The sequence below is a fragment of the Roseibium sp. TrichSKD4 genome (assembly GCF_000148725.1).
Classification (GTDB): Bacteria; Pseudomonadota; Alphaproteobacteria; order Rhizobiales; family Stappiaceae; genus Roseibium.
This window is the reverse complement of record NZ_GL476300.1, coordinates 79,547-129,611: the sequence shown is the minus strand read 5'-3', so window position 1 is coordinate 129,611 and position 50,065 is coordinate 79,547. Positions and strand designations below refer to the sequence as shown.

The window sequence follows — 50,065 nt, the reverse complement described above, 5'->3', positions numbered from 1 at the left end:
CGCTGGCAATCAGGCGTTTCAGCTTTGCAAGCGCAGTGTCTTCTGCTTCTCCATAAGCGATCGTTCCAACGAACTTGTTGTCCTTGTTCATCAGGAAAACAGCAGCTGAATGGTCCATCGTGTAGTCGCCGTCGTCAAGAGGAACTTTCTTGGCGTAGACACGATAAGCCTTCGTGACTGCTTCAATCTGCTCCACGGAGCCGGACAAGGCCATAATGCGATCATCAAATGCGGCAACATAGTCATTGATCACTTCCGGCTTGTCTCGCTCCGGATCGACCGTGACAAAGGCAAAGTGAAGCTTGTCAGCGTCCGGTCCCAGCGTGTCGATCCAGCCTTGCACTTCAGACAAGGTGGTGGGGCAGACGTCCGGGCAGTAAGTGAAGCCAAAGAACATCACCTTCGGGCGGTCAGACAGGTCAGCGTCTGTTACCGGGGTTCCATTACCACGGACAAGCTCGAAGGGGCCGCCGATTGTTGCAACGGGATCAATAAGTTCAGATCCGCCCGGACCGGAAGTGGTCTGTTGATACACCAGAACACCAGATGCGACAGCAAGGACGGCTACCGCCGCCCAAGCTCCAAGTCGCAGGATTTTCATTCCTGACATTGCGCCCTCAGTTCTTGCCGTGACCGCTATGGTCGTCGTGCTTGTGCCCATCATGACCATGGCCATCCCCATGGTCATGGCTATGACCGTGGTCATGGTTTATTTTCTTCGCGCCCATGGCTGCGACCGAAAGGTCAATGTCCACACTTCCTGCGTTCTCAAAAGTCAGCGAAACCGCGACATCTTGGCCTTCTTCAAACTTGCCATTCAATCCCATGAACATGATGTGGAGGCCGCCGGGCTTCAAAACAACGGTCTCACCCGCCGGGATCTCGATACCGTTCTCCAGTTCGCGCATCTTCATCACGCCGTCAGCAACAGCCATTTCGTGAATTTCGACGCGTTTGGAGACGTCCGACGCTGCCGACACCAGGCGATCCGCTTCAGTGCCATTGTTGGTGATGGTGACAAACCCACCACCAGCTTTCGCATTTGGAGGAGTTGCGCGCGTCCAGGTATTTGAAAGTGTAAGATCACCCAGTTTTACCTCTTCCGCATATGCAGATACGGAAGTCATAGAAATTGCAGCGGCGACCATGATTGTCTTGAAGAGTGTCATGTATTTACTCGTCTGTTAGATTAGAGTGTCAGTCGTTTGAATTACGGTGTTACGCAAGGTGGTGCGCGGATCGACTTGTTTTCTAACGAGTAAACAGTTTCAGTTTCGCAAACATTCGGAAAATTGTCAGTAGAAATATACTTGGGATCTTGCGCCGATGACAGGTGGACGGGGAGAGGCAGCAGTTTGACACCGTGCGGGCAGACAGGACCACACACGCAGGCGTCATCAGCATGTCCACCTGAAGGGCTGGTGCCCTCCATCTTGGAAGGTTCGCATAACTGTCCAAAAGCATCAGCGTTGGCGTGTGACGTGGCAAGGCCCAGCGAAATCACCAATACCTGAACAACAATGCCGAGCGCTGCAAGCAACACAAGTGGTGTGCGTTCGGTGCGCAGGGCAGGCAATATTGTTGAGCTGGTCGAGGACATGGCCGCGAATATGGTCGTTTTTACGCGGGACGTCGAGCACCGAATTGCCGCAGCCGGTCAGCTTTTCACCGAAATGGCGAACCGGTCGTGGAGGGCTTCTCCGGCTTCGCAGTGTCGGTGTCAGCATCCTTTGCGTCCGCTGTCTCGGCCATAGCTTCTACGCCTTCGGAGCCGTCTGTATCCTCTTCATTTTCAACTGTGTCGAAGTTGTAGATGTCGTCTTCATAGGCTGGGAATTCTTCCGGCGGAATGACGTTGTCTGCTTCCACGTCAAGCGGCTCGGGCGTGATGACCGAACCGACTTGCGCTGTAGTTGAGTATTCGAAGTCTGTTTTGTCGTCCGCAGCAACGCCTTCGCGGGACAGGATACGTTTGACAAGGAAGACGACGAGCAGCGCCTCAACAACCGCCACCATTGCGAACAACCCGCCCGGTCCCATTTTTTGCATCATGACGGAGGCAAACAGCGGGCCTGCAATTGAGCCTATCCCGAAAGCGAGCAGAAGGCCCGACGAGGTTTCCACGAAGTCCTCTGGGTCCGCATAGTCAAAGCCGTGCGCAACAGCGATTGCGTATGCAGGCTGAGAGAAGATGCCGATGACAAGTGCCATTCCGGTTGCAGCGTAGAAAGCCGTTGGGCTGAAGTACCAGATGGCCACGGATGAAACACCTGTCAGGGCCGCAAGGCCCATCAAGACGATACGGCGGTCCATCATGTCCGAGAGTTTACCAGCTGGCCATTGCGACAGCATGCCACCGGCGATGATGGCCGCGGCAAAGAAGGCAGCTTGTTCCGTATTAAAGCCGATTTGAGAGCCGTAAAGCGGGGTCAGGGTCCATAGCGTGCCGTTTGCAACTCCAACCATCATACTGCCGACCAAGGCTGCCGGAGAGTTCTTGTAGAGTTTGATCGGGCGGAATTGAACCAGAGCGATAGGCGCGGGCTGCGTGGTTGTCGTTAGTGCGACCGGCATCACCGCAAGGCTGACCATGACAGAGGCAGCAGCGAAGGGAACAAAGGAAGAGATATCCATCGCCGATATGGAGACCTGTCCGATCATTGTCGAGCCAAACAGGACCACAATGTAAACCGACATGATGGTACCGCGGTTCTCATTCGTGGCTCGCTCGTTCAGCCAACTTTCGATAATCATGTAGAACGCGGCAAGACAGAAACCGGAAATGGCGCGGATGACGGACCAAGAGATCGGATCAACCAGAACCGGATGGAGGATCGCCGCGCCCGACATCAGGGAAACCAGAGCTGCATAGGTTCGGATATGGCCGGCACGAAGGATCAGATGTGGCGCACCCAAGCAGCCAAGCACCATGCCGACAAAGTAAGCAGAAGACACGACACCGATCTCGAGATCGGTAAACTGAGCGGCTGATGCCGCGAGAGGCAGCAGTGTAGACTGAAGGCCGTGGCCGAAAACGAACAGCGCGACGGACAACAGCAATGCCGAGATTGGGGCTAACAATTGGCCCATTTGCGGTCTCCTGAAAACAAAAGGAAAAGCGCCGACAAATTGCCGGCGCATGTCCTTGGTTCAGATCAGCATTTTCAGTTGCCGCAGCGTTTGTCAATCAATTGAAATGCATAACTCATGCAGTGAACCCCGAGCTGGTGCATAACTGCTTGGCATGACTACAAAACTCGCAAGAGCCGGTACTTAGGCTGTTTGGGATGGGGAAATAACGTCGCGGCCCAATGCTTCAAACACGGTTTTCATGATGCCTGCAGCAGAAAGACCAGCTTCTTCGTACATGCCATCCGGTTTGCCCTGATCGATATAACGGTCAGGCAGGCAAAGCGTCCGAATTTTCAACCCCTTGTCCAAGGCACCATGCTGAGCAAGCATTCCAAGCACATGGCTGCCAAATCCGCCAACAGAGCCCTCTTCCACGGTCACGAGCACTTCATGCTCGCGCGCCAGTCGCAAGAGCAAATCCACATCGAGAGGTTTTGCGAACCGGGCATCGGCCACGGTGGTGGATAGGCCCGCAATGTCCAGTTCTTCCGCAGCTTTCAGGCATTCAGCCATGCGCGTTCCGAAGGAGAACAGAGCAACCTTGCTCCCTTCTTTGCGCACAACACCCTTGCCGATTTCAAGAACCGAACCGCGCTCCGGCATGTCAAGGCCAACACCCTCTCCACGTGGATAGCGGAAGGAAATAGGACCATCATCATAGGCGGCAGCTGTTGCCACCATGTGCCGAAGCTCAACTTCGTCCGCCGCTGCCATAACAACGAAGTTCGGCAAGCAGGCTAGGTAAGCCGTGTCAAATGAGCCCGCATGGGTTGGGCCATCAGCACCCACCAGTCCCGCGCGGTCGATTGGGAAACGGACCGGCAGGTTTTGAATGGCAACGTCATGCACAACCTGATCATAGGCGCGCTGAAGGAAGGTGGAGTAGATGGCACAAAACGGCTTGTACCCTTCCGTGGCCAGCCCGGCGGCAAAGGTCACCCCATGCTGCTCGGCAATCCCCACGTCAAATGTGCGGTCCGGGAATGCATCCTGGAAGAGGTTGAGGCCAGTTCCGTCCGGCATCGCGGCCGTCACAGTGACAATCTTGTCGTCGTGCTCGGCTTCCTTGATCAAGGACGTGGCGAAGACATTCGTATAGCTCGGTGCATTTGCCTTCGGCTTGGCCTGCTTGCCAGTGATGACATCGAATTTGGCTACGCCGTGATATTTGTCCTTTGCCCCTTCAGCTGGGGCATAGCCTTTGCCCTTTTGCGTTACCGCATGAATGAGGACCGGGCCGTTATGCGTGTCACGAACATTTTTCAGGATCGGCAGCAGGTGCTCAAGGTTATGACCGTCGACCGGACCGACATAATAAAAGCCCATTTCCTCAAACAACGTTCCACCCGTCCAAAAACCACGAGCATATTCCTCAGCCTTAGCAGCCTTTTCTTGAAGCGGTTTTGGAAAGTTCTTTGCGAAATTTTTCGCCGCGCCGCGCAAGGACTGATAGGTCGGTCCGGAAACCAGCTTAGCCAGATAGGCAGACATGGCCCCAACCGGCGGTGCAATAGACATGTCATTGTCATTCAGGATGACAATCAGTCGCGAATCCAGTGACCCAGCATTGTTCATCGCTTCATAAGCCATGCCAGCTGACATGGCACCGTCCCCGATCACGGCGATGACATTGTTGTCGCCGCCCTTGAGGTCACGCGCAACAGCCATACCGAGGCCTGCAGAGATTGAAGTGGAGGAGTGCGCAGCGCCAAATGGGTCGTATTCGCTCTCGTCTCGCTTGGTGAAGCCGGACAAGCCGTCCTTCTGGCGCAGTGTGCGAATACGGTCTCGACGTCCGGTCAGAATCTTATGCGGATAGCACTGATGCCCAACATCCCAGATCAGCCGGTCTTCTGGTGTGTTGAAAACATAGTGGATTGCCACTGTCAGTTCGACAACACCAAGGCCAGCCCCCAAATGCCCACCGGTCATGGACACGGCGTCAATCGTTTCTGCACGCAATTCATCCGCCAGCTGTATCAACTCGCTTTCTGAAAGAGAGCGCATGTCGGCAGGGGTTTTGATCTGATCCAGAAGAGGGGTGTGAGGCTTGGAAGTCACGCGGCTATCAGCTCCAAAGGGTCATTTAAGCGGGCACGCTTACACCATGCAATCCAACTGTGCAAACTTCGAGGCATTGGCCCTGAGAGAATTACATAGGTCATAGGTGAAGCTAATCGATGGGTTGTAAGGATTTTTATCTGAAACCAAAATTAAACCGGGAAATCACCCATTTGGGTGATGTATTTGTCCGCGAACTGTCATAGTAAATGGATCGTGGTCGATGGGGCCACGTGCACAGTGATTGACTTCAGGGCCGGTTTCCGGCCCTTTTTTTTGGCTGGATGCCAGTCGATTGGCTTTGCGCTCTTAGTCGAAAAGCTGTCCCATTTGGTGAAGTAGATTGGCCAGCTCTAGTTGGGACTGCGTGCCGGTCTTGTCGAAAACCTTCCGCAAATGGGTCTTCACCGTATTTCGGGTTATTCCCAGTTGTTCGGTGATTTCTGGTGTTGAGCCGACAGTTGCCAAGAGATATGCCAGCTCCGCCTCGCGTTGTGACAAGCCGTAGGACGAACTGAGTAGCGCCATAACCTCTTTTGAAAGCGGGCGCTGATTTTTCACCTCTATCCGCAACAGCGGCGGTTCGGTCCCGGACAGGCGCAATTCGGATTGTGAAAGATGGGTGATGGTTACCCTGGCCTGTAGGCCATTTGTTGGGTCGGGTATGACAACCGCTTGTGGATTGGCAGCATCCAGCTTTCGGTTTCGACCTTTGGCAGTTTTTGTCAGTGATCCGCTGACCGCTTTCGCCAGCAGGTTTTCCGCCCCGTGGTCATGAACCGAAAGAATGCCTTCCTTCAGGCTGAACAGTGTGCCATCGGCGAGCAACTGGCGGAAAGGGGGCGACGCAGAAATGAGACGCAAATCTCCATCCACCAATGCCGAGCAATGATGGGCGGTCTCCAGTTGGATATTCAAAAGGCCGTTAATCGAGCGGACCGTCTCAAAACTGGCATTAGTGGACAATGTGGAACTGATGGTCTTCGCCAGCCTCAAGAAGGTCGCGCGCACCATTGCCCTCTGGCTTTCTGGCTCGGGCAGTGAGTCAAACAGGATTCCAAAAATGACGGTCTTGCGAACAGGCCGCCAAACCGGTGTCAACAATCCGACCTGATTTTCAAAATGGACAAATCGCTCGTCGGTTGTGCTGTCGTCGCCTCGTGCGGTGAGTATTCGGGACTTGCAGAACAGATAGTTGAGCGGGGCTTCATGGATCAGGAAGGAAAGTGGACTAACACCGCTTTCGATTTTTCCTTGGGCGAGATACGTGGCCAGCGCTGCGAAAGGTTCGCGTTTGGAAAAGCTGCCGACCAGTTCAGCATCCACGCCTACCTCCAGAAGGTAGGGTGTGCCGCCAAGAGCAGAACCAACCTGCTCCAAAACCATCTCCCAAGCGTCAGGAGATGTGGCGCACTTCTGGATCGCCTCCAGAAGCTGAAACTCGTCGTCAATCGAAACCCATGTCATTGGAAGACAATAATCTGGCCAAACTCATTTCGTCCAGACAGTGCGAACGCGGATCGGGGAGGACGATGAGCTAAGCTAAGTAGAGGTTCAACCGCCTTTAAACGGTTTCGGCATCCAGATCGGTTTTGCCGGCTGCATTGCCATCCTTGTCCAGCTGGATCTTCTCAACTTTTGCTTCAGCGGCTTGAAGAAGCTTGTCGCAGTGTTTGCGCAACGCCGATCCGCGTTCATACATCTCTATGCTGCGTTCTAGCGGAACGTTGCCTTGTTCCAGCTCCTTTACAATCGTTTCGAGCTGTCTCAGGGCGTCTTCAAAAGAGAGAGTGGGGATGTCAGCGGCGGCGGATGTCTCGGACATGGGCAATCAGACTCGGGATTTGACTTTATAAATGGAGCGCAGACCGTCGCTTGCCTGCCGCCTCCAGTCAAGAGTGCGCATGAAAACCGCCGTGCATAAAACGTGTCAGTGTTTTTAATGGCTATCCGGTCATCAAGGTGATGACATGAGCGGCAACCGATCGTGCAAGCCCCTCCAGATCGTAGCCACCTTCCAAAAGAGAGACGACACGCCCATCGCAGCTTTTGTCAGCGATATCCATCAAGGCACGGGTCGCCCAGGCAAAGTCGGCTTCCACGAGATTAAGCCCGCCGAGCGGATCGCGGTAGTGGGCATCAAAACCGGCCGAAATGATCACGAGTTCCGGCGAGAAGGTTTCAAGCCGTGGCAAGATGACAGTTTCCATGGCCTCCTTGAAGATGGTGCCATCGTCTCCGGCGCTCAGCGGCGCATTGACGATTGTATTAGCTTCACCGGTCTCATTGGCAGCACCAGAGCCGGGATAGAGCGGCATTTGATGGGTGGAGCAGTACATTACAGTGGGGTCGTTCCAGAAGATGTCCTGCGTCCCGTTGCCATGATGGACGTCAAAATCAATGATCGCGACCCGGTCAAGGCCATAAACATTTTGGGCGTAGCGCGCTGCTACTGCAGCATTGTTGAAGAAGCAAAAGCCCATGGACCTGTCTTTTTCGGCATGGTGTCCCGGCGGGCGGCTGGCGCTGAAGGCATTATTGACCTTCTTTGAAACGACCTCGTCGACTGCCTGACAGGCCGCACCGGTTCCGCGCAAAATTGCCTCCCATGACCCCGGCGACAGGGTGGTATCTGCATCCACGCGTGCAAGCCCTTCTTCTGGCGCCAGATTATGCAGGTCGTCGATATAGGACATCGGGTGCGCGCGGGCGATGTCTTCAATCCGACCGATTTGGGCTATGTCTCGCTCGAGCGGTTGAAATTTCTCGTGCTCCAAAATGCGGTCCACAGCGCGCAGACGATCCGGGCGTTCGGGATGCCCAACAGGAGTGAGGTGGTCGAGATAAGAAGGATGCTGAATGAGGAGCGTCGACAAAAGATAGAATCCATGAACTCGGGAAACAGATTGCCGCCATCAGAGCCTCTGAGACGCAACAGTGTCAACATGCCTGATCAATGGGAGACGTAAGACAATTTGCTAAGGGATGTCGTCTGTCGGACATATGGACTTTGGACCATCAGACAAAAAAAGACCCCGCACCGTGGTGTCAGGGTCTTGTGAGGTGCGAGCTCCAAAGGCTCGTAGGGAGGTCCGCCGCATTCCCAATCTCTAGGAACAACATTAGCGGAAAATCGGGCGGTAGGAGGAGTGACTTACTGTTACCGTGCAGGCCACATGTGCATAAACTTGGATTTTGGGGGCAGTTAGACAAAGGTGAAGAAGAATGCTGGTGCTAAGTGACCACAGTGACTTGGGAATTCACGATACTCTATTTGTCAATTCACCCTGTTGTCTGGATTGCAATCAGGGGTGATATTCGAGATGTAACCTAAGAGTTGTGTCTGAGAAAAATGCGTTAACGGAAACTAACCTCTGAAAAAAGGCTGCCTTATCTTGGCGCTGCCGCACGGCGGAGGCGGTCGTTAATGGCAGCTCCAAGACCTTCTTGCGGTATATGTTGCACGCAAACTGTTTGGGCCTTTGAGGCATCAAGCGCCCGCAATCCGGCAAACAGCCGTGTGGCGGCTTCACGAAGATCACCGTTTTCGCTCAAATTGAAGACTGCATTTGCTGTGTCCGCACCGGGAAGCGATGCTGGCCCAAATGCGAGAAGAGCCTCGCCTGCCTCTACGTGATCAGCTTCCAACCGCACCCTGGCACCGGGGGCGTAATGAGACGTGAGCATCCCGGGTGCTTGCGGGTTGGTGTCATTTGCAGCCCGAACAACGTCGAGTGGATGGCCCAAAACACACTCAATATCTTCTGCTGGTACGCCGCCGGGACGCAGCAAACGCACCTGATCGTCAATGCAAGCGATAATTGTAGATTCAACACCCACCGGACAGGGGCCAGCATCAATGACATGGGCAACAGACGAGCCGAGATCTGCAATGACATCATCTGCAGTCGTAGCGCTGATCTTGCCGGAAAGGTTGGCGCTGGGCGCAGCAAGCGGGCATCCGGTTTCAGCCGCAAGTGCCCGCATCACGGCACCTGCCGGAACACGAAGGGCGACACTGTCCAGACCTGCCGTTGCCAAATCAGAGATCGAGGACGTTTCCCGTTTTGGCAGAACAAGTGTTAAAGGGCCCGGCCAAAAAGCCGCTGCAAGCCGGTCTGCCTTTGCATTAAACACACCGTGTTGGCGCGCGGTCTCCAACGTATCGGCATGGGAAATGAGCGGATTGAATTGCGGACGCCCCTTGGCTTCGAAAATACGCGCGCAAGCTTCAGGATTAGACGCATCTGCGGCAAGCCCGTAGACCGTTTCAGTCGGAACGCCAACCAAGTCTCCAGCCTTCAGGGCCGTTGAAACGGTGCTCAGCATGGCTGTGTCCAGCTCATTCTCTGACTGGCTGCTGATAGTCCAACGCTTCATCTTTCGCTCCGAAAACGTGGCCGAAGGGCCGTACCTGACATTCTTCTCAGGTCTAGGGTTGACGTTTACGTAAACGGCGGTACTTTGAAATCAAAGTCAGCCATCTCGCCTTGTGCGGCGCGGATGCTCCAAGGTCAAGACGTCTCTTGGAAACACAATAATCGGGCAGATCAAAACAGGCCTGAAAAGCTAGGGGAGGGTTGCCGTGTATCGCGCACCTGTTGAGGAAATCGCCTTCACATTGCGGGAGGTCTGCGGGTTGAAAGACTTGCAATCCGAAGAGGTCTATCCTGATCTGGCCGACGATCTTGTAGATGCAATTCTAACAGAAGCCGGCCGGTTCGCATCTGAGGAAATCGCCCCTTTGAACAAGGTGGCGGACACGCACGGCACTCCTCTGAAGGACGGTGAGGTCTCTACGCCGCCGGGATGGAAAGAGCTGTATCACCGTTGGATCGAAGGTGGCTGGAACGGGCTGTCCTCTCCTGAGAGTGCAGGCGGGCAGGGGTTGCCTCAAATGCTATCCACCGCAGCGCTTGAGTTATGGAACTCAGGGTCCATGGCTTTTGCTATTGGGCCGACACTGACCATCGGTGCGATCGAGGCGTTGGAAAAGCACGCCTCGGATAAGCTAAAGGCGACCTATCTTGAAAAACTGGTGTCCGGCGAATGGATGGGCACCATGAACCTGACCGAACCGCAAGCCGGGTCAGACCTTAATGCCCTGAAATCCAAGGCTGAGCGTGCTGGAGACGGCACCTATCGGATATTCGGGCAGAAGATTTACATCACATATGGCGAGCACGACATGACGGACAACATTGTCCATCTTGTGCTTGCAAGATTGCCGGATGCTCCAGCCGGCACGCGCGGTATATCGCTGTTTTTGGTTCCAAAGTTTCTGGTCAACGAAGATGGATCTCTTGGTGACCGCAATGATGTTCGCTGCGCAGGTGTTGAGCACAAGATGGGTATTCATGGTTCCCCGACCTGCACCATGATCTATGGCGACAATGATGGGGCTATCGGTTGGCTCATCGGTGAGGAAAACAAGGGCCTCGCCTGCATGTTCACGATGATGAACAACGCAAGGCTGGCGGTTGGCGTTCAAGGTCTTGGAGTGGCCGAGCGGGCCTGTCAGGACGCTTACGCCTACGCGATGGAGCGCAAACAAGGCCGCGTCCCCGGCCAAAAAGAAGAGGGTATGGCCCCGATTGCCCACCATCCGGACATCAAGCGGTCTCTGCTTGGAATGCGCGCGCGGACGCAAGTGGCTCGGTCCATCTGTTATGCCTGTGCGCATGCTATTGATATGGCGAACACTGCAACCGACCGGGACCAAAAAACATTCTGGTCAGAGCGTGCGGGTCTTCTGACACCAATCGCCAAGGCGCTTTCGACGGATTTCGGCGTCGAGGTCGCCTCTATTGGTGTCCAGATCCATGGTGGCATGGGCTATGTTGAGGAAACCGGCGTCGCCCAACATCTGCGGGATGCTCGCATTGCGCCGATCTATGAAGGCACCAACGGAATTCAGTCGATTGATCTGATCATGCGCAAACTGCCGCTGTCTGGCGGTGATCATGTGCGTGGGTTCATTCAGGAACTCAGGGAGGTTGCCGATGAGGCAATCCAGTCCAATCGGGATGATCTTGGAACGGCAGGCGCTCGCCTGAACGCTGCTTTGGCGGATCTGGAAGATGCAACCGACTGGATGTTGTCTGCACAAGCAGAAGGTCGGGTGAACGATGCCTTGGCAGGTGCGACACCCTTCTTACGGTTGGCGGGTGTTACACTTGGCGGTGCCTTGTTGACCAAGGGAGCGCTCAGGTCCGGGATGGATAACCCGAAAGCCCGCAGCCTTCGAGCGCTATTGGCGCGCAATTACTGCGCAACCCTTTTGGGAGAAGTGGCCGGGCTCAAAGAGGACATTCTGTCCTCTGCCGACAGCATCTTGAATTTCGACCCGGACGCACTGGCGTCGTGAGCCTGAGACAGGAACCAGAATGATCAGTCAATCACTTGAAAGCGGTGTGCGCATTCTGCGCTTCGACAGGCCGGAAAAGAAAAACGCCCTGACGGGTGAAATGTACACGGCTTTGGCCGAGGCGTTTGAGACGGTCAACGACGATGAAAGTGTCAGATGTCAGCTGATTTGCGGACATCCGGGGGCGTTTACCGGTGGCAATGATATTAGCGACTTCCTGTCTTATGCAGGCAAAGTTGAAATGAGCGAAACGCCGGTTGTTCGGTTTTTGCGAGCTTTGGCCCGGAATGAAAAGCCGCTTGTCGCTGCTGTAGATGGTGTTGCCATCGGCATTGGCACCACGTTGCTGATGCATTGTGACATGGTGTTCGCTGCCCCCAACGCGATCATCCGTTCACCCTTTGTGGATTTGGGATTGGTGCCGGAAGCTGGTTCAAGCCTTCTGGGGCCCATGCTCATGGGGCACGCACGTGCCTTTGAACTTCTGTGTCTCGGCAAGACCTTTTCTGCTGAAAAAGCGGAAAAAGCCGGACTGGTAAACGAAGTCGTTGATGACGCAGAAGCTGTTGCAAAAGCCTGCGCCCTCGAAATTGCAGCCAAACCGTCAGAGGCGATGCGCCTGTCCCGAAAACTCCTATGGGGTGACACAAAACCATTGGAGCAACGGGTTGAGGAAGAGGCAGAAATCTTCGCCAGCCGCTTGACTGCACCTGAGACAATTGCGGCCTTCCAAGCCTTCATGACCAAAAAAGCCAAATAGCACCTGATAACAGAGAGACATGACATGACACTTTTGGGCAAAACCCTCTTTATCACCGGTGCTTCACGAGGGATCGGCAAGGCCATTGGCCTGAGAGCTGCAATAGATGGTGCAAATGTGGTGATCGCTGCCAAAACAGCCGACCCACATCCAAAACTTGAAGGCACGATCTATACGGCAGCCGAAGAAATGGAAGCTGCTGGCGGCAAGGCGCTTCCGCTGGTGGTGGATGTGCGCGACGAAGCCTCGGTGGAAGCAGCCATGCAAAAGGCTGCAGACCACTTCGGCGGCCTCGATATCTTGGTCAACAATGCCAGCGCCATTCAACTGACGCCCTTGGCGCAGACCGACATGAAGCGGTTTGACTTGATGCATCAGATCAACACACGCGGGACGCTGGCGTGCTGCAAGTTTGCTGCGCCGTTTTTGGCCAAGTCGGACAATCCGCATATTTTGACGCTGTCCCCACCGCTCCACATGCAGGAAAAATGGTTTGCCCCCTTCACGCCCTATGCGATCGCCAAATACGGGATGAGCCTTGTGGTGCTGGGCTTGGCCGGGGAATTGCGCTCCAAGGGCATTGCCGTCAATGCGCTATGGCCACGTACAACCATCGCAACGGCGGCGATCAAGAATATCATCGGCGGTGACACGTTGATGCGGCAAAGCCGGACGCCGGACATTCTGGCTGATGCGGCCTATGAAATCTTCACCTCGCCGTCGCGCGAGCTCACCGGTCAGTTTTTGATTGACGATACGTTCCTTGCCAGCCGGGGTGTCACAGATTTTGATGGGTATCGGGTTGACCCAAGCCAGAACCTCGCACCGGACTTTTTCGTGCCCGATGACAGCGTTGCACCTGTAAGCCTGAAGGCTTTGGCCCCATCCTGATTTTGGGCCTATCTTGGGTCTGGCGAAGACAAAATAAAGCGCGGGCCAAGGTCCGCGCTTTATGACTTTTTGGAACTGGACTTAGTCGAATTCTGGCCCGCGGGCCTTGTAAGGCGTCACTTCCTGCCAGGCCTTCATCAAGGTTGACAGTTCGCCATCCGGATTCGGCGGTAATACGATCTGGAGCTTGACCAGAAGGTCTCCATGCCCGCCACTTTTCGTCGGCAGTCCCTTGCCCTTAAGGCGCATGATTTTGCCGCTTGAGCTGCCTTCCGGGATAGTCAGGTTTACTGCGCCGGTGAGCGTCGGAGTACGGACCTTGCTTCCAAGGACGGCTTCATAAAGCGCAATCGGCAAATCCAGCAGAAGGTCTGAGCCTTTCACTTCAAACAGTTTGTGGGGCTTGAACCGGATTTCGACCATGGCATCGCCTGTGGGCCCACCCGTCGCGGATGGGTGCCCTTGACCCTTGAGCCGGATCTTCTCGCCTTCGACCGTTCCAGCCGGGATGCTGATGCTAACGGTTTTGCCCGACGGGAGGGCAACTTGCGCTTTGCCGTCCCGCACCAGATCTTCCAGCGTGACGGATGCTGTCAGGTCTGCATTCTTGCCTTTGGTTTTGGCAGCACGTTGCTGGCGACCAGCTCCACCTGCTGCATCTGCTCCCGGGCCACGCGCGCCCGCGCCGCGCCCGCCACCAAATCCACCTAGAATATCACTCAGGATGTCATCAAAGGCACCGCCGCCCTGCTGACCAAAGCCGCTTCGGCTACCGCCTGCATCACGAAAGCCACTAAAGCCGTCAAAACCATGGGCGTGAAATTTCTGCTTTCCTTCAGCATCAATCTCTCCGCGGTCGAATTGCGAGCGCTTGGCTTTGTCACCGATGATCTCATAGGCCTGATTGGCCTCGGCAAAACGCGCCTGCGCCTTCGGATCATCTTTGTTCTGATCCGGGTGATATTTCATGGCCATCTTGCGGAAGGCCTTTTTGATATCATCGTCGCTGGCGTTTTTTGAAACGCCAAGCACTGAATATGGATCGCGCATGTTCACTTACCCCGATCGGGTTGGACCGTCCGCTCCCTCGATCATGCCTGATTATTCTCAGCAGTTCGCCAGAAGGGCCCGGCCTTTACTTGGACTTGAACACTATATCGGAATTGGTAGGAAAAAATTCCAGACCAGCCGCGAATAAGCTGCAAGCTTTTGTCATCCTTTTACCCTGATTGGGCGGACATTCAAGCGTTGAGGGCGGCCAGTGCAGTAACGACGAGACGTTTTGAGATGTCGCGGCAGGCTGTGCCACGGTAGATCTTGATGCCTGCAATCGTGTTTGCCGTGGTGCTGAAATCAAGGCACCCATTTTCGGCGAGTGAGGCCGTGTTGACGTCTGAGATTGTGCCCGAATTCCCGCTTTCCGGATTGGTCCAGACCAGCGTTTCACCCGGAGTAACAGCATTTGCAGGATCAATCGTCGCGGAATCGAGCGTCAAGGAGATGATCTCGCGATCTCGCTTGTCGATGTCCGCATAGGCAACATCTGAATCGGATTCGATTGAACCGGTGATCAGGAGGGGCGTTTCAACGTCATCACTTCCAAGAGGCACAGAAACGCCGCTGCATGCGGACAGTCCGAGTGCCAGAAGCAGGCTTCCACCGATGATTGTTCCCGAAGGCCACTGGATCTTTCGGTTGGCCGCAGTATATGACATGTTGCCAAGCATAAATTGACCTTTCGCGCCCGCCATACTGGCAAGGGCTATTGCCATCGAGTCCTTCGACAGGTTCCCATGACAGACCACAATCATTCGCCAGAAGAGTTAACAAACGGTGACTTCACCGAAGCATCAAAGCCATTTCTCCTTTTTGAAGAATGGCTTGAGGATGCAAAAGCTAAAGAGCTGAATGATCCGAATGCCTTAGCGCTGTCCACAGTTGACCCGGACGGGATGCCAAATATCCGGATGGTTTTGCTCAAGGGCTTCGATGAACGCGGGTTTGTTTTCTATACGAACTTTGAAAGCGCCAAGGGCCGGGAGTTGTTAAGCACGCCCAAGGCCGCCATGTGCTTCCACTGGAAAAGCCTGCGTCGTCAGGTGCGCGTTCGTGGCCCGGTCTCGGTAGTCGAGCATGACGAGGCCGATGAGTATTACCAGTCGCGTCCGCGCGGCAGCCGTATTGGTGCCTGGGCGTCAAAGCAGTCCCGTTCATTGGAAAGTCGCTTTGCGCTGGAAAAGGAAGTTGCGAAATACACCGCTAAATTCGCAATTGGTGAAATTCCGCGCCCGGACCATTGGTCAGGATTTCGCTTGGAGCCAACTGAGATTGAGTTTTGGCACGATCGGCCATTCCGGCTACATGACCGGATTGTTTTCAGACGGGAACATCCTTCGGATGACTGGGCGAAAGACCGTCTTTATCCCTGACGCATCGCGCGTGGGATATGTGCACCTTTAAGGTGATGCCAGTTTTTGATGCGGGCAGACATGTCCGCATCGGCTTTTTAGCTTCGGTGGAAGGGCGGACTTGCAGAATAAAAGGTCGGTCTAAGGACGCAGAATAACGAAGCCCGGACAAATCCGGCTTGGTTATGTCAGGCGTGTTCGCAGCGAGAATGGGCAGCGGAAAACGTCACAATGCTCAATGGCATTACGCCAGACCGCTGACTTTATTTTGCAGTCGCAGGTGCACCCCGATTACACAGGGCTGCGGCCGTAATGGCCTGAATGCCCACCGGCTTGTATTGGTTCTCGAGCTTCTTCGAGGAGGAAGCGATGGATGCGGACTGAGCTTTTTTGTCAGACATCTTCTTTGCCTGGTTGGTTGCAATGCGCGGGCTTTTGCTCCTCGATTAAGTCCATCCTGTGGCAAACGAGAAAAAAAGTCCGATTAGATATTTCGCCATCTAACACCGATAAAATTGCTGTTATTTTCAGAAATTTGCCAGTCAATTCAGATAACGCATTGTTACCAAAACGGATAAATTTGTGTGACTTCCAGGAAGATTGAGCAGGGCCCACACACGAAAATGGCCTTTCTGCTCAGGTTTTAGACTTTTTGGCGAAAGGCTAAACCCAGTAGGTGATCACAAAATCTGCGAGTTTTCTCTTCGGTTTGAACGGGTGTGATGGTACCACTCACCCTTGTCTGAAATCAGCAATGGCACATTTCCGGAAGATGAAACTCTACCCGGCCTATCGATCAACAGCGGCAAAATACAGCCGATTGCTTGGCAATCTGGCAATCCCTGTCGGTTTGTTGGCGGTTGTTTTTCAACGTTTTGGAATGGTGGAACCCACAACAATGCTGTTGTCGGTCCTGATCGCAGCCATTTTGGGTTGGGGGGCAATTTGTCTGGGGTTGATGGCTCTGGCTGGTCTTTGGTCCCGCGGCGGCTTTGGATATGCCTCTGCCATTTGGGGTGTCTTGGCGGGCGTGATCGCGCTTGCGCCGGTGATTGCGACGCTTGCACTCTTCCGGACTTCGCCGCCGGTGCCTGATTTAGCGACCAATCCAGATGACCCGCCGCAGATCCAGATGGTGACTTCAAATGACGTCCATCCATTGAACACGGTTATCGGAAACTGGTTCAGCCACATGAGCGGCGTAGCCCCAGCGGCGCTGAGCAAAGATGATGGGACAAAGGCTGAGCTCCAGAGACAGCTTTATCCGGACATTGTCCCGCGCCGTTATCGGATACCGCCTGCACGGTTACATGCGGCCGTGCATGAAGCAGCTAAAGAAGAGGGCTGGGCGCTGACAAGCGAACTGCCACTGGATTTGCTGGATGCCGCGACACGTCTTCAACTGGAGAGCCGGTCCCCGGTGCTCGGTTTCACATCGGATGTTGCCGTCCGCATTCGGCCCGATCCCGTGGGGGCCTTGATGGACATCCGGTCCGTGTCACGTGTTGACCTGCCCGATCTTGTTGGAAATTCCGGACGTATTCGCAATCTCTTGGCCCGGGTCGATGCGGTCCTTCTCTCCACTTATGGAGATTTGGAACAAGTAGCGGTTCTCGAGGAAGAAGAGGTTGACGAGGAAAATGCATCTGAAGTTTCCGATGATGAACTAGGAACATTACCAGTTCCCGGATTCAAACCCTATTTCGAAGGCGAAGACACGATTGAGCCGGAACAGGACTTTGGTCCTGAGACCTTTGCAGGGTAAGAAACGCTCAGGTCGCCCGTTATTCTTTTGCGTTCCTCATAGCGCCGAGTACCGGGCAGTCAGCGTGATGTCAGGATTTGCTTTAGCAATCTGGCGTTCCACCAAGTCTTCCAGCTGCGCAAAAACAGAAAGTGCGGCTGCCGGTTTCAAATTGGGTGGCAAATCCTCATAAATCGCGTCAACCAGATCCGAGATGCTGATTGGGTCGTTTCCGAGCCTTGCCCGAATTGAGGCTTCGCGCTTGTGACGATGCTCTTTGAGGTCAGACACGTACGCTGACGCATCGCGCACTGGTCCGCCATGTCCGGGAAAATAGGTGGTCTCTCCGCGCTCCAGCATCTTGTCTAGCGATGCCATATAAGCGCGCATACTGCCGTCCGGCGGGGCGACTATAGACGTTGACCAAGCCATCACATGATCTGCTGAAAAGAGGTAAGGGCTGCCGGAAATCGCAAAGCAGAGATGGTTCTCGGTATGGCCGGGCGTTGACAGGGGCTCGATCCTATACCCACCGCAATCGAGAAATTCGCCATCACAAACTTCGTGGTCTGCTTTGAAAGTTTTGTCGCCGCTGGCATCAAGCGCATTTGTTTCACCTAGCCCAAGCGGCCGTGCTGGGACATGCGGCCCACAGCCGATGACGGTTGCCCCTGTTCTCTCCTTTAGTAGGATCGCGCCCGGCGAATGATCGACATGGGTATGAGACACCAAAATCCGGTCAATTTTCTGACCTTTAGCAGCGCTCACGATTGTCTCAATGTGTTTTGGATCAGCGGGGCCGGGATCAATCACCGTCAGTGAACCTGTGCCAATGAGGTATGTGTTCGTGCCGTGAAAGGTGAAGGGGCTCGCGTTGGGGGCCGTTAAGCGACGTATGCCGTCCGCGACTTCCACGGCCGAGCCATAGTTCGGATCAAACTGTCGATCGTGTTGCACTCCGGTCACCTCTATTGATGTTGGTTTTTTTTAGGCCTGAAACTAACTCTTTCATGCAATGTAGCGCCTCGATCTGTCATCAAAAAACAGCCAATTATGAGTGTTGGAATGTGAAACTTCCGGCAGCAGACGGAATAGCCGTTGAAAAAGAGATGCGTGATATAGAAATGATAATGAAAAAGGAGAAAATGCGTCCATTCGGCTAAATCGATTTAGGTGTTCAAGCCGCGATAAAGTCCTTTCGGGATGTTTCTTCCGGCCTTCTCATTAAATTTGGGGTGAGATCAAAACCACATGAGCGGCGGCGACGAGATTGACTTCGAGTGTTTTCTTCCCATTTCCCGGGATGCGGCTTTTGCGTTGGTGGTGGATACTCCAGCTCGTTGGTGGTTCAGCCCGTTCAGCTCCAACCTGGCCCGACCTGAACCGGTGAGCGAAGTTGCCATCGAGCCTTATGCGGGCGGGGTGTGTTACGAGCTTGCACCTTCCGGGGCGCACAGGGTGTGGGGCACTATCTTGTCTATCGAACCGCCTCTTTTTCTCCGGCTCTCGTGGCAAGTTGCGCCAAATTGTGAGCCTATTGCCGATCCATTGGCCGCCAGCCGTGTGATGATCCAGTTTCGATCTGCAGGGGAGACAGGAACCCGGCTTGAAATTTCTCACAGCGAGTTCATTCGCCATGGGCCAAATGGCGCGCGTTTCCGCGACTTCATGAATAGTCAAAATGGTTGGCCATTAATGTTGGCAAACCTGTCTCATTCTGCCCGCGAGGCAAAACGGGCCTGACCTCACGCATATGCACCGAGTGATTGACCAAAATTTGCAGCACTCTGTCATGTATGTGACATGGAAGCCGTGGTAACTGAACGTCCTATTCAAAGTAAATTAGTGACTTCATTCCGCATGTTATTTATTAGACAGCGAAGTAAGGCGGATTGTCGGGCAAGGCCGATTGGCGGGAGTGACGCGTAAATGCCAGAATCGGAAAACGAACAAACGCCCAGCACTTTGCCAGAAGACAACAGACCAACGACATATCGTAAACTCAGGGATGCTTGGCTGGTTTTGATCGCAAGTGCTGTGCTCTGCCTCATTGCAGTCGCGCGTTACGACATTCCCGAATCGACGGCATTGACTGCCTTTTGCATATTGGCGCTCGCCATTCTTCTGACACCGCGGCGCTCAAAGCCCGCTCCGCCTAACCTCGCGCCTCGCCGCGAAATTGGCCGGGTGTGGCCCGGAACGGGAATGAAGGTCACGGTGGATGCGCTGTCGAGCCCATGCGTCATTGCAGATGGCAAGGGCGTCACCCGGTATATGAATGCAGCAGCTGAAAAAACCTTCGGTGTAGGTCGGGTGGGCGACCCCTTGTCCTTTTCCCTGAGGGCGCCCAGCTTGCTGGAGGCATTTGACCGTGTCGCGACTTCGGCGTCGTCTGAACGGATTGTCTGGATGGAAAAGGTGCCGACCGAGGCTTGGTATGAAGCGAGCCTTGCCCCGATTTACCTGCCTGGCAATCGCGTTGCTGCTGGAAGAAGAGCGATACCGGATTTTGTTCTTGTCGTGATTTCCGATATGACCGAGCAACGCCGACTTGAACGGATGCGGACGGATTTTGTGGCGAACGCCAGCCACGAGTTGCGCACGCCATTGGCTTCACTTGCCGGTTTCATTGAAACTCTACAGGGACCGGCGAAAGACGATCCAGATGCGCGGGAGCGGTTTCTTTCCATCATGTTTGAACAGGCTGGCCGAATGCGCCGCCTTATTGATGATATTCTGTCCCTCTCGCGTATTGAGCTGAAAGCGCATGTGAAGCCGGACAAGGACGTCGATCTGGTCGAAGTTGTGCGTCACACGGCAGATGCCATGGCGCCACTGGCGCGTGAACTGGATATGGAAATCAGTGTCCAGTTTCCTGAAACATCTGTTGTCGTGAAAGGTGATCGGGATGAGTTGATACAAGTTTCGGAGAACCTCGTCGAAAACGCGCTGAAATATGGCATGTCCGGCAAGCGGGTAGAGGTGAGCATCGCATCATCGGATAATGGCTCATCCATGAGTGGAACTTCCCTGAGCGTTCGAGATTATGGCGAAGGGATTGCGTCAGAGCATCTGCCACGGCTCACGGAGCGCTTTTATCGGGTCGACGTTGATTCCAGTCGGGCGATGAAGGGAACCGGCCTCGGGCTTGCCATCGTAAAGCACATTCTCGCGCGCCATCGCGCACGATTGGACGTCAACAGCACACCGGGTGAGGGATCCACCTTCACTGTCGAGTTCCCATAACTCACTTCATTTAATGTATGCATAGAGGTGCCAGTAGCTTAGCCGGGCAAGCAAATGCAGGTTCTGCCAGGTCTGGTGGAAAAGGCAATTGTTGCTGAGCTTGACACAAATATGACGGGGATTCTCTGCCTGATTTGGATCAGGTTTTAATAATTGTTATAAATCAATAGCTTATACTGTCATAAAACTGATAGAAATTCGTCATAGAAGTCTCACGTGCGAAGTCTACGGTCGCGCCATCGTTCGGGTTTTTGACAACCCGCCGATTGATCTTAAAACCTTGACATTCAAAGGGAGTGGTCAAGTGAAATTTACGACCCTCGTTAGCGTAGCCGCTGTTGCCGCTGCTTCTGTTTCCTTCGCTGGTGCTGCTCAGGCACGTGATCAGGTACAGGTTGCAGGTTCTTCCACTGTTCTGCCTTATGCTTCCATCGTTGCTGAAGCTTTTGGTGAAAACACAGATTTCCCGACACCAGTTGTTGAGTCCGGCGGCTCTTCTTCCGGTCTGAAGCGCTTCTGCGAAGGCGTTGGTGAGAACACCATCGACGTTGCAAACGCTTCCCGCAAAATCCGCGAAAAAGAAATCAAAGCCTGTGCTGAAAACGGTGTTACTGACATCATCGAAGTTCGCATCGGCTACGATGGGATCGTTTTCGCATCTCAAAAAGACGGCCCGGCCTTCACTGCTTTCACTCCGGTACAGTGGCACAATGCCCTTGCTCCGAAGGTCCTGAAAGACGGCCAGATCGTTGACAACCCGTACAACAAGTGGTCCGAAGTTGACGCTTCCCTGCCGGACGTCGAAATCGCTGCTTTCATCCCGGGCACAAAGCACGGCACTCGTGAAGTCTTCGAAGAGAAAGTTCTCCTCGTTGGCTGTGAAGAGTCTGGCGCAATGAAAGCCATGATGGACGGCGGAATGTCTGAAGACGACGCTGAAGACGCATGCCTTGCAGTTCGTACAGACGGCAAGTCTGTAGACATTGACGGCGACTACACAGAGACACTGGCACGCATCGACTCCAACCCGAACGGTGTTGGTGTATTCGGTCTGGCGTTTTACGAGAACAACACCGACAAGCTGAAAGTTGCAACGATGTCTGACGTGGCACCGTCCACCGAGACCATTGCAACTGGCACTTACCCGGTTTCTCGCCCGCTGTTCTTCTACGTCAAGAAGGCGCACATCGGCGTTATCCCTGGTCTGAAAGAGTACGCTCAGTTCTTCACAGCTGACGAAATCGCTGGCCCGCAAGGCCCTCTGGCTCAATATGGCTTGGTTGCAGACCCTGAGCTGGCAGCGACCCAAGCTTCCATTTCTGCAGAAGAAACCATGAAGTAATTCAAGCCAGTCGGCTTGTTTTAAAAGGGCGGTGGTGATCGCCGCCCTTTCCCTTTTCGGGGCAAATTAAAAGTCATGCGGGGATGCAAATGCCGTTGTTCTGGCTCGTCTTGATCGTGCTTGCACTTGCTGCGATCAGTTACACTGTTGGCCGATCGCGCGCGCTGGCCAGCGTAGGGGGGCAGCGATCAAAGCTGCATTCTCTTCCGTCCTATTACGGAACGAACGTTGCCATGAAGGCAGCGGTCCCAGCGTTTATCATTTTGATAATTTGGCTGCTTGCTCAGCCATTCTACGTCAATGGCGTCGTGTCCGGTATGATCCCGGACAGCGAGATCGCTGAAGGGTCGTCTCGTGGCCTCGTCTTGGCTGAAGTTCATCGTGCAGCCTCTGGCCTTGATAATGCTGTTGCCCAAGGTGACATGGATGAAGAGTTTGCCAGAAATGCACGCGCGGACGTGGCAGATGTGACTCAGCGGCTGAAAGACGCCGGCCAGATTGTGACGTCCCAGATCACGCAGCCGATCCTACGGGCAGCTCAAGAATATCGGGTTCTCAACTCCACCGGCAATCTGTTCATGACCATTGTGGTCCTAACAATTGCCGTCATCGGCGCGCTCTGGGGACTGAAGGAAACAACCCCGGAATTCCGCGCCCGAAACACAGTCGAGCAAGGCGTTCGAGCATTGTTGGTCGGCGCGGCTTCTATCGCGATCCTGACCACAATTGGAATTGTGTTGTCACTGGTGTTCAACACCTACGAATTCTTCCGGCTCTATCCAGCTCTGGATTTCTTCACCGGTACGACCTGGGCACCCAGTTTCTCAGAGCGGGGCGGCGCATCTGAACTCGGCATCCTGCCGCTTCTATGGGGTACGATTTACATCTCGGTTGTTGCATTGGCCGTTGCGGTTCCAATCGGACTGTTTGCCGCCGTCTACCTTTCAGAATATGCGAGCCCGCGGGTCCGGTCTATCGCCAAGCCACTTCTGGAAATTCTGGCGGGTATTCCAACGATTGTATACGGCCTCTTCGCCCTTCTCACGGTTGGCCCGCTTCTTCTGTCCGTCTTTGGCGACGAAGGTGTTGGCATCATGAAGGCTGGAACCGCCGTCATGACCGCAGGTCTTGTGATGGGCATCATGTTGATCCCATTCGTCAGCTCTTTGTCTGACGACATTATCAATGCCGTGCCTCAAGCGATGCGGGATGGGTCCTATGGTTTGGGAGCCACGAAGTCGGAAACCGTGAAACAGGTTATTCTGCCCGCAGCGCTTCCAGGCATTGTGGGGGCAATCCTGCTGGCGGCCTCTCGTGCCATCGGTGAGACCATGATTGTGGTTCTCGGGGCAGGGGCGGCGGCACGATTGAGCCTCAACCCCTTCGAAGCGATGACCACGGTGACTGCCAAGATCGTAAGCCAGTTGACGGGTGATGCTGACTTTGCATCTCCGGTTGCTCTGGTTGCCTTTGCACTGGGTATGACCCTGTTCATCGCAACGCTTTGCCTGAATTTCGTAGCACTTTACATCGTGCGCAAATATCGTGAGCAGTACGACTGATGACCGAGACAACTCTTTCTCCGGAAACAACCGCACCGGCTGCGATCAAGGGCAAATCGCTCTATGCGCTGGATGATTTGACCCGCATACGGAACGCTGCCGAAAAGCGCTTTCGGGCTTATGGCATGACGGCAATTGGCATCGGCCTGTTCTTTCTGGTCGTGCTTGCCTACTCAATTATCAGCGAAGGAATGCCGGCATTTTCACGCACCGTGATGAAGGTGGAATTCACGCTGACACAAGAGCAGTATGACGCTGCTGAAAAGGAACTCTTCAAGACCAAGGCCTATGAGAGCATCTTTATCTCAGCCTTGAAATCTCAACTTGATGCAAGCGGTATTTCTGTCCCGTTCGATAAGGATGCCATCGGCAGACTTGTTGGCAAACCAGGCGGAACCATTCGGTCCTTCTACAAAGAAAATCCGGACCAACTTGGGAAAAATGTTGCTTTCGAACTTGCAGCGTCGTCCCGTGTCGACGGATACATAAATGGTCGTGTAACCCGCGAGAATATGACCGACAGCCGGTTCCTGCAGAAGTCGGATCTCGATATTGTGGACGCCTTGGTCAAGGCGGGCATCATCGTGAATGTCTTCAATTGGGATTTCATCACAGGCGCTGACTCCGGCGTGGATAATCCGGGCGGAGCGGGCATTGGTGCCTCCGTGGTCGGATCCTTCTTCATGATGTTGGTGGTACTGTTCTTGTCCCTGCCGATTGGCGTGGCGGCGTCCATCTACCTTGAGGAATTTGCGCCGCAGAACAAGATCACAGACCTCATTGAAGTGAACATCTCGAACCTTGCCGCGGTTCCGTCCATTGTGTTCGGTATTCTAGGTCTGGCCGTCTTCATCCAGTTCATGCACCTACCGCAATCAGCGCCGCTGGTCGGCGGACTGGTGCTCACCTTGATGACGCTCCCAACAATCATTATCTCCACCCGCGCGTCTCTAAAGGCGGTTCCGCCGAGCATTCGTGACGCTGCGCTGGGGATCGGGGCTTCCAAGATGCAGGCCGTATTCCACCACGTCCTGCCTTTGGCGATGCCGGGCATCTTGACCGGGACCATCATCGGTCTCGCACAGGCGCTGGGGGAAACGGCTCCGCTCCTTCTGATCGGAATGGTTGGTTTTGTGGCTCGTGGCTATCCGGACGGGATCGTTCAGGGGTTCATCGATCCAAACTCGGCAATGCCCGCGCAGATCTACACCTGGGCAGCCCGTGCCGACTTTGCCTTCTACGAAAAAGCCTGGGGCGGCATCATTGTCCTGTTGGTCTTCCTTTTGACCATGAACATTCTGGCTATCATCTTGCGCCGTCGGTTTGAGCGCCGTTGGTAAGGAAACAGACCCATGAACGAAGTACCAAATTTTGACGAAGTGAGCGCCATGACTGACACCAAAATCCGGGCCCGGAATGTTCAGGTCTATTATGGCGATACGCACGCCATCAAAGATGTCGACATCGACATTCGCCCGCAATCTGTCACTGCCTTTATCGGTCCGTCCGGGTGTGGCAAGTCCACGTTCCTGCGCACAATCAACCGCATGAACGACACAATCGATATCTGCCGCGTTGAAGGCGAAATCCTGATTGACGGCGAAGATATCTATGATCCGAAGGTGGATCCAGTTCAACTTCGGGCCAAGGTTGGCATGGTTTTCCAAAAGCCAAACCCGTTCCCGAAGTCAATTTACGACAACATAGCCTACGGACCTCGTATCCACGGCCTTTCGTCCAACAAGTCCGAACTGGACGACATCGTTGCCTCCAGCCTTCAAAAGGCTGGCCTTTGGGAAGAGGTCAAAGACCGTCTCGATGCGCCGGGAACCGGCCTTTCTGGCGGTCAACAGCAGCGGCTTTGTATTGCCCGCGCGATTGCGGTCAGCCCTGAAGTCATTCTGATGGATGAGCCGTGTTCGGCACTTGATCCGATTGCGACCGCGAAGGTGGAGGAGCTGATCGATGAATTGCGTCAGAACTACACGATCGTGATTGTGACGCACTCCATGCAGCAGGCCGCACGGGTTTCTCAGCGGACAGCATTTTTCCACCTCGGTGTTCTTGTTGAAGAAGGGCAAACGGAAGACATCTTCACGAACCCGCAAGACAAGCGAACCCAGGATTATATCACCGGCCGGTTTGGCTGACGGGCAGTGCCCCGAATTGCTTTGAAAAGGAAATAGTATGTCAGATCATATCGTTAGTGCCTACGACAACGAGCTGTCGACACTCGCTGGCCGGATTGCAGAAATGGGCGGTATTGCGGAAACCATCGTAAATAACGCGGTTTCTGCTCTCGTCACGCGCGACCTTGAGCTGGCCCGCGCCACAATCGAACAGGACCGGCGTCTCGATGACCTCCTTCAGGAGATCGAGATGCGCCTCATTGAGATCATCGCTCGTCGCCAGCCGATGGGCAAAGACCTCCGCGAAATCGTGTCAGCTGGCCGGATCGCGAATGATCTGGAGCGCGTGGGTGATATGGCAAAGAACATTGCCAAGCGGGTGATCGCAATCGACGCAGGCATGAATTCCAAGAAACTGGCGATTGGCGTGGAGCATATGACCGAGTTGGCGCTGAACCAGCTTAAGAGCGTTCTTGATGCTTACACAGGCCATGACGACAAGGCTGCCGTGAAAGTTCGTGACAATGACGCTGAAGTGGATGCGATCTACACATCCTTGTTCCGTGAGTTGCTGACCTACATGATGGAAGATCCGCGCAACATCACACAGTGCGCGCACCTTCTGTTCTGCGCGAAAAACATCGAGCGGATCGGCGATCACGCAACCAACATCGCGGAAAACGTCTATTACATGGTGACGGGCGAGCGTTTGCCGGAAGACCGGCCGCGTGTTGATGAAATGAGTGTATCGGTGGAATAAGCAAAAGGGCGGCTTTTGTCGCCCGATGCACCTATGTGGAGCTGACGTGGAATGCCCAAGGTACTCATCGTAGAAGACGAAGAACCGCTTAGCCTGCTATTAAAATATAATCTGGAGGCAGAAGGATATCAGGTCGAAGTCTGCGCGCGCGGTGATGAAGCGGACCTCCGCCTGCGCGAGAGCCTGCCAGACCTTCTTTTGCTGGACTGGATGTTGCCGGGCCTTTCCGGAATTGAGTTGTGCCGACGCATCCGGGGGCGAGAGGAAACAGCTTTGTTGCCCGTCATCATGCTGACCGCACGCGGTGAGGAATCCGAGCGCATTCGCGGCCTGTCGACCGGCGCTGATGACTACGTTGTAAAACCGTTCTCGGTGCCAGAGTTGATGGCACGTGTTCGGGCCATTTTGCGCCGGGCAAGCCCCGAGGTCGTTTCCAATCTTCTGCGCTCAGGGGACATTGAGCTGGACCGCGAAACCCACCGGGTTCGCCGCAGCTCAAAGGAAATCCATCTCGGTCCAACTGAATTCCGGCTTCTGGAATTTCTCATGACCTCGCCGGGACGTGTTTATTCACGAGAACAGCTGCTTGATGGTGTCTGGGGGCACGATGTTTACGTGGATGAGCGGACAGTTGATGTTCATGTTGGCCGTCTTCGCAAGGCTCTGAACAGGGGTAAGGCCAAAGATCCAATCCGGACCGTGCGCGGGGCAGGTTACGCCTTCAACGATCAGTTTGCGTCCTGAACATTACAAACTGAAACTGACAAAAAGAAAACCCGGCGCAAGGCCGGGTTTTTGAGTTTCAGTTGCAGCAAACTCTACGATGCGGCGCGAACCTGTGGACGGCGATCGCGACGACGGTCACTCACGGGTTGATACGCAACCTTACAATGGTGGGCGCAGTACGGAACGCCTGCATCGGACTGGCGTCCGCAGAAATAAAAGTCATCGGTGCTTGGGTCACCAATCGGCCATTTGCAGGTGCGCTCTGTCAGGGTGAGAATGGACGCACGCTCTGAGATCGGCACGAGTTCTGCAATCGGCTCTGGATTGGCTTGCGGCACGGCAACCGGAGCAACATCTTCTTCCATCTTCAGCGCTGTTGCGCCTTGTGAAACGGGTTGCGGAGACTTTGTCGGGGCCTTTGCCTTCGGTGGGGCAGCTGTCGCTGTGGCAGCCCGTGGGCGTTTTGCCTTGCTGGTTGTCGTTGTCGTTTTGGCGCGACCAGACAAACCCAGCCGGTGGACCTTTCCGATGACCGCGTTCCGTGTCACGCCGCCCAGTTCACCAGCAATCTGACTTGCGCTGTGTCCTTCACTCCAGAGCTTTTTGAGAAGCTCTACGCGTTCGGTCGTCCAACTCATTTTGCCGCACCTCCAGACTGTGACCCAAGGCCATCAGGCATTAATTTCTTACTAGGGCACGAAGGGCGCGCCCCACTGTGGCAGATGTTGTGCCTACAAGTGAATTCCTGCACGAGATATCGTGTCTGACAGGTTGAAGATTACAATAGCGGGAATTGCAGAGGCAACAAGTTGGCTAAAAGCAGTTGGGGATGAAATGACTTTTCCCCATCAAATGTAAACAGATAAGTAACTTTTCGAATCTCTCCGGAAAGTGGCATTTCAATTGACATATCCCTGTCAAAACGGTCTATATGTCGCTGATGCGCGTGCCGCCTCTTCGGGGCGGCACGTTGCATTTCAGCTTAGGGTTTAAACTCCATCGGCGTTAGCTTGGAAGCCCTTCTTCAACTCATAAGATTGATGGAAAGTACATGATATGACTTCGGCGTCATCGCTATTCGGGAATTACGCAAGATCGAATTTGGAGTTCGATCACGGGGAAGGTGTCTGGCTCGTGACGAATGACGGCCGACGATTCCTCGATTGCGGTTCCGGAATTGCGGTCAACGCACTGGGTCATAGCCATCCTCATCTCGTATCTGCGTTGAAAGAACAGGCAGAAAAGCTGTGGCATGTGTCGAACCTACACAAGGTTCCCGGCCAGGAGAAGCTTGGCGAGCGTTTGGCTGCAAGCAGTTTCGCCGACAAGGTTTTGATGGTGAATTCTGGTGCAGAGGCTATGGAAGCCTGCATCAAGGCGGCGCGGCGTTACCATTATGACCGTGGCAATCCGGAACGGTTTCATATCGTCACCTTCGAAGGCGCATTTCATGGCCGGACGATTGCAACCATCGCAGCGGGCGGGCAGGAGAAGTATCTGGAGGGCTTTGGTCCGAAAGCCCCTGGCTTTGATCAGGTGCCTGCAGGTGATCTCGAAGCGTTGGCTGCCATAATCGGTCCGCAGACGGCCGCGATCGCCATTGAGCCCATTCAGGGGGAAGGCGGCATTCGCGAGCAGGGAACGGACTTCCTGCGCCATTTGCGCAAACTGTGCGATGACAACGGCATTCTACTGATCTTCGATGAAATTCAGACTGGTGTTGGCCGCACGGGCAAGCTGTTTGCCCATGAATGGGCCGGAGTCGCGCCAGACCTGATGGCGATCGCCAAGGGGATCGGTGGCGGTTTCCCAATGGGGGCCTGTCTTGCAACAGAAGAGGTCGCGGCCTGCCTGACACCGGGCACACACGGAACCACCTTTGGCGGCAATCCGCTAGCCATGGCCGTTGGCAATGCTGTTCTCGACGTGGTTCTGGAAGACGGCTTTCTGGAGCAGGTTGAGCGCAAGGGCCTTCTTTTGAAACAAAAGCTGGCTGGACTTGTGGACACCCATCCGCAGGTGTTGGCGGAAGTGCGCGGCAAAGGCCTTTTGCTCGGCTTGAAATGCGTCGTGCCCGCAGGTGAGTTCGTCGCTGCTGCGCGAGAGCATGGGCTGTTGGCCGTTCCTGCTGGCGATAATGTTGTGCGGATCATCCCGCCTCTAACCATCACGGAAGAAGAGCTCTCCGAGGTCGTGACACGCCTTGATGCTGCAGCTTCCACTTTCGAAAAGTCACAGTCTTTGGAAGGAGCCGCAGAATGAGTGCGAACGGCGAACTTCGGCATTTTTTGGATCTGACAGAGTTTGGCGGCGAAGAAATCCGCGCCATTCTGGAACTCGGCAAAGAGATCAAGAAAACCCGCAATGGTGTCCATCGTGGTCAAGGCCCGCTGGCCGGCAAGGTTCTGGCGATGGTGTTCGAACAGCCGTCCACGCGGACCCGCATTTCATTTGATGTGGGTATGCGCGAATTGGGCGGTGAAACCCTGATGCTCACTGGCGCCGAAATGCAGCTTGGCCGTGGCGAAACCATTGCGGACACGGCGCGGGTCCTGTCCCGGTTTGTCGATGCGATCATGATCCGCATTCTGGACCACGATGATCTGAACGAGCTTGCGGAAGCGGCAACTGTTCCGGTGATCAACGGACTGACAAAGCTGTCTCACCCGTGCCAGATCATGGCTGACATCATGACCTATGAGGAGCATCGCGGCTCAATCAAGGGCAAGTCGGTGGCCTGGACAGGGGACAGCAACAACGTGCTCGCCTCTTGGGTGCACGCAGCGCCGCGTCTCGACTTTGAAATGCGCATTGCCACGCCAAAGGAGTTGGCCCCGCCGACTGAGCTGCTTGAACAGGCACGTGCTGCTGGCGGCGAAATTATCGTCACGGATGACCCGTTTGAGGCCGCAAAAGGCGCTGACTGCATTGTCACCGATTGCTGGGTTTCCATGGGCGATGACGACGAAGAGCAGCGCCACAACCTTCTAGGTGCCTATCAGGTCAATAATCGCCTGATGAAGGAAGCAAAGGCCGATAGCCTCTTCATGCACTGCCTTCCTGCCCACCGCGGCGAGGAAGTCACGTCGGAAGTTATGGATGGACCACATTCTGTGGTTTTCGACGAAGCAGAAAATCGGTTACACGCACAAAAAGGTATATTGGCCTGGTGCTTTAACGGCGCATAAAACGGGCGTGCCGGGCAGCAAAATGTCCGGCAGCACCAATGGCTGTAATCAAAGGGAAATTGCGTGGCAGTAAATCTCGAGGAATTTGGTGTAACGCCAGCCGGGCCGGATGCGGTCCGTCCGTTCTCGGTAGAAGAGCTTGATGTTCGGGGTCGCGCAGTCGCTTTAGGGCCCGTTATTGACCGGATCCTGTCCCGGCACGACTATCCGGAAGCTGTCTCCCGGCTTCTGGCTGAGGCAATGGTGCTGACCAGCCTTCTCGGGACATCTCTCAAGTTTTCCGGGCGTTTTATCCTGCAGACCCAAACGAACGGGCCAGTTTACATGCTCGTCGTTGATTTTTCCTCGCCAGATGCCTTGCGGGCCTATGCAAGCTTTGACCGGGATAAGATGGACGCCTTGGTCAAGGGTGGAAAGTCTGCACCTGAAGACCTGCTTGGAACTGGCCACCTTGCCTTGACCATTGATCAGGGCAAGCACATGCAGCGATATCAGGGTCTGGTGGAATTGGATGGTGTCTCGCTGGAAGAGGTCGCGCGTCGCTACTTTGCGCGGTCTGAGCAAATTCCGACTGAAATCCGTCTCGCTGTAAGCAAGCTTTTTACACGCAGCGAAGGGGAAGAGCCGCGTGAGAGCTGGCAAGCTGGCGGCATTATGGTTCAGTTTCTGCCGGAAGCTTCGGATCGTATCAAGGCCGTTGATATGGACCCGGGCGATGCACCGGAAGGGACAGAAGCGCATACAACTGACGAGGATGATGCGTGGCTGGAAGCCAAGGCACTCGTTGAAACTGTCAAGGATGTTGAGCTGACCGATCCGGAAATCTCGGTAGAACGCCTGTTGTTCCGCCTGTTCCACGAACGGGGTGTGCGTATTTTCGATCCGCAGCCTATTGAAGATCGATGCCAGTGCTCTCGCGAAAAGATCAGCGGAATTTTGAAGAATTTCAGTGAAACCGATCTGGAAGACATGAAGGAAGACGGCAAGGTCGTCGTCACCTGCGAGTTCTGCAGCACCCGTTACGAGTTCGAGGCGCCCTGATCTGGGATAGCCCTGACACGGCAGTCGGGGCTGTTACACACCGATACATTTTCTTTGGTTGTATTTACGCTTCGGAATTCCCATACACCAAAGGGCCGGTGGACGGTTCCTGTGAGCCAAATACCTCTTTGAATCGTATGTCTTTCCGGCGAAACTGGGCGTCGGAAAAGGCCAAGGGGTGGAATGTTGAAGTCCGTAGACCAACCAAGCAGCGAACTGTCGTCTCAGGTCGAATACGATTTGCCATCCGAGCGCCGCGCCGCACACCCTGTAAAACTGGCTGCCAAGGCGGGCCTGCAAGCTATTCTTGCCGCTGCCGTCCTGTTTGGGGCCGTGATGGCAATGAACTATCTGGTTGCGACCAAACCGGAAGTTCCCAAGCGCCAGTTCAGTGAAAAATCCTATTCCGTTGAAACCGTACTGGCCAGCAAGGCCAACCACACTCCTGATATTCTGGTCTATGGCGAAGCAACCGCAGGGCGGACCGTCGACATGCGCTCGTTGGTCGCCGGAGAAGTTGTCGCCGTTCATCCAAATCTCAAGGCCGGAGGTCAGGTGAAAAAGGGCGAAACGCTGGTTTCCATTGATCGCTTTGACTATGAAGGCGCAGTTACGGAAGCGCGCGCCAATCTTGCCGAAGCGCAGGCAACACTGGTTGAGCGTCGGGGCCGTGTAGAGCTTGAAAAGGCCAATGTGGTTCGGGCGCGTGAACAGCTTGAGTTTGCGCAAAAAGACCTGGAGCGTGCTGAAGACCTGCTGAAACGAGGATCTGTCACCGAGCGGACGGTTGATGAGCGAAAGTTTCTCGTCTCCCAACGCCAGCAGAACCTCGAACAGCGGCAAAATACCTTGTCTCTTGAGAGCGCGAAGGTCACACAGCAGGAAGCAGCGATTGACCGTTTCAAGTGGCGTCTGGAAAACGCAGAGCGACAGCTGGAAGACACTGTTCTGAAAGCCCCGTTTGACGGCATTATCCGGTCGGAGGCTGCACAGGTTGGTCGACTGGTCAATGTCAATGACGTTATCGCTTCGCTTTTTGCCAGTGACGAACTGGAAGTCCGCTTCACCCTGTCCGATGAGCAATATGGCCGTTTGGTCGCTGAAAGCGGCACGGTGGTGGGCCGTTCCGTTCAAGTGGAATGGTCATTGGGCGCAAAAACTGCGGTCTATGAGGCTGAAATCGACCGGATTGGCGCAGATGTTGCCAGCTCGCGCGGCGGTGTTGACGTCTACGCCAAAGTGGCCTTGAACCCGGATCAAACGCCTTTGCGACCGGGGGCTTTTGTGGAAGTTCTTGTGCCTGACCAAACTTATGCCGGCACGTTCAAAATTCCCGAAACCTCCTTTTATGGACAGGGCACGGTCTATGTGATCGAGCAAAACCGCCTCTCGCCCAGAACCGTGAAGGCTGTTGCGGTCGATGATGGGTACATCATTGTCGAGGGCGGTTTGGCCGACGGGGATGCCGTGTTGTCAACGCGCATACCGGAAGCCGGAGAAGGATTGCTTGTCAGGCCAATGGGGGCAGAAGGGCGTGCCCCGAATGAACCAGAGCCTGCCCAAACCGCAGCGCGCATGCCAACAGAATAGGAAGGGATCATGATTTCCGCGAAACCCTCCAAAAATCTGATTGAGGTCGTCGTTCACCACTCCAATCTGGCGAACCTGATCATGGTCATCATGGTCCTGTTTGGAGTATTCGGCCTTACCAAGCTCAACACTCAGTTCTTTCCCACGGTAAAGATCGACACAATCACCGTGACCGTGCCTTGGCCGGGGGCAAGCGCTGAGGATGTGACCACCAACATTCTAGAAGTGATCGAACCAGAACTTCGGTTTCTCGACAATCTGGATGAAGTGACATCCTATGGCCGTGAAGGCAGCGGCACGGTGGTTCTTGAGTACATCGAAGGCGCCGACCTGCAAAAGGCGCTCTCCGATGCCGAGCAAGCCATTGCTGGCATCACCACCTTGCCGGAAGATTCTGAAACTCCCACCATTTCGGCAGTGACCTTTACCGATGGTGTGGCGACCCTTGCCCTGCGTGGTCCGTTTTCTGAAGAGGCGCTGAAACAGTTTGCCCGTCAAATCCGGGATGATCTTTTGGACCGGGGCATCGACAAGGTCGAGTTCAATGGCTATCGCACGCCGGAATATGTGATTGAAATCCCGGAACGTGAGCTGCGCCGACTGGACCTGACGGTTGCTGATGTCGCTCAAACTGTTTCTGGCAACACGGCAGATCTGCCAGCAGGCACACTAGATGGGGCCGTGGAACGCCAAATCCGGGCGATGGCAGAAGAGAGGTCTGCAGCTTCTATCGGACGGGTTGAGGTCAAATCTCTCGCCAGCGGTGAAAAGACAACTGTTGCAGATATTGGAACCGTTTTTCGTGACTATAAGGATGGAGACAATCAGGGCTTTGCCAAGGGCACACGGGCGATTGAAATCAAGGTGTTGCGGGTTGAAACCACGGACACTCTGAAGGCGGCGGAAACGCTTAACACCTATCTGGCAGAGCTGCGGCCCCAATTGCCGCCAACGCTGGAACTGCTTCAGTATGACGTGCGCGCCAAGCTGGTTCAGGACCGGATTTCGCTTCTGGTTGAAAACGGGCTTTCCGGTCTGGTTCTCGTCGTTGCCATTCTCTTTCTTTTCTTGAATGCGCGCATCGCGTTTTGGGTTGCCGCCGGCATTCCGGTCGCGATGATGGCAACTCTGGGCATGATGTGGCTGTTGGGCGAAAGCATCAACATGATCTCCATGTTCGCGCTGATCATGATGCTCGGCGTCATCGTGGATGATGCGATTGTTGTGGGCGAACACACAGCCACGCGGCAGGCCATGGGCGACGCGCCCGATGAAGCGGCCATTAATGGCGCAAAGACCATGTTGTCGCCGATCATGGCGGCGAGCGCGACGACCATTGCAGCCTTTGTTCCGATCATGCTGGTTGGCGATGTACTCGGGCAAATCATGGGAACCTTGCCCGTTGTCGTGGTCGCGGTGGTGATTGCTTCGCTGATTGAGTGCTTTTTCATTCTGCCGGGCCACCTTGCTCATTCGCTCGGCAAACAGCCGTCATGGAACTGGTGGCGCGTTGTCCTGTTGGCTGCGGCCCCGGCGTTGTTCATCACAGGTCTTGCGCGGCAGCCTGATGAAAACGTTCCGCCCTTTTTCGATGGTGTGGCAGAACCAGCACGCGGTCTCTCCGAAACACTTGGACCATTCTTGTTCGAAGCTGCAGTTATTCTGGCCTGTTTCGTGGTCGGAGTTGCGCTGGAGTTTCTGTTCCAGAACCTTAGGCGGAGAAAAATCCGGAAGGGCACAGCCGATCAGCCGGGGTGGTGCCGACGTGGATTTGATGCCGGGTTTGGCTGGTTTCGGGACAATCCCTTCCACGGGCTGGTCAAGCTTTCGGTCAATTGGCGCTATGTCACTCTCGCGGTTGCCATTGCCTGTTTGATCCTTGCGGTTGGTTTGATGCGCGGTGGGCGCGTCGGCTTTACTTTCTTTCCGTCACCTGAAGCGGAAAATCTCACGGGTTCCATTTTCTTCCATGCCGGTATTCCGGAAGAAGAGGCCATTGAAGGCATCCGCCAAATTGAAGGCGCGCTCTGGGCGGTATCTGATACCTACGCCGAGGAATTGGGAGAGAGTGTTGCAGTCTCCTCCTATGCCACGCTTGGAAGAGCGGGCAACAACCGGGGCGATAATGTCGCCAATATCAATGTTCAGCTGACCCGGTCTGAGGTCCGAACTGTCAGAACACCGGATATCGTACGCGCCTGGCGCAAGGCACTGCCGGACATACCCGGTGCCTCTCGAATTGCGATTGCCGAGCGGCGCGGCGGACCTCCGGGCCGTGATCTTGATATTCGCTTGTCCGGTGCTCCGCTGGCTGATCTGAAAGCCGCAGCACTTCAGGTGCAGGACGAGTTGTCTTCTTATCCTGGAACAACAGGCGTTACGGATGATTTGCCCTTCGGTAAACCGGAGCTGCTTGTAGGCCTCACCCCACGGGGGAGGGCGCTGGGCTTCACCGTTCAATCAGCCGCGCGCCAAATACGGGATGCCTTTGAAGGCAATATCGCGCGCCGATTTGCCGAAGGCGACGAGGAAGTCACGGTTCGTGTGCGTCAGTCATTTGAAAATGGCGGTACATCAGCCTTGCGGCAGCTTTCTTTGAAAGCCCCGAGTGGTGAATTTGTGCCTTTGACCGAGGTGGTCAACTTGCGAGACGCCCAAGGCTTTTCGGTCATATTGCGACGAAACGGTGTGACAGTTGTCTCTGTTGTGGCTGATGTCGACAGCACAATCACATCCAACAATGAGATCATCGCCAATTTGAGTGAGAGTTTTCTGCCAGAGCTCGCGGACAAATATGGGTTCAGCTATTCCTTCGCCGGCAAGGCGGAAGAACAGGCAAATGCATTCTCTGACATTTTGACCGGTGTCGTGATCGCAGTTGCCGGGATTTACATTGTTCTCGCCGGCATCTTCTCCAGCTATTTCCGCCCCATCATCGTGATGTCGATTATTCCATTCGGCATCGTTGGGGCTATCGTCGGGCACATGCTGATGGACTACAAGCTGACCATCTTGAGCATGATCGGCCTTTTGGGACTAGCCGGTATTCTGGTCAACAACTCGATCATTCTGGTGGCTCGCTTTGAAGAACGGCAGGCCGCCGGAGAAAGCATCAAGCAGGCCGCCGTTGAAGCCAGCTGTGATCGGTTGCGTGCAGTCTTCCTGACGTCACTCACCACGATTGGCGGGCTGTTGCCTTTGATGTTTGAAACAAGTCTGCAGGCGCAGTTCCTGTTGCCAATGGCGATCACCATTGTGTTTGGTCTGGCAACAGCAACCGTTCTGGTTCTCGTAATGGTCCCGGCCTTATTGACGATCTTCGATGATATCGCGAGCCTGATCCTGCTGCGGCGACCAGAACCGCCAGCCCCCCAAACAGATGGGCGCCAATTGACGCCCGCTGAGTAGAGGCCGTTCCAACCAGCGCCTATTGTGCGGTGATCTTGCGGGCAAAGTCCGCTGTGTTTCGGGCGGCAATGGCAATGTTGCCGTCCAGCGTTGCCGGGTGCTTTCCGCGGGGGCCAAAGTCGTGGTTTCCATCATCCAGATAGGAAATCGACACGTGTGCGGGGAGTTGGATCTGATCCAGCTCAGCCCATGAGCCGAAAGGGTCCCGTTCGCCTTGTTGAATAAGGATCGGGCGGGAAGATTGTTCCAGCGGCTCCATGCGCCACGGAGTATCGGCTTTTCCTGTCGGGTGAAACGGATATCCGAGGCAAACAACGCCTGCAACGCGTTTCGGCAGCGACCCGCCGCCTGCCAACATCGCTGCAACGCGACCGCCCATCGACTTGCCGCCGATCAGGACAGGACCGTCAACCTCTCCAACGACAGCTTGAACAGCTGTTTGAAACTCTCCGATCAGCTTATCGGCCTTGGGCGGTGGGCGTTTGCTGCCTCCGGTCCGGCGTTGCGCCATGTAGGCAAATTCGAACCGGGCGACGGATACCCCCTCATTGGCGAGGGAAGTGGCCATCTTTTCCATAAAGGTTGAATCCATTAGGGCGCCCGCGCCATGGGCAAGAACAAGTGTCGCAACTGGCGAAGTTTCTGGTGTCGTCCAAAGGAAGTCGGTCATGTTTCAGTATATCTGTCACGGGTTACAAAAATGAGGGTCCAGCCTGATCGGTTAGCGATTTCAGCGGCGCAGCGCAAACCGAAAAACACCCAAAAATTCTTTAAAAGAAACTGAGAGGGAAATAGCGCAGGTACAGCTCGCGATAGGTGCCGTTATGATAGACTTGCCGAAGCGCGTAGTTCAAGGCTTCCAACCGTTCAATATCACCTTTGCGCACGGCGATTGTTAGCCCTTCATTGAAAAAGCCCGGCTCCAGCCAAGGTCCTCCGGAAAAGCGGCAACAGTTCTCCGATGCCTGTCCGCGGAGCCAGAAAGACAGGGAGAGACCATCTCCAAAATGCGTGTCGGCTTCCCCTGATTTCAAACTCTCCCGCGCTTTCATCGCGGTTTCATAAGAGAGGATTTTTGCCGTGGGCCAAAAGCGAAGGGCAAATGCCTCGTGTCGGGACCCTGCCTCCACAGAAACAGTCTTTCCTGTGGGCTGCTGAGGATTGAAGTCATCGCTTTCATCTGCTCGCACGACAAACCGAGCAGGCAACTTGAGATAAGCATCGGTGAAATCCATTTTTTCCGCAGCTTTCTGATTGCGTGCCAGCCCGGAGATAATGGCATCGCCTTCTTCTTCGTTCAGTGCAGATATCTGTTTGTCAAAAGGCACAATCCGCAAGGAGCAGGAGCTTTCCAGAACTTCACACAGTGAGCGGGCAAGATCGATATGAAATCCAGTGAGCCGCCCATCCGGATCGCGGAAAACAAACGGGGGGTGCTCATCGGATGACAGGAACTGGATCTTGTCTGGTATATTGGCGGGTCTATCGGCAACGGCCTTTGGGTCCCAGAAATTTGGAATGGTGTCGGCAGTAGAGAAAGATGCCGAAGATAGCAGAGCAAACATTGTCAAAATTAACGATAAGTAGAGCTTTATATTTACAACCATTGATTGCATTTTCTGTTTGTGCCCTTATCGATCCGTCGACGTAACTATCAGTGTTATAGGCGTATTTCTGCGCCTGTGCCCAATTAAATGTTTTGTGCAATTGGGGAGTTGCATCATGACTGGCGTCGCAGATTTATTTGATGTGCTTGTTGCGCGTGGAATTTCAAAATCCTTGATGGTCTCTGCTCTTCGCTATGCACCGAAAGAGGGCATTGCAGCATCAGAATATCTTGTGCGCAACCGGTTGCTGACAGAAGAAACCATTTACAGCGCTTTTGCGGAACTTTGCAGCGTCCCGTTTTTGCCGGAGGGCAGTTTCCGGGTGAGCACTGTCAAAGATCAGCCGGTTCATCTGGGGTCGGAAGAATGCGGGCCAATGCTGGTGGGCGTGCACGAGGGCAAGGCGGTTTACGTGTTGTCGCCCTCCCACGCAGGCTTTGAGGAGGTTCGGGACCATTTGCAAAAACATCCCGAAATGCGGGCGCAGGTGCGCATAGCATCTCCGGCTGCGATCCGTTTGGCAACGAAGGTCACAAACTCTCCGGCAGCAGACCTGGAACACAGATACCCGCATCTATCGGCCAAAAAAACGAGAACCCGCCCACGGATTGGTTGGTTTTTGACCGGAGCATTTCTGATGTTGGCGTTCCTCACGCTTCCGTCCTCAGTCTGGTTCTGGCGGTTTATGATGATGATGGCAATTGCCTGTTGCTTGACCGGGTTTGCACGTCTCGCCAGCACGCTTGCTACATGGGATAACCCTCTGGACTATCGCCTGCCAAATCGACTTCAAGAGACCGCAATCATTTGGCCTGCTTACACGGTCTTGGTCCCGTTATATCGAGAGGCAAATGTCGTCATCGGTCTCGTTCAGGCTCTGCAAGACATGGATTATCCCACAGATCGGCTTCAAGTCTTGTATCTGATTGAATCCGACGATCGGGAAACGTTGGCCGCGTTAAGGGCTTGCCGATCGCCGAACCACATGGAGATCCTTGTGGTGCCGGACGGATCACCACGCACCAAGCCTCGGGCCTTGTCCTACGGGCTGGCAGAGGCAACCGGTGACTATGTCACGGTGTATGATGCAGAGGATCGCCCTCAACCCGATCAGTTAAAGAAAGCAGCTTATAGTTTCGGCAAACTTCCGCAAAACTTCGCCTGTCTGCAAGCGCGGTTGAGCATCGACAACGCCAATGATGGTTTTCTGTCACGTCACTTTGCTTTGGAATATGCCTGCCTGTTTGACCAGCTTCTGCCCTGGCTGTTTCGCATCGGCATTCCGTTTCCCTTGGGGGGAACGTCAAACCACTTTCGAAAGCGCGCTCTGGAACAGGTCGGCGGTTGGGACCGGTTCAATGTCACTGAAGATGCGGATTTGGGAGTGCGCTTGGCGCGGTTCGGTTATCAGCTCGGCGTGATGACCAGCTCGACCTATGAAGAAGCGCCGATCACCTTGCGAGCATGGCTTGCTCAAAGGGCGAGGTGGTACAAAGGCTGGCTGCAGACAATTGGCGTTCACATGCGCCAGCCGCAAGCGCTGATCGAAGATATCGGATTTCGAAACTGGCTCGCTCTGAGCGCTCTTTTTGCCGGTTCGCTTGCGCTGATCGCGCTCCATCCGGTTTTCTTCTCTCTCTTGTTTGCCTATGCGTTCGGCTTCGTTGAACCGCCCGCGCGGGAAGGGGGGCTGGAGCAGCTGTTGCTTGCCCTTTCAATTACCGGATCGGCCATCGGTTATGCCGGTGCTGCAATTGCAGTTTGGAAGGCAGGCGACAAGCGACACCACGGACCGCGTTTAGCTGATCTCCTGACACTGCCAATCTACTGGTTTTGTACCGGAATTGCGCTGTATCGAGCGGTTTGGGAACTCTTCAAAACGCCCTATGTGTGGAACAAGACGACGCATGGGCAGGCCCGCACACGCATGGCCGTTAAACTTCCCGAAGCGGCAGAGTAGCGATAAAGGGGGAAAGGAGCTGGAGCGGGTGAAGGGAATCGAACCCTCGTCTTAAGCTTGGGAAGCTTCTGCTCTACCATTGAGCTACACCCGCACTTCATTTCTTCTGCGCCCAGCTTTGCGAACTGTCAAGCGCCTAGCTCAATCCCGCATCACCAAGGGTGTGTGCAACCTTATAAATCCCGCCTTTCTCGAGGTGCTGAGGTCTTGCCAACCGAGAGGCAAACCGCCATTTTCGCGCATCTACAACCACCTGCTCACTCATCGGTGGTATTTTATAAGGCTTGGAATACATGCGGGAAGCGGTCAAAAAACTCGTCACATCAAAAAGATGGGAGATGGTGATCATCGGCCTTATCGTGCTGAATGCCATCACACTGGGGCTGGAAACCAGCAAGACGGTCATGGCCCATATCGGCGGGTTTCTTGTCGCCTTTGACCAATTCATTCTTGCCGTCTTTGTCGTTGAAATTCTTCTGCGGCTTTTCGCGTTCGGTTTCCGGTTTTTCAAAGACCCGTGGAGCCTGTTTGACTTTGCCATTGTCGCGATTGCGCTGGTTCCGGCCAGTGGTCCTTTCGCTGTCATGCGGGCTCTGCGCATCTTACGTGTGCTGCGCCTGATCTCGGTCATCCCGTCCCTGCGCCGTGTTATTGGCGGGCTCATGGCCGCCTTGCCGGGTATGGGGTCGATTGTGGTCCTGATGGCACTGGTTTTTTATGTCTTTGCCGTCATGGCAACCAAGCTCTACGGGGAAACCTTCCCAGAGTGGTTCGGAAATATCGGCCTGTCCGTCTATACGCTTTTCCAAGTTATGACGCTGGAAAGCTGGTCGATGGGTATCGTCCGCCCGGTTATGGATGTTTATCCGTGGGCATGGGTGTTCTTTGTGCCGTTCATTCTCAGCACGGCCTTTACGGTGCTCAACCTCTTCATCGGTATCATCGTCTCGGCCATGCAGGAGGAGCATGAAGCTGAGGCAGACGCAAACCGCCAGGCGATCCATGACGAAACCGGAATGATCCTTGAAGAGGTCAAGGAGCTGCGCAAGGAGCTGAAAGACCTACGCGAGCAGATGGGCAAATAGTGGGCCTGCACTAAAGAGCGGCAATCTTGTCTTCGGGGCCTTCAACGGTCAACTGGACGCCGGTTTCAGTGAAATCGCGGGAGATGACAGTCAAACCAAGCTGGCTGATCTCCCGTTCAAGCTCAGAACTTTTTGCAAAGTCTGCCGAAATCTGTTTCTGGCGCAATTGCTGAAAGGGGATCAGCTCCGCATTTTGGATGGCATCCTGCGCTGCGCCGGAATAGGCACGGGCCAGACCGCCGCCGCCGAGTTTTGTTCCGCCGAAATAGCGCACAATCAAAACGGCGCAGTTGATCAGCTCGACCCCTTGCAGAACACGTAAAGTTGGCATTCCGGACGTGCCCACCGGTTCCCCGTCATCCTTGCCGCTTTCCTCAATCCGCCCGTCTTCTAACAGGCGGCGATGAGCCGTTACCACATGATTGGCCTTACGATGCTCGGTGCGAAGGTCTGAAAGCCGTTGCTCGAAACAGTCCAGGGGGACGAGATGCGCCAGAAATCGGGACTTCCGATCTTCCAGATAGCCTTCAAACTCGCGAGTGACAGTCTTCAATGGCATAAGGCTCAGGCAGGCGCCCTGAAATGCTTGGAAAGCTTCAGGGCTTGACCCTGATAGTTTGAGCCAATGCCTTCGCCATAGAGCGTCTGCGGCCGTTCCGCCATACGCTCATACACAAGGCGTCCTACGGTCTGGCCATGTTCCACAATGAAGGGTACGTCATGTGAGCGGACTTCCAGAACAGCGCGCGACCCAATGCCGCCCGCGTGCTCATGACCAAAGCCGGGGTCAAAGAAGCCCGCATAATGGACCCGGAATTCACCAACCAGCGGATCGAAAGGCACCATTTCAGTGGCGAAGTCCGGCGGCACATGCACCGCTTCTTGGCTGACGAGAATGTAAAACTCGTTCGGGTCCAAAATGAGTTCGGCTGCATTGCGCCGGTAGATCGGTTCCCAGAAATCGAGCGGGTCTTTGGCTCCAACCACATCAACGTCAATCAGGCCGGAATGGTTCTTGGCCCGATAGCCCACAAGGCTGCCCGCTCCATCGCCTTCCAGATCGATGGAAAGCTGAACACCGCCGCCAATTCGCTCATTCCCGCCGCTGACCAGCGTATGCTCCTTGTGTACGCCCTGCAGCTCGCTATCCGGCACCAGCGTTTCGCCACGGCGAAAGCGGATTTGGCTGAGACGTGATCCGGTGCGCACCAGAATTGGGAAGGTGAGAGGTGAAATCTCCGCATAAAGCGGCCCCTGATATCCGGCAGGCACTGTGTCAAACGCCAAGCCACCATCGGTGATCACCCGCGTGAATACATCAAGGCGTCCAGTTGAACTCTTCGGATTGGCGGTGGCCGAAATATCGGCGGGTAGGTCCAGACTTTCCTGAAGCGGAACGATATAGACGCAGCCGGTCTCCAAAACCGCACCTTCCTTCAGATCAATCGTGTGAAGCTCAAAGGCATCCAGTTTTGCCGCCACGGTAACATCAGGGCCGGGGAGGAAGCTGGCGCGGACCCGAAACGCGGTTCGGCCAAGGCGCAGATCAAGGCTGGCAGGCTGGATCTGTCCGTCAACCGGTGGGCGCTCTGCCGCAATGGCCCCATGCTCAAACATGGTTTCGATCATATGCGCGGGCAAAATGCCGGTGTTCCGGTTACTCATGCGCCTGTCCTTGGATAAAAATGATGTTCCTCTGTGATTAGCGGATCAAACGAAGCACGCCAACCGCATTTATCGTCTTTTGCACGAAGGGGAAAAGCGTCATTGGCGTGTTCCCCGAATTGACGCAACCTGAATATTGGCATAAACACAATGCAACTTCGTGGTGATTTGGGCCGGCCGGCTTGCAGCCACGTTAAACAAGTCGCTAAAAAAGGCCGGGTTGAAGAACCCCGGTCCAGGCCGGGGTTTTGTATTTGGAGTGGCAAAATGACAAATGATAACAACAAGAAGCGCGAACTGCGCCCGGCAACACAATTGGTTCACGGCGGCACCACCCGCTCCCAGCACGGCGAAACATCCGAAGCAATGTTTCTGACCCAGGGCTTCGTTTATGACAGCCCGGAAGCAGCCGAAGCCCGTTTCAAGGGCGATGAGCCTGGATTTGTCTACAGCCGATACGCAAACCCGACCGTTGCGATGTTCGAGGACCGCATCAAGACCCTTGAGGGCGCAGAAGCCGCGCGTGGAACAGCCAGTGGTATGGCTGCGGTCAATCTGGCCTTGATGGCCTCCGTCAAGGCGGGGGACCATGTTGTCGCGGCCAAGGCGTTGTTTGGCTCTTGCCGTTACATTTGTGAGACTTTGCTACCACGGTTCGGTGTGGAAAGCACACTTGTCGATGGCACGGACATTGATCAGTGGAAAGCTGCGGTCAAACCGAACACTAAAGCCCTGTTTCTGGAAAGCCCGACCAATCCGACGCTGGAAGTGATTGATATTGCTGCAGTTGCCGAGATTGCCAAGTCCGTTGGCGCTCGTTTGATCGTCGACAATGTTTTTGCAACTCCAATGTTCCAGTCTCCGCTGAAGCTGGGCGCTGATGTTGTCGTCTATTCTGCGACCAAGCACATCGACGGGCAGGGGCGCTGCCTTGGCGGCGTCGTCCTATCGGATGAGGAATGGATTACAGATGAAGTGATGCCGTTCGTCAAACATACCGGCCCTCACATGAGCCCGTTTAATGCATGGGTTCTTTTGAAGGGGCTGGAGACACTGCCACTGCGCGTTGCCCAGCAAACCTCATCGGCTGGCAAGATTGCAGACTTCCTTGCAGGTCAAGACAAGGTCTCCCGTTTGATCTATCCGGGACGCGACGATCACCCTCAGGCAGAAATTGCCAAAAAGCAGATGTCCGGCGGTTCGACAATGGTTGCGTTTGAAATTGCCAAGGGCAAGGACGCTGCATTCCGGTTCCTCAACGCGTTGGAGATCATCCGCTTGTCGAACAATTTGGGGGATGCAAAAACCCTGATTACTCATCCGGAAACCACCACGCACCAGTCGATGAGCGAAGAGGCACGGGCTGAACTGGATATTTCAGGTGGAATCCTGCGGTTGTCCGTTGGTCTGGAAGATCCAGCCGATCTTCTTGAGGACATCGAACAGGCTCTTCACGCAGTCTGATCCAAAGTCCGCAGTCAACACGGTGCACAAAGTACCTCAGGGGCACTGTATATGTTGACTGAAAATAAAGGACTTCCTATCTTTAGTGAGGTTGCAGCTGACAACATGTTCGGTTGCAACCTTTACTTGGGCTGCAAATCCTTGAGGTCGCCATGACCAACTCGTCTCGTCGTGAACGTATATTGAACAAGTTTCGCAAGGATGCACGTGGCTCCTTCGCAACCGTCTACCGTGCATTGACGCAAATTTCTGCCGAGCGGAATTCGAATACGCTGGACGAAAAAGAAGTCCGCGAACGTATCCGCGAAATTGCCAAGTCTGACCGTGAAATGGTGCGCAGCTACTAAGGCGCGCCTTTTGTCTTTGCGCCCTTGATTTCCTGAAGACTGAAAGTCCTCCGGCGGCGAATTTTGATCGTTTCGACTGCGAGTTTCCCTTGCGAGACATGCCGTAATTTACGACATTAGGCAGCGTATTCTTTGCGATTCTGAAAGTGCATTGGAGTGGAGTTTCCGCTCTCTTTATCCAATTTATTCGGGAACTGTCATAGGCGATGTCTCTCAGCAACTCGACATTTTTGCTTTTTCTGTTTTTGGTTCCTGGTTTGCTGTTTCGTCTGGCGCTGTTTCAGGGAGAGATCGTCAAAAGACCCTTCCCGTCTCCCAGCAGCCTCTGGTCTGCTATCTCGATCCTGATCTACTCAGCCAGCATGTTCATGCTGTTCTTTTTGGTCACCAACGCGCTTCTTTATCTCGTCAATCTGGTTCACCCCTATGAGGTGCCGGTTAGCTTTGCGGATTTTGATGGTGTCTTCTACCTCTTTTATGAGGGGGCGAGGCTCAAACCGCTGAACTTCCTCTATCTCTATCCGCATATCGCGGTTGTGTTGTCTGTTGTCATGGCCGGGTTTGTTATCGCAGCAGCTTATACAGCGCGCTATTTGGCACGAAAAATTCAAGCTCTTGGCCGTGTCATGTACGGCCCCTTGGCACCGCTCTTGGCGATGGAAAAGAAGGGGGCCGGAATTTTCACGTGTTTCGTACTGACCAAGATTGCAGATGGCAACAAGCGATTGATGTATGCGGGTTATCCGGCCGAAGTAAGTCTCAAGGATGCAAGCACCATTGATCACATTGTATTGGCTGATCCCATCAAGTTTTATCTGAAACTCGGACGTGATTTACCGATATCCAGCTTGCCGATCGCGCGCGAAGTCTCGTCTTCGGCCTCAATCAGTCATCTCTATATCGCCGGGTCGGATATTGAGAATGTCCACTTTGAGGGCTTTTACATTGAGCAGAAAGACGGTTGGTTGGAGGCGTTAAAGGGCTAAGTCGGTTACTTGCGGCTCAAGCTGAGGGATGCCCCAACAATGCGGGCGGCAGCTGAAATCAGGCAAATTGCCGCAAAGCCCCATGCCAGAACCGGGAAACCGGCTGGCCACAGGCACATCACCACAAACAACGCGATGGTCTCTGTGCCTTCTGCAATCCCGGCGACATAATAGAGGGATTTGACCCCTTGGGACGTGGTCGTAACCTGACGTTTCTCCGCCATGATTGCGTACGCCAGAAAAGCGGAGCCGTTTGCGTAAAAGCTGAGCAAGAGGGCGGTCGCAGGCAGAGCATTTTGCTCCGGGTTCAAAACGGCGAAGGCAAACGGGATCGAGCCGTAGAAAACAAAGTCCAACACGATATCAAGATACCCACCGCGATCGGTTTTCAGGCTCGCGCGGGCGATAGCACCGTCCAGCCCGTCGGCGAGACGGTTCAAAAGGATGAGAACCAGACCGAGCAGAATTTCACCAAAAGCGATGGACACGGCTGCCCCCATGCCCAGCACAAAACCGACAAGCGTCACGGTATCAGGACTAAGCCCGGTGCTTGCCAAGGTCCGTCCCATCTGATTGAGGGGTGGGTCTATGATGGGGCGAATGCGCGCGTCGAACATACTGGCACTTTTATCTGTTTCCCGTTTTGGGCATTGAGTTATAAATGGATTAGGATGCGGGTTAGGACAAGCAACACTCTTTCAAGCTTGCGTTATTACGCCTATAAGCGCGGTAAACGCACCTTGAAAGAAAGGGGTGCAAAGCGTGGCCGACCGTATGTAAACAGGATACCGCAGAATGTATCGCGCAATTACGAATGGCATCCAGGTTACTGTGGAACCGTTCTATCTCGACGAGGAATCCGAGCCAGAGGACAGCCAGTATATCTGGGCCTATATGGTGGAAATCCGAAATGAGAGCGAAGGTCCGGTTCAGCTGAAAACCCGCTATTGGAAGATCACTGACGCCATGGGCCGTGTCGAAGAGGTTACCGGGCCGGGCGTCATCGGTGAACAGCCGGTCATTGAGCCGGGTGAAACTTATGAATATTCGTCCGGCTGTCCGTTAAAGACGGATTCTGGTTTTATGGTTGGTTCCTATAAGATGGAGCGTCCAGACGGTTCGCGATTTGATGTCCAGATCCCGGCTTTTTCACTGGACCTACCGGATGGAAAGCGCAGCTTGAACTAAATTATTTCTGGATCGCCGCAGGCTGGCTTGCAGCGCGAGCCTTTATCCAGTCTCCCATGATTTCAAGGACCCCGTCCGCATACGCGTCCCGCCCCAATGCCAGATAGGCCCATTCTGACCAGAAGGGCATGTGCGAGGGGAGCTGGTAATTGAACAGGTCGGTGTTCAAAAGGCCGTGCGTGGCGTTTTCAATGAGGTGAAAGTCTGTTGCCGGGTTCCGACTGCCCAAGAGGTCACGAAAGCGCCGATGGTCTGAAACCGCATCAACATTCAGATCTTGCGCTCCATGGAGGACCAGAAAGGGAGCTGACGTTAGTGAAAGCGCTTCTTCGGAGTTTGCGGTTAAGTTCCGCCTCACAAATCCAAAGCGTTCCTTAGAAAAATCTGTGTCGCCGGATTGGTCGGCCATATAATCCTGGTATGTGAGCTTGGGATCGGATAGTCGATTAACATCCAACTCGAAGTCGTTGAGGGCCCGTGCAATTTCTTCTTCGCTTGCACCTTCCGCTTCCAGCCGTTTTTGCGTGAAGTAGGCCCCTTGGTCCATCCAGTCGATTGCAGCGCCAATCAGAATAAAAAAGTCAGCAGCACTCCCTTGAATTGCTATCTCAGGCAGCACCCAGCCGGCTTGAGAAAATCCGATAAAGCCAATGATTGAATTGTTGAAATCATCAATCTCACGTAGCGTATTAAGGGCTTTGAGTGAGAGGTGAGCGCGCTCTTCCATGGATTGAGACAACCACAAACCGGTGCTTTTCCCAACTCCGGGCTTGTCCAAGGAAAAGACCGCAAACCCTTCATCCAAGAGGAAATTGATGAGGGGCAGGTAGGCCCCATTGGCGTATCTGTCCTGCGGGCCGTCTCCATGGACCAGAATGACAACCGGCGGTGCTGGCACCCCTTCGGGCAAATGCAGGCTTCCAGTAATTGTCCATCCGTTTTGGACGAAAGTAATTTCCTTTTCGGGGTGGAACGATAAATCAAAGTCCTTAAGGCCGGCGAGGACGGTGCTGACGATAAATAAGACAAACAAAAAGAAAAGCGCCCAACGGATCGGGCGCTTGCAAAAGGCTTTCATCATCAAATCAGCACTGTGAAATCAGACGGTGCGGAACCGAGCCTGAGCACCGCGCTCAATCGCTGCAATGGTCAGCTTGTCGAGTTCAAACCGGTCACGCAGCATCTGGAGCAGACGCAATTCTTCCTGGCGCAGGTTCAAATCAGCCGCAGCCACATCCACGGCAACCGCATAGGCCGTATCATAGAGCTTGGACGGGAGCGTATCGGCAATCAGTGTCAGGACTGAATCGAGACCATTCGGCTCTTGCAGAACAAGGCTACAGCGCTGGGCTGCGCTGATTATATCGTCTTCATTGTAGCCTTTGAACACGGGCAGCGCCTTGACGATATCTCCCATCGAGGCAAGTTCGCTGTCAGTCATGTTGCTGTCAGCAGCTGACATGATGACCATCACATAAATCAGGGCTTCCTGAATGGTAACGTCTTTTTTCATCTTCTCGATGGGCCTCTCGGTCGACGCGAATTAACAATAAAACGAGGGTTATCCGCTCAAGGCCCAATCTTCAAGCCGTCTGGCACGACATTTCGTTGACGCGGGGCGCTGGCTTTTCTAGTGTCGCCGCTCTCACGGCAACTCTGTTACATCTCTTTGAGCTTGCCCTGATGTCATTTTCAAACAAACAGAACCGAACAATCATCATGACTGAACGATCCCTGCCACCGCTCGACCTCTCTGCTGAACTCGTTGAAGCGGCCCGGACTTCCAAAGCCTGGCCGTTTGAGGAAGCACGAAAATTGGTCAAGCGGATCGAGAAACGGGATCCGGAGCAGCCGGTTCTGTTTGAAACCGGCTATGGTCCGTCCGGTCTTCCGCATATTGGCACGTTCGGTGAAGTGGCCCGCACGACAATGGTCCGCACGGCGTTCCGCTTGCTCACCGAAGACAAGATCCCGACCCGTCTCCTGTGCTTCTCCGATGATATGGACGGCATGCGCAAGATCCCGGAAAATGTGCCGGATGTGGACGCGCTGAAGCCCTATCTCCAAATGCCTCTGACAGTCGTGCCGAACCCGTTCGGCGGCGACTATGAGAGCTTTGGTCATCACAACAATGCCATGCTGCGGCGGTTCCTCGATACGTTCGGCTTTGACTACGAATTTGCCAGTGCGACCGAATACTACAAGTCCGGGAAATTCGATGAGATCCTGCTAACCGCGGTTCGCAAATATGATGACCTGATGAAGGTTATGCTGCCGACCCTCGGTGAAGAGCGTCAGGCAACATATTCTCCGTTCCTGCCGATCTCGCCGATTTCGGGCCGCGTGCTTTATGTGCCGATGAAGGATGTGAATGCTAAAGACGGCACGATCACCTTTGAAGACGAAGATGGCACGGATGTAACCCTGCCTGTGACCGGCGGAAATGTGAAGCTGCAGTGGAAGCCGGATTTCGGCGCACGCTGGGCTGCGCTTGGCGTTGACTTCGAAATGTTCGGTAAGGACCACGGTCCGAACATGGGTCTCTACGACAAGATCTGTAAGGTTTTGGGCGGGAAGGCGCCGGAGCACTTTGTCTATGAGCTGTTCCTTGCCGATGATGGGGCCAAGATTTCTAAATCCAAGGGCAATGGCCTGACCATCGACGAATGGTTGACCTATGCGCCGACAGAAAGCCTTGCGCTTTACATGTTCCAAAAGCCGAAAACGGCCAAGAAGCTGTATTTCGACGTCATTCCGAAAGCGGTCGACGAGTACTACACCTTTGCTCAAAAATTTGATGCAATGCCTGTCGAGCAAAAGCTGATGAACCCAGCATGGCATATCCATTCCGGCAATGTGCCGAAAACGGACATGCCTGTGCCGTTTGCCATGCTGCTGAACCTCGTTTCAGCCTCTAATGCGGAAAACAAGGATGTGCTCTGGGCGTTCATTTCTCGCTATGCTCCGGGCGTGACAGCTGAAACCCACCCGCATCTGGATGCGCTGGTCGGTTTTGCGATCCGCTACTTCGATGACTTCGTGAAGCCGAACAAATCCTTCAAGACACCAGACGATGTGGAGCGTGTCGCGCTTGAGCAATTGGATGCAAGCCTCGCAGCTCTGCCGGAGGGCGCTGATGGCAGCGCCATTCAGGATGCTGTTCTGGATGTCGCTCGTCCAATCGAACGGTATCAGGATCAGAAGAAAAAAGGCCCGGACGGCGGCCCAGGGGTTTCCGTTGTCTGGTTCTCTGCGCTGTATCAGCTTCTCATCGGTCAGGAAAAAGGCCCGCGCTTCGGGTCCTTTGTGGCGCTTTACGGCATTGCCGAAACCCGTGCTCTAATCCAAAAAGCGTTGGCGGGTGAGCTGACCGCTTAACTTGCAAAACAGACTGAAAAACAAAGGGGA

The 50,065-nt window shown here is 54.5% G+C and carries 46 protein-coding genes, 1 tRNA gene and 1 riboswitch; of the genes, 25 read left to right on the top strand and 22 right to left on the bottom strand.

Annotation, left to right across the window (positions count from 1 at the left end; translation table 11 throughout):
- The 9 genes from TRICHSKD4_RS00595 to TRICHSKD4_RS00555 all read right to left on the bottom strand — a co-directional run.
- Positions 1-706: SCO family protein (locus tag TRICHSKD4_RS00595; protein ID WP_371256646.1), on the bottom strand; the 706-nt coding region annotated here is incomplete at its 3' end.
- Positions 618-1,169: a copper chaperone PCu(A)C gene (locus tag TRICHSKD4_RS00590; protein WP_009465629.1), complete on the bottom strand. Its 552-nt coding sequence runs from the start codon at positions 1,167-1,169 to the stop codon at positions 618-620. The genes TRICHSKD4_RS00595 and TRICHSKD4_RS00590, both read right to left, overlap by 89 nt.
- Before the next feature lie 41 nt (positions 1,170-1,210).
- Entirely contained in the window at positions 1,211-1,600 is a 390-nt protein-coding gene (locus TRICHSKD4_RS00585; protein ID WP_040615808.1) for a hypothetical protein, read from the bottom strand.
- 65 nt (positions 1,601-1,665) lie between these two features.
- Positions 1,666-3,090, bottom strand: a complete 1,425-nt coding sequence (locus TRICHSKD4_RS00580) for an MFS transporter (RefSeq protein ID WP_009465627.1) — start codon at positions 3,088-3,090, stop codon at positions 1,666-1,668.
- A gap of 183 nt (positions 3,091-3,273) precedes the next feature.
- Positions 3,274-5,193, bottom strand: a complete 1,920-nt coding sequence (gene dxs / locus TRICHSKD4_RS00575) for a 1-deoxy-D-xylulose-5-phosphate synthase (protein WP_009465625.1) — start codon at positions 5,191-5,193, stop codon at positions 3,274-3,276.
- Between the two features lie 309 nt (positions 5,194-5,502).
- Positions 5,503-6,660 (bottom strand): helix-turn-helix transcriptional regulator, encoded by a 1,158-nt coding sequence (locus tag TRICHSKD4_RS00570; RefSeq protein ID WP_009465624.1) that lies wholly within the window; start codon positions 6,658-6,660, stop codon positions 5,503-5,505.
- 97 nt (positions 6,661-6,757) lie between these two features.
- Positions 6,758-7,018 carry an exodeoxyribonuclease VII small subunit gene (locus TRICHSKD4_RS00565; RefSeq protein WP_009465623.1) on the bottom strand — a complete coding sequence of 87 codons (261 nt, stop codon included), beginning with the start codon at positions 7,016-7,018 and terminating at the stop codon, positions 6,758-6,760.
- Between the two features lie 121 nt (positions 7,019-7,139).
- A complete protein-coding gene (locus TRICHSKD4_RS00560) occupies positions 7,140-8,069 on the bottom strand; it encodes a histone deacetylase family protein (RefSeq protein ID WP_009465622.1) in 930 nt (309 codons plus the stop codon).
- A 514-nt stretch (positions 8,070-8,583) separates the two neighbouring features.
- Entirely contained in the window at positions 8,584-9,573 is a 990-nt protein-coding gene (locus TRICHSKD4_RS00555) for an L-threonylcarbamoyladenylate synthase (protein ID WP_009465621.1), read from the bottom strand.
- Between the two features lie 205 nt (positions 9,574-9,778).
- Between TRICHSKD4_RS00555 and TRICHSKD4_RS00550 the strand changes: the two genes are divergently transcribed.
- The 3 genes from TRICHSKD4_RS00550 to TRICHSKD4_RS00540 are packed head-to-tail and all read left to right on the top strand — an operon-like array spanning position 9,779 to position 13,211.
- The gene (locus tag TRICHSKD4_RS00550; RefSeq protein ID WP_009465620.1) at positions 9,779-11,560 is read left to right on the top strand and encodes an acyl-CoA dehydrogenase family protein; all 1,782 of its coding nucleotides are present in this window, start codon (positions 9,779-9,781) and stop codon (positions 11,558-11,560) included.
- Positions 11,561-11,579: 19 nt separating this feature from the next.
- Entirely contained in the window at positions 11,580-12,320 is a 741-nt protein-coding gene (locus TRICHSKD4_RS00545) for a crotonase/enoyl-CoA hydratase family protein (RefSeq protein WP_009465619.1), read from the top strand.
- A 24-nt stretch (positions 12,321-12,344) separates the two neighbouring features.
- Positions 12,345-13,211, top strand: coding sequence for an NAD(P)-dependent oxidoreductase (locus TRICHSKD4_RS00540; RefSeq protein ID WP_009465618.1), 867 nt, complete (start codon positions 12,345-12,347; stop codon positions 13,209-13,211).
- An 81-nt stretch (positions 13,212-13,292) separates the two neighbouring features.
- On the opposite strand, the gene TRICHSKD4_RS00535 is transcribed toward TRICHSKD4_RS00540, so the two are convergent.
- Together TRICHSKD4_RS00535 and TRICHSKD4_RS00530 are read right to left on the bottom strand one after the other, a co-directional pair.
- Complete coding sequence (locus TRICHSKD4_RS00535) at positions 13,293-14,261, bottom strand: DnaJ C-terminal domain-containing protein (protein WP_009465617.1); 969 nt, start codon at positions 14,259-14,261, stop codon at positions 13,293-13,295.
- 191 nt (positions 14,262-14,452) lie between these two features.
- A complete protein-coding gene (locus TRICHSKD4_RS00530; protein ID WP_208992959.1) occupies positions 14,453-14,983 on the bottom strand; it encodes an RT0821/Lpp0805 family surface protein in 531 nt (176 codons plus the stop codon).
- A gap of 21 nt (positions 14,984-15,004) precedes the next feature.
- Between TRICHSKD4_RS00530 and pdxH the strand changes: the two genes are divergently transcribed.
- Entirely contained in the window at positions 15,005-15,640 is a 636-nt protein-coding gene (pdxH, locus tag TRICHSKD4_RS00525) for a pyridoxamine 5'-phosphate oxidase (RefSeq protein ID WP_009465615.1), read from the top strand.
- Between the two features lie 242 nt (positions 15,641-15,882).
- On the opposite strand, the gene TRICHSKD4_RS30500 is transcribed toward pdxH, so the two are convergent.
- Positions 15,883-16,020: a hypothetical protein gene (locus tag TRICHSKD4_RS30500; RefSeq protein WP_009465614.1), complete on the bottom strand. Its 138-nt coding sequence runs from the start codon at positions 16,018-16,020 to the stop codon at positions 15,883-15,885.
- Between the two features lie 353 nt (positions 16,021-16,373).
- On the opposite strand from TRICHSKD4_RS30500, the gene TRICHSKD4_RS00520 reads away from it, so the two are divergent.
- A complete protein-coding gene (locus tag TRICHSKD4_RS00520) occupies positions 16,374-17,384 on the top strand; it encodes a DUF1499 domain-containing protein (protein WP_009465613.1) in 1,011 nt (336 codons plus the stop codon).
- A gap of 36 nt (positions 17,385-17,420) precedes the next feature.
- Here TRICHSKD4_RS00520 and TRICHSKD4_RS00515 read toward each other — a convergent pair whose 3' ends face one another.
- Complete coding sequence (locus TRICHSKD4_RS00515) at positions 17,421-18,329, bottom strand: MBL fold metallo-hydrolase (RefSeq protein WP_009465612.1); 909 nt, start codon at positions 18,327-18,329, stop codon at positions 17,421-17,423.
- 285 nt (positions 18,330-18,614) lie between these two features.
- On the opposite strand from TRICHSKD4_RS00515, the gene TRICHSKD4_RS00510 reads away from it, so the two are divergent.
- The 8 genes from TRICHSKD4_RS00510 to phoB all read left to right on the top strand — a co-directional run bounded on the left by TRICHSKD4_RS00510 (position 18,615) and on the right by phoB (position 27,146).
- Positions 18,615-19,106 (top strand): SRPBCC domain-containing protein, encoded by a 492-nt coding sequence (locus TRICHSKD4_RS00510; protein ID WP_009465610.1) that lies wholly within the window; start codon positions 18,615-18,617, stop codon positions 19,104-19,106.
- A gap of 186 nt (positions 19,107-19,292) precedes the next feature.
- Entirely contained in the window at positions 19,293-20,609 is a 1,317-nt protein-coding gene (locus TRICHSKD4_RS00505; RefSeq protein ID WP_009465609.1) for an ATP-binding protein, read from the top strand.
- A 304-nt stretch (positions 20,610-20,913) separates the two neighbouring features.
- The gene (locus TRICHSKD4_RS00500) at positions 20,914-21,951 is read left to right on the top strand and encodes a substrate-binding domain-containing protein (RefSeq protein WP_009465607.1); all 1,038 of its coding nucleotides are present in this window, start codon (positions 20,914-20,916) and stop codon (positions 21,949-21,951) included.
- 83 nt (positions 21,952-22,034) lie between these two features.
- Positions 22,035-23,513 carry a phosphate ABC transporter permease subunit PstC gene (pstC, locus tag TRICHSKD4_RS00495; protein WP_208992958.1) on the top strand — a complete coding sequence of 493 codons (1,479 nt, stop codon included), beginning with the start codon at positions 22,035-22,037 and terminating at the stop codon, positions 23,511-23,513.
- The gene (pstA, locus tag TRICHSKD4_RS00490) at positions 23,513-24,853 is read left to right on the top strand and encodes a phosphate ABC transporter permease PstA (RefSeq protein WP_009465605.1); all 1,341 of its coding nucleotides are present in this window, start codon (positions 23,513-23,515) and stop codon (positions 24,851-24,853) included. Before pstC ends, pstA begins: the two co-directional genes overlap by 1 nt.
- Before the next feature lie 12 nt (positions 24,854-24,865).
- The gene (pstB, locus tag TRICHSKD4_RS00485; protein WP_009465604.1) at positions 24,866-25,663 is read left to right on the top strand and encodes a phosphate ABC transporter ATP-binding protein PstB; all 798 of its coding nucleotides are present in this window, start codon (positions 24,866-24,868) and stop codon (positions 25,661-25,663) included.
- Positions 25,664-25,700: 37 nt separating this feature from the next.
- Positions 25,701-26,402: a phosphate signaling complex protein PhoU gene (gene phoU, locus TRICHSKD4_RS00480; RefSeq protein WP_009465603.1), complete on the top strand. Its 702-nt coding sequence runs from the start codon at positions 25,701-25,703 to the stop codon at positions 26,400-26,402.
- Positions 26,403-26,453: 51 nt separating this feature from the next.
- Positions 26,454-27,146 carry a phosphate regulon transcriptional regulator PhoB gene (gene phoB, locus TRICHSKD4_RS00475; RefSeq protein WP_009465602.1) on the top strand — a complete coding sequence of 231 codons (693 nt, stop codon included), beginning with the start codon at positions 26,454-26,456 and terminating at the stop codon, positions 27,144-27,146.
- 74 nt (positions 27,147-27,220) lie between these two features.
- Here the strand turns inward: phoB and TRICHSKD4_RS00470 are convergent, their stop codons facing one another.
- Complete coding sequence (locus TRICHSKD4_RS00470) at positions 27,221-27,766, bottom strand: GcrA family cell cycle regulator (RefSeq protein WP_009465601.1); 546 nt, start codon at positions 27,764-27,766, stop codon at positions 27,221-27,223.
- Positions 27,767-28,184: 418 nt separating this feature from the next.
- Here TRICHSKD4_RS00470 and TRICHSKD4_RS00465 point away from each other — a divergent pair, with 418 nt between their 5' ends.
- The 5 genes from TRICHSKD4_RS00465 to TRICHSKD4_RS00445 all read left to right on the top strand — a co-directional run bounded on the left by TRICHSKD4_RS00465 (position 28,185) and on the right by TRICHSKD4_RS00445 (position 36,355).
- Positions 28,185-29,390 carry an aspartate aminotransferase family protein gene (locus TRICHSKD4_RS00465; RefSeq protein WP_009465599.1) on the top strand — a complete coding sequence of 402 codons (1,206 nt, stop codon included), beginning with the start codon at positions 28,185-28,187 and terminating at the stop codon, positions 29,388-29,390.
- Positions 29,387-30,316, top strand: a complete 930-nt coding sequence (gene argF / locus TRICHSKD4_RS00460) for an ornithine carbamoyltransferase (protein ID WP_009465598.1) — start codon at positions 29,387-29,389, stop codon at positions 30,314-30,316. The genes TRICHSKD4_RS00465 and argF overlap by 4 nt, the downstream gene beginning before the upstream one ends.
- A gap of 63 nt (positions 30,317-30,379) precedes the next feature.
- A complete protein-coding gene (locus TRICHSKD4_RS00455) occupies positions 30,380-31,357 on the top strand; it encodes an Hsp33 family molecular chaperone (protein WP_009465597.1) in 978 nt (325 codons plus the stop codon).
- A 183-nt stretch (positions 31,358-31,540) separates the two neighbouring features.
- Positions 31,541-32,947 carry an efflux RND transporter periplasmic adaptor subunit gene (locus TRICHSKD4_RS00450; RefSeq protein ID WP_009465595.1) on the top strand — a complete coding sequence of 469 codons (1,407 nt, stop codon included), beginning with the start codon at positions 31,541-31,543 and terminating at the stop codon, positions 32,945-32,947.
- Between the two features lie 9 nt (positions 32,948-32,956).
- Positions 32,957-36,355 (top strand): efflux RND transporter permease subunit, encoded by a 3,399-nt coding sequence (locus tag TRICHSKD4_RS00445; protein WP_009465594.1) that lies wholly within the window; start codon positions 32,957-32,959, stop codon positions 36,353-36,355.
- Between the two features lie 19 nt (positions 36,356-36,374).
- Here the strand turns inward: TRICHSKD4_RS00445 and TRICHSKD4_RS00440 are convergent, their stop codons facing one another.
- Complete coding sequence (locus TRICHSKD4_RS00440; RefSeq protein ID WP_009465593.1) at positions 36,375-37,025, bottom strand: alpha/beta fold hydrolase; 651 nt, start codon at positions 37,023-37,025, stop codon at positions 36,375-36,377.
- A gap of 100 nt (positions 37,026-37,125) precedes the next feature.
- Positions 37,126-37,920 carry a transporter substrate-binding domain-containing protein gene (locus TRICHSKD4_RS00435; protein WP_050763291.1) on the bottom strand — a complete coding sequence of 265 codons (795 nt, stop codon included), beginning with the start codon at positions 37,918-37,920 and terminating at the stop codon, positions 37,126-37,128.
- Between the two features lie 157 nt (positions 37,921-38,077).
- On the opposite strand from TRICHSKD4_RS00435, the gene TRICHSKD4_RS00430 reads away from it, so the two are divergent.
- Complete coding sequence (locus TRICHSKD4_RS00430) at positions 38,078-39,922, top strand: glycosyltransferase family 2 protein (RefSeq protein ID WP_009465591.1); 1,845 nt, start codon at positions 38,078-38,080, stop codon at positions 39,920-39,922.
- 20 nt (positions 39,923-39,942) lie between these two features.
- On the opposite strand, the gene TRICHSKD4_RS00425 is transcribed toward TRICHSKD4_RS00430, so the two are convergent.
- A tRNA-Gly gene (locus tag TRICHSKD4_RS00425) sits at positions 39,943-40,016 on the bottom strand.
- A 199-nt stretch (positions 40,017-40,215) separates the two neighbouring features.
- Here TRICHSKD4_RS00425 and TRICHSKD4_RS00420 point away from each other — a divergent pair.
- Positions 40,216-41,007, top strand: a complete 792-nt coding sequence (locus TRICHSKD4_RS00420) for an ion transporter (protein ID WP_009465589.1) — start codon at positions 40,216-40,218, stop codon at positions 41,005-41,007.
- A 10-nt stretch (positions 41,008-41,017) separates the two neighbouring features.
- Here the strand turns inward: TRICHSKD4_RS00420 and TRICHSKD4_RS00415 are convergent, their stop codons facing one another.
- Both TRICHSKD4_RS00415 and TRICHSKD4_RS00410 read right to left on the bottom strand, forming a co-directional pair.
- Positions 41,018-41,566 (bottom strand): YigZ family protein, encoded by a 549-nt coding sequence (locus TRICHSKD4_RS00415; protein ID WP_009465588.1) that lies wholly within the window; start codon positions 41,564-41,566, stop codon positions 41,018-41,020.
- 5 nt (positions 41,567-41,571) lie between these two features.
- The gene (locus TRICHSKD4_RS00410) at positions 41,572-42,672 is read right to left on the bottom strand and encodes a 2'-deoxycytidine 5'-triphosphate deaminase (RefSeq protein ID WP_009465587.1); all 1,101 of its coding nucleotides are present in this window, start codon (positions 42,670-42,672) and stop codon (positions 41,572-41,574) included.
- A 150-nt stretch (positions 42,673-42,822) separates the two neighbouring features.
- A riboswitch (SAM riboswitch) is annotated at positions 42,823-42,903 on the top strand.
- Between the two features lie 36 nt (positions 42,904-42,939).
- On the opposite strand from TRICHSKD4_RS00410, the gene TRICHSKD4_RS00405 reads away from it, so the two are divergent.
- From TRICHSKD4_RS00405 to TRICHSKD4_RS00395, 3 genes are all read left to right on the top strand, one after another.
- The gene (locus tag TRICHSKD4_RS00405; RefSeq protein ID WP_009465586.1) at positions 42,940-44,136 is read left to right on the top strand and encodes an O-succinylhomoserine sulfhydrylase; all 1,197 of its coding nucleotides are present in this window, start codon (positions 42,940-42,942) and stop codon (positions 44,134-44,136) included.
- Positions 44,137-44,288: 152 nt separating this feature from the next.
- A complete protein-coding gene (locus TRICHSKD4_RS00400) occupies positions 44,289-44,483 on the top strand; it encodes a hypothetical protein (RefSeq protein ID WP_009465585.1) in 195 nt (64 codons plus the stop codon).
- Positions 44,484-44,689: 206 nt separating this feature from the next.
- The gene (locus tag TRICHSKD4_RS00395) at positions 44,690-45,469 is read left to right on the top strand and encodes a hypothetical protein (RefSeq protein ID WP_009465584.1); all 780 of its coding nucleotides are present in this window, start codon (positions 44,690-44,692) and stop codon (positions 45,467-45,469) included.
- Between the two features lie 5 nt (positions 45,470-45,474).
- Here the strand turns inward: TRICHSKD4_RS00395 and TRICHSKD4_RS00390 are convergent, their stop codons facing one another.
- On the bottom strand, positions 45,475-46,086 hold the full coding sequence (locus TRICHSKD4_RS00390; RefSeq protein ID WP_009465583.1) for a CDP-alcohol phosphatidyltransferase family protein: 612 nt from the start codon (positions 46,084-46,086) through the stop codon (positions 45,475-45,477).
- Positions 46,087-46,264: 178 nt separating this feature from the next.
- On the opposite strand from TRICHSKD4_RS00390, the gene apaG reads away from it, so the two are divergent.
- On the top strand, positions 46,265-46,657 hold the full coding sequence (gene apaG, locus TRICHSKD4_RS00385) for a Co2+/Mg2+ efflux protein ApaG (RefSeq protein WP_009465582.1): 393 nt from the start codon (positions 46,265-46,267) through the stop codon (positions 46,655-46,657).
- A gap of 1 nt (position 46,658) precedes the next feature.
- Here apaG and TRICHSKD4_RS00380 read toward each other — a convergent pair whose 3' ends face one another.
- Complete coding sequence (locus TRICHSKD4_RS00380; RefSeq protein ID WP_050763290.1) at positions 46,659-47,738, bottom strand: S9 family peptidase; 1,080 nt, start codon at positions 47,736-47,738, stop codon at positions 46,659-46,661.
- An 18-nt stretch (positions 47,739-47,756) separates the two neighbouring features.
- Complete coding sequence (locus tag TRICHSKD4_RS00375) at positions 47,757-48,170, bottom strand: tellurite resistance TerB family protein (RefSeq protein ID WP_009465580.1); 414 nt, start codon at positions 48,168-48,170, stop codon at positions 47,757-47,759.
- 206 nt (positions 48,171-48,376) lie between these two features.
- Here TRICHSKD4_RS00375 and TRICHSKD4_RS00370 point away from each other — a divergent pair, with 206 nt between their 5' ends.
- Positions 48,377-50,035 (top strand): lysine--tRNA ligase, encoded by a 1,659-nt coding sequence (locus TRICHSKD4_RS00370; RefSeq protein WP_040615880.1) that lies wholly within the window; start codon positions 48,377-48,379, stop codon positions 50,033-50,035.
- The last annotated feature ends 30 nt before the right edge of the window (positions 50,036-50,065 follow it).

Excerpts from the sequence above, each read along its gene's own strand:
- TRICHSKD4_RS00545 (WP_009465619.1), top strand. The coding sequence starts at position 11,580 with ATGATCAGTCAATCACTTGAAAGCGGTGTGCGCATTCTGCGCTTCGAC.
- TRICHSKD4_RS00430 (WP_009465591.1), top strand. The coding sequence starts at position 38,078 with ATGACTGGCGTCGCAGATTTATTTGATGTGCTTGTTGCGCGTGGAATT.
- TRICHSKD4_RS30500 (WP_009465614.1), bottom strand. The coding sequence starts at position 16,020 with ATGTCTGACAAAAAAGCTCAGTCCGCATCCATCGCTTCCTCCTCGAAG.
- TRICHSKD4_RS00510 (WP_009465610.1), top strand. The coding sequence starts at position 18,615 with ATGAGCGGCGGCGACGAGATTGACTTCGAGTGTTTTCTTCCCATTTCC.
- TRICHSKD4_RS00580 (WP_009465627.1), bottom strand. The coding sequence starts at position 3,090 with ATGGGCCAATTGTTAGCCCCAATCTCGGCATTGCTGTTGTCCGTCGCG.
- TRICHSKD4_RS00585 (WP_040615808.1), bottom strand. The coding sequence starts at position 1,600 with ATGTCCTCGACCAGCTCAACAATATTGCCTGCCCTGCGCACCGAACGC.
- TRICHSKD4_RS00410 (WP_009465587.1), bottom strand. The coding sequence starts at position 42,672 with ATGAGTAACCGGAACACCGGCATTTTGCCCGCGCATATGATCGAAACC.
- pstC (WP_208992958.1), top strand. The coding sequence starts at position 22,035 with ATGCAAATGCCGTTGTTCTGGCTCGTCTTGATCGTGCTTGCACTTGCT.
- TRICHSKD4_RS00470 (WP_009465601.1), bottom strand. The coding sequence starts at position 27,766 with ATGAGTTGGACGACCGAACGCGTAGAGCTTCTCAAAAAGCTCTGGAGT.
- TRICHSKD4_RS00450 (WP_009465595.1), top strand. The coding sequence starts at position 31,541 with ATGTTGAAGTCCGTAGACCAACCAAGCAGCGAACTGTCGTCTCAGGTC.
- phoU (WP_009465603.1), top strand. The coding sequence starts at position 25,701 with ATGTCAGATCATATCGTTAGTGCCTACGACAACGAGCTGTCGACACTC.
- TRICHSKD4_RS00570 (WP_009465624.1), bottom strand. The coding sequence starts at position 6,660 with ATGACATGGGTTTCGATTGACGACGAGTTTCAGCTTCTGGAGGCGATC.
- TRICHSKD4_RS00530 (WP_208992959.1), bottom strand. The coding sequence starts at position 14,983 with ATGGCAATAGCCCTTGCCAGTATGGCGGGCGCGAAAGGTCAATTTATG.
- TRICHSKD4_RS00400 (WP_009465585.1), top strand. The coding sequence starts at position 44,289 with ATGACCAACTCGTCTCGTCGTGAACGTATATTGAACAAGTTTCGCAAG.
- TRICHSKD4_RS00505 (WP_009465609.1), top strand. The coding sequence starts at position 19,293 with ATGCCAGAATCGGAAAACGAACAAACGCCCAGCACTTTGCCAGAAGAC.
- pstB (WP_009465604.1), top strand. The coding sequence starts at position 24,866 with ATGAACGAAGTACCAAATTTTGACGAAGTGAGCGCCATGACTGACACC.
- apaG (WP_009465582.1), top strand. The coding sequence starts at position 46,265 with ATGTATCGCGCAATTACGAATGGCATCCAGGTTACTGTGGAACCGTTC.
- TRICHSKD4_RS00445 (WP_009465594.1), top strand. The coding sequence starts at position 32,957 with ATGATTTCCGCGAAACCCTCCAAAAATCTGATTGAGGTCGTCGTTCAC.
- TRICHSKD4_RS00540 (WP_009465618.1), top strand. The coding sequence starts at position 12,345 with ATGACACTTTTGGGCAAAACCCTCTTTATCACCGGTGCTTCACGAGGG.
- TRICHSKD4_RS00415 (WP_009465588.1), bottom strand. The coding sequence starts at position 41,566 with ATGCCATTGAAGACTGTCACTCGCGAGTTTGAAGGCTATCTGGAAGAT.
- TRICHSKD4_RS00435 (WP_050763291.1), bottom strand. The coding sequence starts at position 37,920 with ATGTTTGCTCTGCTATCTTCGGCATCTTTCTCTACTGCCGACACCATT.
- TRICHSKD4_RS00380 (WP_050763290.1), bottom strand. The coding sequence starts at position 47,738 with ATGATGAAAGCCTTTTGCAAGCGCCCGATCCGTTGGGCGCTTTTCTTT.
- TRICHSKD4_RS00440 (WP_009465593.1), bottom strand. The coding sequence starts at position 37,025 with ATGACCGACTTCCTTTGGACGACACCAGAAACTTCGCCAGTTGCGACA.
- argF (WP_009465598.1), top strand. The coding sequence starts at position 29,387 with ATGAGTGCGAACGGCGAACTTCGGCATTTTTTGGATCTGACAGAGTTT.
- TRICHSKD4_RS00565 (WP_009465623.1), bottom strand. The coding sequence starts at position 7,018 with ATGTCCGAGACATCCGCCGCCGCTGACATCCCCACTCTCTCTTTTGAA.
- pstA (WP_009465605.1), top strand. The coding sequence starts at position 23,513 with ATGACCGAGACAACTCTTTCTCCGGAAACAACCGCACCGGCTGCGATC.
- TRICHSKD4_RS00420 (WP_009465589.1), top strand. The coding sequence starts at position 40,216 with ATGCGGGAAGCGGTCAAAAAACTCGTCACATCAAAAAGATGGGAGATG.
- TRICHSKD4_RS00375 (WP_009465580.1), bottom strand. The coding sequence starts at position 48,170 with ATGAAAAAAGACGTTACCATTCAGGAAGCCCTGATTTATGTGATGGTC.
- TRICHSKD4_RS00405 (WP_009465586.1), top strand. The coding sequence starts at position 42,940 with ATGACAAATGATAACAACAAGAAGCGCGAACTGCGCCCGGCAACACAA.
- TRICHSKD4_RS00465 (WP_009465599.1), top strand. The coding sequence starts at position 28,185 with ATGACTTCGGCGTCATCGCTATTCGGGAATTACGCAAGATCGAATTTG.
- TRICHSKD4_RS00555 (WP_009465621.1), bottom strand. The coding sequence starts at position 9,573 with ATGAAGCGTTGGACTATCAGCAGCCAGTCAGAGAATGAGCTGGACACA.
- TRICHSKD4_RS00535 (WP_009465617.1), bottom strand. The coding sequence starts at position 14,261 with ATGCGCGATCCATATTCAGTGCTTGGCGTTTCAAAAAACGCCAGCGAC.
- TRICHSKD4_RS00520 (WP_009465613.1), top strand. The coding sequence starts at position 16,374 with ATGGCACATTTCCGGAAGATGAAACTCTACCCGGCCTATCGATCAACA.
- TRICHSKD4_RS00370 (WP_040615880.1), top strand. The coding sequence starts at position 48,377 with ATGACTGAACGATCCCTGCCACCGCTCGACCTCTCTGCTGAACTCGTT.
- TRICHSKD4_RS00390 (WP_009465583.1), bottom strand. The coding sequence starts at position 46,086 with ATGTTCGACGCGCGCATTCGCCCCATCATAGACCCACCCCTCAATCAG.
- phoB (WP_009465602.1), top strand. The coding sequence starts at position 26,454 with ATGCCCAAGGTACTCATCGTAGAAGACGAAGAACCGCTTAGCCTGCTA.
- pdxH (WP_009465615.1), top strand. The coding sequence starts at position 15,005 with ATGACAGACCACAATCATTCGCCAGAAGAGTTAACAAACGGTGACTTC.
- TRICHSKD4_RS00395 (WP_009465584.1), top strand. The coding sequence starts at position 44,690 with ATGTCTCTCAGCAACTCGACATTTTTGCTTTTTCTGTTTTTGGTTCCT.
- TRICHSKD4_RS00590 (WP_009465629.1), bottom strand. The coding sequence starts at position 1,169 with ATGACACTCTTCAAGACAATCATGGTCGCCGCTGCAATTTCTATGACT.